Source organism: Streptomyces sp. NPDC048424, assembly GCF_040651555.1.
Taxonomy (GTDB): Bacteria; Actinomycetota; Actinomycetes; order Streptomycetales; family Streptomycetaceae; genus Streptomyces.
Map to the genome: position 1 here is coordinate 56,884 of NZ_JBEZKE010000021.1, position 56,716 is coordinate 113,599.

Consider the following 56,716-nt stretch of genomic DNA (forward strand, 5'->3'; position numbering starts at 1 on the left):
TTCTCGGTCTCCACGCCCAGCGCGTTCATCGCCACGTCCGACATGCCCGCGGTGGCTCCGTAGACGAGCAGCGCCAGGCAGAGGGCGGGCAGGTTCGGGGCGAGGCTCGGCAGGATCAGGGAGAGGGTCCACATCGCCAGCAGCCCCCGCAGCGCGGTGCGCGCGCCGAACCGGTGGTTGATCCGCCCGGCCAGCGGCATCGCGAGCGCCGCACCGAGGGCGGGGAAGGCGAGGGCGAGGCCCAGGGTGCCCGCGCTGAGCTGGGCGTGGTCCTGGATCCAGGGGATTCGGGTGGCGAAGGAGCCGGTGACGGCGCCGTGGGCGCAGAAGACGGCCGCGATGGCGAAACGGGCATGGCGCAGGCGCGCCGGGCTGAGGTCGTTGTCCCCGGTCATGACAAATAAACTATCAGGGACCCTGCCTGATAGATAACGGCTCCGACTCCCTAGGATGGGCGCCGTGACTTCCGCCCCCGCCCCGGTACCGTCCCCCGCCTCGCCCAGCACGGCCCGGGCCCTCAACGACCGCCTCGCCCTGCGGCTCCTCCAGGAGTCCGGGCCGCTGACGGCCACCCAGCTCAAGTCCCGAACAGGTCTCTCCCGTCCCTCGGTCGCCGACCTCGTCGAACGGCTCGCCGGAGCGGGGCTGATCGAGGTCGTCGGGGAGTCCGGCGAACAGCGGCGCGGCCCCAACGCCAAGCTCTACGGGATCGTCGCCCACCGCGCCCACCTGGCCGCCCTGGACGTCCGCACCGACCGGGTCACCGCCGTCGTCACCGACCTCCTCGGCCGGCCCCTGGCCGAGGCCGCCCTGCCCGTCGGCGCACCCGAGGACGCGGTGGCGGCCCTGTTGCGCACCGCGCACGAGGCCGGCGCGTCCGCCCTGCACACCGTCGTCATCGGAGCCCCCGGCCTGGTCGCCCCGGCCACCGGCGAACTCCGCGACACCATCGGCCTGCCGGCCTGGCACCGCGACCTGGTGAGCGCCCTGCAACGGACCCTGCCCGCCGTGGTCGTGGTCGAGAACGAGACCAACCTGGCCGCCCTCGCCGAACAGCGCCTGGGCGTCGCCCGCGACCTGGACTCCTTCGTACTCCTGTGGCTCGGCGCGGGCGTGGGCGCGGCGGTGGTCCTGGACGGCCGGCTGCGCCGGGGCGCCTCCGGCGGGGCGGGCGAGATCGGCTTCCTCCCGGTCCCGGGCACCGACAGCCTGCCCTCGGCCGCCGAGTGCGGGGGCGGCTTCCACGCCCTGGCGGGCCGGGAGGCGGTCGCGGCGCTCGCGGCGGAACACGGCTTCCGCGGCCCGGCGGAGGAGGCGGTCGCCGGCGCCGCCGGAGACGCGTTCATGGAGGCCCTGGCCGAGCGGCTCGCGCTGGGCGCCGCGGCGGTGGCGGCGGTGCTCGACCCTGGCTGCGTGGTACTCGGCGGTGAACTCGGCCGTGCCGGGGGCGACGCACTGGCCGCCCGCGTCGCCGCCCGACTCGCCACCCTGTCCCCGGTCCCGACCGCCGTCCGCGCCACCGTGCTCGGCGACCGGGCGGTCCTCATCGGCGCCCGCCTGGCCGCCCGCGAGGCTGCGCAGGACGCCCTGTTCGGCCCGTAGGGAACCTGGTCAGGGCGTCGGGAAGGCCCCACGAGCCGACAGGAACTCCTCGAACGTGGCCGTGCCGACGGCGTGCGCCGGGGTCAGGTGCGCGCCGCGGCGGAAGGCCGCGGCGGCCTTGCCCGGGAGGCGGACCGGGAGGACCGGGCGGCGGCGGCCCGTGCCCCGGAGGTAGGCCCGGGCCAGGTCCGTCATGTCGCGGGACTGCGGGCCGCCCATGTCCGGCACCCGCCCCGCCGGCGGGGCGGCCGCGAGGGCTGCCAGCCGCTCCGCGACCTCGTCTACCGAGATCGGCTGGTCCCGCGTCCCCGCGGGCACCAGCAGGACCGGCAGCTTGGTCATCGCCCGGAAATAGCCGTGGACGAGGTCGTGGAACTGGGTGGTGCGCAGCACCGTCCAGCCCAGTCCCGACTCCTCCACCATCCGCTCGACCTTGTGCTTGACCTGGTAGTACGAGTACGGGACCTGGTCCACGCCCACGATCGAGATGTAGACGAGGTGCCCGACCCCCGCCCGCCGGGCCGCCTCGATGAGGTGGCCCGCCGCCGTGTCGTCCCCGCCGCGCGGGCTGCTCGCGCAGTGCACGACCACCTCCGCCCCCGCCATCGCCGCGTCCAGCCCGGCGCCGTTGCGCAGGTCGACGGGGTGGTCCGCGGAGTGCCGGCTCAGGACGCGGACCTCGTGGCCCGCGTCCCGCAGCCGGGTGACGACCTGCGATCCGAGGGTTCCCGTGCCGCCGGTGACGAGGATGGTGCTCATGGTCCGTCCGTCCTTCCCTGGAGAAAAGCCTTCGCCAGCGAGGACCGGACAGCCCTCAGGAATGTGACAGCTGGCGCCGCAGGAATTCCAGCTTCTCCGGGTTCACGACCGCCTGCATCCCGCTGACCAGGCCGTCCTCGAACTCGATCAGCAGGACCGCCGCCTCCCCGAACAGCAGCGCGGGCGCCCCGTTGACCTCCGTGAAGGTGACCGGCAGGCCCGTCACGTACTTGCCCAGCGCGCCGATCGCGAAGCGGGCCACCTTGTCGCGGCCCAGGATCGGCCGCCGCGCCGCGTTGACCACGCCGCCGCCGTCCGACACGTACCGCACGTCCGCGGTCAGCATGCTCTCCAGCCGGGACACGTCCCCGCTGCGCGCCGCCGACATGAAGGTGTCCACCAGGCCCTGCCACTGCGCGGGGTCGGGCCGGAAGCGCGGCCGCGGGGCCTCCACGCGCTGGGCCGCCCGCCGGTACAGCTGGCGGCAGTTGGCCTCGGAGAGGTCGAGGAGCCCGGCGATCTCCCGGTGGCCGTACGCGAAGGCCTCGCGCAGCACGTACACCGCCCGCTCCACCGGCGTGAGCTGCTCCAACAGCACCAGCAGGGCCATGGACACGCTGTCCCGCTGCTCCGCCGACTCCAGCGGACCGAGCGTCCCGTCCCCGGTGAGGACCGGCTCCGGCAGCCAGGGGCCGACGTACTCCTCGCGCCGGACCCGCGCCGAGGTGAGGTGGTTGAGGCACAGGTTCGTGACGACCTTGGCGAGCCAGGCCCCCGGGTGCCCGACGTCCCCGCGGTCCGCCGACGCCCAGCGCAGGTACGCGTCCTGCACGGTGTCCTCGGCTTCCGCGGCGGAGCCGAGCATGCGGTAGGCGATGCCGAACATCCGGGGCCGGTGTTCCTCGAAGACCGCGTCGGTCGCGGTGACATGGGTGCTCACCGGGACAGCGTAGGCACGGCGAGGACCCGGTGGCCGCCGGGCCACCGGGTCCTCACTCACTCATGGTGGGAGCGCGCACGCGCGGATCGGGGTCAGCAGGCGCCCTGGTCCTTCCAGACACCCCATTCACCGGTGGTGCCGGGCTCCTCGTTCTGCGTCCACCACTGGGCCTTCCAGAGGTGGCCCTTGTGCGAGACGACGTTGCCGCTGTTGTAGACCGTGCCCGCCACGTACGCCGGGCCGGTGCAGGTCCCGCCGGTGGGCGGGGGCGTGGTCGGCGGGGTCGTGGGCGGTGTGGTCGGCGGCGTGGTCGGGGGCTGGGTGGCGCCGCCGGGCTGGACCAGGGTCGTACCGCGGGCCAGGTCCCCGGCGAGGGCGTAGGTGGTGCCGGAGATGTTCACCGTCCAGTTGGAGGGCGTGGACACCGGCAGGTAGTAGTTGAACGCCAGGTCGACCGAGGCGCCCGGGGCCAGTGTCTGCCAGGCCGGGAGCTTCAGGGAGACCCGCTGGAAGTCGCCCTTCAGGCCGCCGACGTTGGTGCCGGTGTGGCCGCTGCTGATCACGGCCGTGCCGAAGCCGGACTGGTCGGAGGCGTTGTTCGGGGCGGAGGTGCCGTAGTCGAACTGGAACTCGGTGCCGCCGGGAAGGGTGGCATTGGTGTTGTTGGTGATCTTCAGCTTCGGGGTCAGCGGGTAGTTGGAGTCGCCGAGCTTGAACTCGGTGAACTCCGTCTTGATGTCCACCGCCTGGGTCGGGAGGGTCGAGCCGGCCTTCTTCGCGCCGTACGGCGGGGCCGACTTGAACTTCTGGTACATCGCGTCGGTGAGCGTGTCACCCATCTCGTACTGGCCCTTGGCCGCGTTGTACGCGTAGTCGCCCGCGAGCTCCCAGACCATCGTGCCGCCGATGCCCTTGTTCACCACGTAGTCGGCCTTGGCGGCCACCGACTGCTCGTCCTCCGTCGAGAGGAAGACCTTCTTCTGCGCGTTCCACAGCCACGGCGCCACCAGGGCGGAGTCGTACTTGCGGACGTAGGTGCCGGTCAGCGTGGTGTTGGCCGGGAAGCCGTACTTGGTGACGTAGTCGCCGACGACCCCCTTCTCCAGGTTCTTGGCGTGCCACATCGGGTTGGATCCCGCCGGGGACTCGGCCCCGTTGGTGTCCTTGTCGTGCCACAGGTTGTCGATGCCGACCGCGCCGTCACCGCACTTGGTCAGGCCCGCGCCGGCCGGGCAGGTGGTCGCCGGGGCCTTGCCCCACAGGCCGTCGGTGCCGCCCTGCACGTTCTTGAAGCCGCGGGTGTAGTAGGGCAGGCCGATGTTGATGCGACCGCCCGGCATCGAGCCGCGGAAGTAGTGGTACGCCCAGTCGGTGTTGAGGTAGCCGATGCCGCCGTACTGGGAGGTGGAGTACACGCCGGCGGCGGCGAGTTCGCCGTCCTTGCCGTCGTCGAAGAGCGAGGCGTTGGGGCCGACGTACTCGTTCCAGGCGCCGTGCAGGTCGTAGGACATGATGTTGACGTAGTCCAGGTACTTCTGCACCTGGAAGGTCTCCATGCCGCGCAGCAGGTAGCCGGAGGAGGGGGCGGCGACGGACAGCAGGTAGTGCTTGCCGTCGGCGGCGCCCGCGCGGTCGAGCTTCTCGCGCAGGGACTTCATCAGGGCCGCGTAGCCCTGGACCAGACCGGCGCGGCGGGCGTTGGACAGCTGCCAGTCGAGCGGGTTGCCCGCGTCCTTCATCGTGGTCGGGTACTCGTAGTCGATGTCGACGCCGTTGAACCCGTACTTGCGGACGAACTCGACCGAGGAGTCGGCGAAGGTGTCGATGCCGGCCTGGTTCACCGAGCCGTCGGCGTTCGTGGCCATCGAGTAGAAGCCGCCGGAGGCGACGCGGTTGCCGTCGTCGCCGAAGTAGCCGCCGGTCTCCGCCCAGCCGCCGACCGAGATCAGCGTCTTGACGTTGGGGTACTGCTTCTTGAACTTGGTCAGCTGGTTGAAGTGGCCCTTGTAGGGGAGGGCCGGGTCCATCTCGGCGCCCGCGACGCCGGGCCACGTCATCCCGGTGGCGGCGTTGTTCACGTTGTCCGAGCCGACCGAGATCTTGTTGTCGGCGCCCACGTGGGCGAAGGCGTAGTTCAGGTGGGTGACCTTGGACCACGGGATGTTGTGGGCGAGGTAGGCGGGGGTGCCGTCCTTGCCGGTGCGCCAGCCGGTGAAGTACCCGATGACGCGGCGCTGGTGGTCGGCGCCCATCTTCTCGCGGCCCTCGGAGTCGTAGACCGAGCAGTACGGGACGTCGACACCCGCCGTCTTGTACAGCCCGTCGGGGCGACAGCTCTCGTTGTCGGCGGCGTGCGAGACGCCTGCCGAGAGCCCGCCCACCAGCAGTCCGGCGATCGCGGCGCCGGATGCCAGGAGCATCGCTCTCGTACGTGTGGGGGACGGCATGGTGCCTCCTGGGGAGGGGAGGATGCGGGACACAAGTGGACACAACATGAAGCAACAGGACTGGTGCGGAAGCGTGTTGGCCCGTGACGTGCGCACATCTGACGGGCTGTTCCCGAGAAGATGAAGGGAACGTTAAGAGGACTAGACCACCCCGTCAATAGGTCTGGACCAACCCTGGGTCCACTTGGCCAGGTCCCGGCCGCGGCCCGGGCCGCGGTCACCCCCGGGTCACCCTCTGTGAGCCAGACCACACCGCATCGCCTGCATGGCGGCGGATCACCCGTGGCAGACTGGCTGGAGTACCAGTAGCAGCGCACTCCGGGGTCGGTGTAATTCCGAACCGGCGGTTATAGTCCGCGACCCGTCCGCAGCCAGCGGCCGGTTGACCAGGTGAGATTCCTGGACCGACGGTTAAAGTCCGGATGGGAGGCAGTGCGCGGCGGGCCAGTCACGGGTACGCCGCCGTCGGCGGTTCATCGGCATATCCCTGCGGACATGCCCGAGCGGACCGTATTTCGGCCTCGGCGTCCCCCTGTGAGCTGGACCGCTTCATCTGTCGTATCCCGACAGGCCCCGGAGTCCGTGCCCGATGAGGCAGGAGGACCCGGTGGCGACACACGCCGCGCACGCAGCACCCGCATCCGACGCGGATACCCGTGCCATGCGCCGAGCCGTCGAGCTCGCCGCCCGCGGACTCGGCTCCACCAGCCCCAACCCCGTCGTCGGCTGCGTCATCACCGACGCCTCCGGCACCGTCGTGGGCGAGGGCTGGCACGAGCGGGCCGGCGGCCCGCACGCCGAGGTCAACGCCCTGCGCACCGCGGGCGACGCGGCCCGCGGCGGCACCGCCTACGTCACCCTCGAACCCTGCAATCACACCGGCCGTACGGGACCCTGCGCCCGCGCCCTCGTCGAGGCCGGCATCGCCCGCGTGGTCTACGCCGTCTCCGACCCGAACCCGCAGGCCAGCGGCGGCGCGGCCACCCTGCGCGCCGCCGGGGTCGTCGCCGTGGCCGGGTTCCTGGAAGCCGAGGCCGAGGCCGGCAACACCGCCTGGCTGACCTCCGTACGGCTCGGCCGCCCCCACGTGACCTGGAAGTACGCCGCCACCCTCGACGGCCGCAGCGCCGCTGCCGACGGCACCAGCCGCTGGATCAGCTCCGCCGAGTCCCGCGCGGACGTCCACCGGCTGCGCGCCGAGGCCGACGCCGTCCTGGTGGGCGGCGGCACCCTGCGCGCCGACGACCCGCACCTGGCCGTGCGCGGCATCGACGGAGCCACCCAGCCCCTGCGCGTGGCCCTCGACACCCACGCCGGACTCCTGCCGTCCGCCCGCATCCTCGACGACTCCGCACCCACGCTCCTGGTCGTCGCCGAGGACGCCGACACCCGCCACCTGCCCGGCGTCGACCTGCTGCGGCTGCCCCTGCACGACGGCCGGATCCCGATCCACCGGCTCCTGACCGAGCTGTACGCCCGAGGCGTGCGCTCCCTCCTCCTCGAGGGCGGCCCCACCCTGGCGGGCGCCTTCGCCGAGGGCGGAGCCGTCGACCGGGTCGTCGGCTACCTCGCCCCGGCCCTGCTCGGCGCCGGCCCCGCCGCCTTCGGCGACGCGGGCATCACGAACATCACCCAGGCCGTCCGCCTCGACATCACCGAGGCCGTCCGCGTGGGCCCCGATCTGCGCATCACCGCCATCCCCACCACCGCCCCGAAGGAGCACTGAGTGTTCACCGGAATCGTCGAAGAACTGGGCGAGGTCACCGCCGTCGAACAGCTCGAGGAGGCCTCCCGCTTCCGACTGCGCGGCCCCCTCGTCACCGAGGGCGCCAAGCACGGCGACTCCATCGCCGTCAACGGCGTCTGCCTGACCGTCGTGGAGACCGCCGACGGCGAGTTCACCGCCGACGTCATGCAGGAGACCCTGAACCGCTCCAGCCTCGGCGCGCTGACCAAGGGCTCCCGGGTCAACCTGGAGCGCCCGATGGCCCTCGGCGGACGGCTCGGCGGCCACCTGGTCCAGGGGCACGTGGACGGCACCGGCGAGATCCTCTCCCGGACCCCCTCCGAGCACTGGGAGATCGTCAAGGTCGCCCTCCCTCGCAACCTCGCCCGCTACGTCGTCGAGAAGGGCTCCATCACCGTCGACGGCGTCAGCCTCACCGTGGTCGAGGCCGCCGCCGACTGGTTCACCATCAGCCTCATCCCCACCACCCTCGCCCTGACCACGCTCGGCACCAAGCAGGCCGGCGACCCGGTCAACCTGGAGGTCGACGTCCTCGCGAAGTACGTCGAACGCCTCCTGGCCGCCGGCGTGGACCCGCTGCACGCGAATCCGGCGGGAGACGGCCAGTGACCGCCCTGACCTGGCTCAACGCCGAGGCCTTCACCGTCTTCGGCCAGAAGGTCATCTGGTCCGACATGATCGGCAACCTGATGGGCCTGGCCGCGCTCGCCCTCGGCTGGCGCCGCTCCATATGGACCTGGCCCGCCCAGCTCCTCTCCGGCCTGATCCTCATCGCCGCCTACGCCTCCGCCCACCTCACCGGCGGCGTCGGCAAGCAGCTCCTGGTCATCGGCGTGGCCGCCTGGGGCTGGCGCGCCTGGCAGCTCGGCCGCCAGCAGGCCCAGGACGGCTCCATCGCCGTGCGCACCGCCACCTGGAAGGAGCGCGCACTGCTCCTCGCCGGAGCGGCGCTCGGCACCCTCGCCGTCGGCGGCCTGTTCACGCTCTACCCGGACCTGTCCTGGAGCCCGTGGGCCGACGCGTACATCTTCGTCGGCACCATCGTCGCGATGGTCGCCCAGGCCCGCGGCCTCGTCGAGTTCTGGATCGCCTGGCTCCTCGTCGACCTGGTCGGCGTCCCCCTCGCCTTCAACGGCGGCCTGGCCTTCTCCGGCCTCGTCTACGTCGTGTACTTCGCCCTCGTCGTCTGGGGCGCCTACGACTGGTACCAGCGCTCGCGCACCACCACCCCCGCCACGGCCCTGGAAGGAGCAACGGCATGACCACCCTCAAGCCCGTGCCCGAGATCCCCGAAGAGACCTTCCTCCTCGACCCCGTCGAGCAGGCGATCCGCGACATCGCGGCGGGCCGGCCGGTCGTCGTCGTCGACGACGAGGACCGCGAGAACGAGGGCGACCTCGTCATCGCCGCCGAGAAGGCCACCCCGGAGATCATCGCCTTCATGATGAGCGAGTGCCGCGGCCTGATCTGCGCCCCCATGGAGGGCCCCGAGCTGGACCGGCTCGAACTCCCCCAGATGGTCCAGAACAACACCGAGTCGATGAAGACCGCCTTCACCGTCTCCGTCGACGCGAGCGCCGCCCACGGCGTGTCCACCGGCATCTCCGCCGCCGACCGCGCCACCACCCTGCGGCTCCTCGCCGACGGGGTCAGCGGTCCCGGCGACTTCGTCCGCCCAGGCCACATCTTCCCGCTGCGCGCCAAGCCCGGCGGCGTCCTGGTCCGCAACGGCCACACCGAGGCCGCCGTCGACCTGGCCCGCCTCGCGGGCCTGCGCCCGGCCGGTGCCATCGTGGAGATCGCCGGCGAGGACGGCGTCATGCTGCGCCTGCCCGAGCTGATCCCCTTCGCCCGCAAGCACGGCCTGACGATCATCTCCATCGAGGACCTGATCGCCTACCGCCGCTCCGCCGAGCCCACCGTGCGCCGCGAGGCCGAGGTCAGCCTGCCCACCGCCTTCGGCGAGTTCACGGCCTACGGCTACCGCTCCACCGTCGACGGCGTCGAGCACGTCGCCCTCGTCCACGGCGACATCGGCGACGGCAGCGACCTCCTGGTCCGCATGCACTCCGAATGCCTGACCGGCGACATCTTCGCCTCCCAGCGCTGCGACTGCGGCCCCCAGCTGCACGCCTCCATGGAGCGGATCAAGGCCGAGGGCCGCGGGGTCGTCGTCTACCTGCGCGGCCACGAGGGCCGCGGCATCGGGCTGCTGTCCAAGCTGCGCGCGTACGAGCTCCAGGAGCGCGGACGCGACACCCTCGACGCCAACCTGGAGCTGGGCCTGCCCGCCGACGCCCGCGACTACGCCGCCGGCGCGCAGATCCTCGCCGACCTCGGCGCGCACACCGTCCGGCTGCTCACCAACAACCCCGACAAGTCCGCCGCCCTCGTCCGGCACGGCATCGAGGTCACCAGCCGGGAGGCCATGCCGGTCGAGGCCGGCGAGCACAATCTGCGGTACCTGCGCACCAAGCGGGACCGGATGGGCCACGATCTGCCCTGGCTGGACGGGGCCGTGACCACGTCCGCCTGCGGCAACCAGTAAGCACGCACCACCACCCGTACGTACATCCACGAACCACCGAGGAGCAGAGCTGTGAGCGGCAAGGGCGCACCCGAACTGAGCGTGAAGAACTGCGGAGACCTCCGAGTCGCCGTGATCGCGGCCCAGTGGCACGAGAAGGTCATGGACGGACTGGTCGACGGCGCCCTGCGGGCCCTGCACGAGCTGGGCATCGACGAGCCCACCCTGCTCCGCGTCCCCGGCAGCTTCGAGCTGCCGGTCGTGGCGAAGGTACTGGCCGGTCGCGGTTACGATGCCATCGTCGCCCTCGGCGTGGTCATCCGCGGCGGCACCCCGCACTTCGACTACGTCTGCCAGGGCGTCACCCAGGGCCTGGTGCAGGTGTCGATCGACACCGGAGTCCCCGTCGGCTTCGGCGTACTGACCTGCGACAACGACGAGCAGGCGCTGGACCGCGCCGGGCTCGAGGGGTCGAACGAGGACAAGGGGCACGAAGCGGTCACCGCCGCCGTCTCCACCGCCATGACCCTGCGGACCGTCAGCGAACCCTGGCGCTAGTCCAAGGAGTGAACCCCGGCACGGGGACACCCGGGTGAGCCCGTACCCTAAGGACATCATGGCGAACAAACCCTCCAAGAGCTTCGAAGACCTCTTCACCGAGCTCCAGCTCAAGGCCGCCAACGGCGACCCCAGCACCTCCCGTACCGCCGAGCTCGTCCACAAGGGCGTCCATGCCATCGGCAAGAAGGTCGTCGAGGAGGCCGCCGAGGTCTGGATGGCCGCCGAGTACGAGGGCAAGGAAGCCGCCGCCGAGGAGATCTCCCAGCTGCTCTACCACGTCCAGGTGATGATGGTGGCGCGCGGGATCTCCCTCGACGACGTCTACGCGCACCTCTGAGCTCCGGCCCGTACACCCACCCGTAATCCGCACAACCCACGCATCAAAGGAAGCCCCATGCTGCGCATCGCCGTCCCCAACAAGGGTTCTCTCTCCGGACCGGCGTCGGCGATGCTCCATGAGGCCGGCTACCGGATGCGCAAGGAGTCCAAGGAGCTCGTGGTCGTCGACCCCGAGAACGAGGTGGAGTTCTTCTACCTCCGCCCCAAGGACATCGCGATCTACGTCTCCTCGGGCAAGCTCGACATCGGCATCACCGGCCGGGACCTGCTGCTCGACTCCGGCGCCAGCGCCGAGGAGATCCTGCCGCTGAACTTCGGCCGGTCCACCTTCCGCTACGCCACCACCCCCGGCACCGCGAAGGGCCCCGAGGACTTCAACGGGATGACGATCGCGACCTCGTACGAGGGAATCGTCGCCAAGCACCTCGCCGAGAAGGGGATCGACGCCTCCGTCGTCCACCTCGACGGCGCGGTGGAGACCGCCATCCAGCTCGGCGTCGCCCAGATCATCGCGGACGTCGTCGAGACCGGCACCAGCCTGCGCAACGCGGGCCTGGAGGTCATCGGCGAGCCGATCCTCACCTCCGAGGCCGTCGTCATCCGCGGCAACGGAGCCGACGCCGACGACCCGCAGGTCCAGCAGTTCCTGCGCCGCCTCCAGGGCGTCCTCGTCGCCCGCAGCTACGTGATGATGGACTACGACTGCCGCGCCGAGCACCTGGAGCGCGCGGTCGCCCTCACCCCGGGCCTGGAGTCGCCGACCGTCTCCCCGCTGCACAACGAAGGCTGGGTCGCGGTCCGCGCCATGGTCCCGGCCAAGGAGGCCCAGCGGATCATGGACGACCTGTACGAGCTCGGCGCGCGCGCGATCCTCACCACGTCGATCCACGCCTGCCGGCTCTGACCCGTCCCACCCGCACCACCACCGCAGAAGGCATCCGAACCACCATGGCCGAGTCCCCCGCCCAGCCCCGAACCCCCGCCCTGCCGGTCACCTTCCGGCCGAACCGGACCCGGGCCGTCCTGCTGGGCGTCGGGACCGCCATGTTCGTGACCATCGGATCGATCTCCTTCCTCCTGGAGAACCTCAGCCCGGGGGAGCGGATCAGCTTCCTCTTCACCGCCGTGCTGCTGAGCTCCGTCCTCGTCCTGCTCAGCCGCCCCAAGGTGGTCGCGGACGAGGCCGGCGTCACCGTCGTCAACATCACCACCACCCGCCGGCTGGAGTGGGCGCAGATCCTGCGCGTCAACCTCCGCCCCGGCGACCCGTGGGTGTTCCTGGACCTCAACGACGGCACCAGCCTGCCCGTCCTCGGCATCCAGCCGGGCGTCGCCAAGCAGCAGGCGATCGGTGACGCCCGCGCCCTGCGCGCGCTCGCCGAGAGCCGCGGAACCGGTGCGCACGACCACTGAGACCACCGATCCTCGTCGCTGCGTACCGTTGCGGCCGGGATCTCAATGACTACCCTGGTGGCGGGGCGCAACTGTGCGCCCTCCCACCGGCCCCGGGACCCCGAGGCCCGTGGGCACCTGCGACTTGAGGAGTGACTCCCTCCAGCAATGGACGGATCGTCCGGTAGTACCCGCGCCGCCCTCCCCCCGGAGGCGGCGGCATGACCATTCCGCTACTCCTGCTCGCGGCGGCATTCGCCCTGATCCTCGCCAACGGTTTCTTCGTGGCAGCCGAATTCGGCCTCGTCACCGTGGAGAGACCCGAGGCCGAGCGCGCCGCAGCCGACGGTGACCGCCGTGCCCGCACGGTGGTCAAGGCCCTGAGGGAGCTCTCCTTCCAGCTCTCGGGCACCCAGCTCGGCATCACCATCACCTCCCTCGTGGTCGGCATGCTCGCCGAACCCGCCCTCGCCGCACTGCTGGCCGGGCCGATCGGTGCGACCGGCCTGCCCCGGGGCGCCGTCCCCGGCGTCTCCGTCGTCATCGGCATGCTGCTCGCCTCCGCCGTCCAGATGGTCGTCGGCGAGCTCGTCCCGAAGAACTGGGCGGTCTCCCGGCCGCTCCAGGTGGCCCGCTTCGTCGCCGGCCCCCAGAACGCCTTCTCCCGCGCCTTCCGGCCGGTCATCGCCGGCCTCAACGCCGTCGCCAACCGGCTCGTCCGGGCGCTCGGCGTGGAGCCGACCGAGGAGATGGCCTCCGCGCGTACCCCCGGCGAACTGGTCTCCCTGGTCCGCCATTCGGCCCAGGCCGGCGCCCTCGAACAGGACACCGCCGACCTTTTCGTACGGACCCTCTCGCTGGGCGAGCTCACGGCCCAGCACGTGATGACCCCCCGGGTGAAGGTCAGCGCCCTGATGCACACGGCCACCGCGGCCGACGTGCTCAACCTGACCCGCGCCACGGGCCTGTCCCGCTTCCCGGTCTACCGCGACCGCATCGACGAGGTCACCGGCGTGGTCCACCTCAAGGACGCCCTCGCCGTGCCCGAGTCCGAGCGCGACCGCACCACCGTCAGCCGGATCTGCGTCGCCCCGCTGCTGGTGCCCGGCTCCCTGCCGGTGCAGCCGCTGCTGGAACGGTTGCGCAGCGAACAGCCGATGGCCGTGGTCGTCGACGAGTACGGCGGCACCGCCGGCGTGGTCACCCTGGAGGACATCGTCGAGGAACTCGTCGGCGAGGTCCGCGACGAGCACGACCTCGCCGAGGACGAGAGCCCCGAACTGGCCGCCGTCTCGGCCGAGGACGGCCGCCCCTCCTGGGAGGCCGACGGCAGCTGCCGGGTGCAGACCCTGCGCCGGATAGGCCTGGAGGTGCCCGAAGGCCCGTACGAGACCGTCGCGGGCCTCGTCGCCGACCTGCTCGGCCGGATCCCCGCCCCCGGGGACCGCGCCGACCTCCCCGGCTGGAAGCTGTCCGTCCGCCAGGTCGGCCGCAACCGCGCCGAGCGCGTGCGCCTGGTCCGGCTGACGGCGGTGCCCGCGGCCGGCTCCTACCGGCCCGCCTCCGCCGCCGAGGGAAGCGCCCTGCTCGGCTCCGGCCGCCACGGCGAAGCCGTCCCGCAGCGGGCCGAGCTGGAAGGCGCCTCCCGATGAACGCGCTCCAGCTCCTCTTCGCCCTGCTGCTGGTCCTCGCCAACGGCTTCTTCGTCGGCGCCGAGTTCGCACTCGTCTCCGTACGGCGCAGCCAGATCGAGCCCCTCGCGGCCGAGTCCAAGCGGGCCCGCCAGGTGCTCCACGGCCTGGAGAACCTGCCCCGCATGATGGCCGCCGCGCAGTTCGGCATCACCATCTGCTCCCTCACGCTCGGCGCGGTCGCCGAACCCACCGTGGCCCGGCTGCTGGAGCCCGTCTTCCACGCCGTCCACGTACCGCAGGGCCTGATCCACCCCCTCGGCTACGCCCTCGCGCTCGCCGCCGTGGTCTTCCTGCACCTGGTCATCGGCGAGATGGTCCCCAAGAACCTCGCCATGGCCGCCCCCGAGAAGACCGCCCTGTGGTTCAGCCCCGGCCTGGTCGCCTTCGCCCGTCTGTGCGGGCCGGTCACGACCGCGCTCGGCGCCTGCGCCAAGCTCGTCCTGAAGCTCTTCAAGGTCGAACCCAAGGACGAGGTCGAGGCCGTCTACACCTCCGCCCAGCTGGGCCGCCTCCTCAAGGATTCCCGGCAGGCCGGGCTCCTGGAGCCGGTCGAGCAGGAGCGGCTGGAGGACGCGCTGGAACTGGGCAGCCGCCCCGTCACCGACGTCCTCCTCGACCGGGACCGCCTGGTCACGGTCGGCCCCGACGTGACCCCGCGCCAGATCGAGCAGCTGACCGTGCGCACCGGCTACTCCCGTTTCCCCGTCCGCGCCGCCAGCGGCGCCTTCATGGGCTACCTGCACGTCAAGGACGTACTGGACCTGGAAGACCGGGAACGGGCCGTGCCCCAGCGGGTCTGGCGCCGGATGACCACGCTGTGCGCCACCGTCCCGCTGGACGACGCCCTCGGCGTCATGCGCCGCGACGCCACCCACCTGGCACAGGTCGCCGACCCGGGCGGCCGCGTCCTGGGCCTGGTCGCCCTGGAGGACGTCCTGGAAATGCTGGTCGGCGAGGTCCGCGACCCGTCGCACCGCGCGTACGTGCGGGGCGCGTAGTCGGATCCCGCTTCTCAGACGCCGGCGAGCCGAATCTTTCAGCCCGTCCGGCGTTTGAGGACCGGGGTCTGGGGCGGAGCCCCAGGAAGCGGAGAAAGGGCGGGGCGGGGAGAGGCTCCGCGCAGCGGCACCCCGCATTCCGCCGGGGTCACAGCGGCGGGGGCTCCGGCCGTTCCTGCGGGCCGCGGCCCGACAGGACCTCCCCGTACGCCTGCATCAGGTCCGGCAGCCGGAGCGTGGCGAGGTCGTCCCGCGACGGCTCCCCGGCGAAGCCCGCCAGCCGCAGATCCCGGTACGCGCAGCTCTTCTCGTAGAGCGTGCGCAGGAACCGCCCGTTGCCGAGCTCGTCGATCCAGCCCTGCTCCACCACGTGCCCGCTGATGCTCCGCAGTTCCTCCAGTGCCTCCTCGTCCCAGTGGTCCCCGTTCGCGTCCGCCAGCACCCCGCCGATCGCGGTCAGCTCCAGCGGCCGGTAGCTGGGGAAGTCCACCCGGGTGGTGAACCGCGAGGACAGCCCCGGATTGGCGGCCAGCAGCCGGTCCATCCCGGCCGGATAGCCCGCCAGGATCACCACCAGGTGGTCCCGGTTGTCCTCGGCCCGCTTGAGCAGCACCTGCAGGGCCTCGTCGCCGTAGGCGTCGCCCTTGCTGTAGCCCGAGTTGGACAGCGAGTACGCCTCGTCCACGAACAGCACCCCGCCGATCGCCGAATCGATCAGCTCGTTCGCCTTCACCGCGGTCTGGCCCAGGAACTCGCCCACCAGATCCGCCCGCTGGGCCTCCACCAGATGGTCCCCGCCCAGCAGTCCCAGCGCGTAGAAGACCCGCCCCAGGATCCGCGCCACCGTCGTCTTCCCGGTCCCCGACGGCCCCGAGAAGACGAAGTGGCGTTTCGGCGGCTGCACCGGCAGCCCCTGACCCGCCCTCAGCCGCGCCATGTGCAGCTGTGCCGAGAGCGCCTTCACCTGCCGTTTGACCGGTTCCAGGCCCACCATCCGCTCCAGCTCCGCGAGCGCCTCGGCGAGCGCCACCGGGTCGGACGGCCCGGCCGGAAGCCCCTCGGGCGTGCCCTGCGGCGGGACGGGCACCTTGCGCCGCGCGCCCTCCACCCGGCCCGCCGGGGGCGTCGGAGGGGCCAGTGGGTCGGGCTCGGCCTGGTTGTCGGCCGCGATGTCCTGGACGGGCCCGCCGCCGAGCGCGACCGCGGCGAAGTCCCCGCCGACGGGGGAGGGGCCGTGCCCGGCGTAGCCGCCGTACCCGGCGTAGCCCGCCAGGCCCGCCAGATCGGCCATGCCGTCGGTGTCGTCGCCGTCCTCGATGGCCGTCAGCCGGGCCGCGGTGTCCATGAACGAGGGATCCACCCGGTGCACCGCCCGGTACAGCGGCAGCGCCGCCGCACTGCGCCCGGTGCCCTCGTGCGCCCGCGCCAGCCAGTACCGCAGCTCCTTGCGCTGCGGCTGCTCGCTGCGACACCGCATCAGCGCCGCCGACAGCATCGGCTCCGCCTGCCCGTACATCTCCAGCCGGACCCGGGCCATCCCGCCGAACAGCCCCGCCTCGATCCCCAGCAGCGGATCGTTCACCAGCGGCTCGGTGTGCCGGACCAGCTGCTCCCAGTCCTTGACCAGGTAGGCCCGGCAGGCGTGCAGGAAGCGCACCTGCGCGTCGGTGTCCACCGGCGGCAGCGCCGCGAGGGCCTGGTCCAGCTCGGGCACGTGGCGGCCGTCCAGCCAGTGCGAGGCGTGGGCGAGCAGCAGGTCCCGCCGGCTCTCCAGCACCGGCTGGACCCACCAGCCCAGCCAGTACCAGGAGTTCAGCGTCCTCCGGTGCCGGGCCCGCTGTTCGCCGAAGCGGTCGCGATGCGCGTACATCCGGAGTAACGCGTTGCCGGTGTCCACCCGCAGCGCGTGCAGCCCCAGCCAGGCGTCGGCCATCGAGGGATCGAGTCGTACGGCCGCCCGGAACTCCTCCTCGGCCTGCGGATACGCGCCCATGGTGCAGGCGTCGACTCCGCGCAGCCAGGCGAGTTCGGCCGGGGCGTGCATGCTGCCCGGCGTGCCGAAATCCATCACGTCCCCCACAAGCCTGCCCCCGTGGTGCGCGGCAACCCCCGCTTCGAGCGCGCGAGTTGCCCATTGCGCCGATGAAATCAGGGCTGCATCGTACCTGCGGTTTCGCACCTTACGTAGGGCGCGACAGGCCGGGTTCGCGCGTGCGCCCCAGGAGGGTCCGGTGACTCAGGGTGAAGAACCGGGGCGGATTCGCCGGGCGTGACGCCCGCGCGGAGGGATGTGCGGGCAGAACGAAGCCCCCGATCACGGGGGAACAATCGGGGGCTTCGTGTCCGCGGCAGCCGGTAAAGGCGCGCATTGAGAACGTAAGGCCGGTGCGGGCCCCAGGTCAAGCAGGTCGGTGGAGGCCCGGCGGAGCGGATTTCCAGGCCGGCTCAGGCCCGGGGGAGTCCGTCACCCTCGGTCACGGAACCGGCGGATCCCACCGTCGCTCCGGTCCCGGAAGACCACTCGTATCCCGTACTGCTCTGGCGCACCAGGGTGTCGGCGAAGGGGCGCGAAGGATCACTGGAGAAGTGCGCGCGCTCCGCGCGCTCCCATCCGTCCCAGAAGTCGGAAAGTTCGCGCCCGTCCCGCTTTCGCCCCCGCATCCAGGACTGCGCGCGCGGCGTCTCCATCCACAGCAGCCGCGCCAGATGCGGCCGCAGCGCCCGCCGCCCGGCCCCGACCCCCTCGATCAGCAGCACCGGCGCCGGCTCCAGTACCCGCTCCGGCCCGAAGCGGCGCTCCACCCAGTCGTACGGGGCCCAGTGCGCGGGCCGTCCCCCGGCGAGCGGCTCCAGCACCTGCGCGCGCAGCCGCTCCTCCCAGCCGAACAGCTCCTCGTGACTGGCCACGTCGTCCAGGTGCAGCACGGGCGCACCCTGCGGGGGGTGTCCCAGCGCTTCGGCGAGCCGCCCCGCGAAGGTGCTCTTGCCGGATCCGGCGTGCCCGTCGATCCCGATCAGGCGCACCGGGCCGAGGGAGGGCGGCAACGCGGCAAGCTCCCGTGCCAGTGACTCAAGTGACTGCTGTGGCTCCACCCGACCAGCGTAGACAAGCCCGACACGACCCCCGGCTTCGGCGTCCGGCCGCCGGGAACTGGAAGGGTGAAGCCACCCGAAGCGCCGACCCACCCCCTGGGGGAACCTCGCGATGACAGCATCCACGCCACGCAGGGCCGTACTCGTCGCCGCGCTCGCGGTCGCCACCGCGGCCACCGCCGCCGTCCCCGGCGGCAGCGCCTCGGCGGCCCCCCGGCCGACCCCGCGGGCATCGGGCCGCACCGTCGACAACCGCTTCTGGTACTCCCTCGCCGACTGGCTGGCCGGCACCCACGGGGGCACCACCGCCGTCGGCGGCGCCCGCCCCGGCCTGGAGATCGAGGCCGCCGCCGGCCGCACGGAGTACGCCGACCCGCACACCGGGCGCAAGGGCGTCTGGGAGTACGCCACCTGGACCTCCCCGGTGCACCGCTCCACCGTGCCCGCCACCGAGGCGATCGCCTCCTGGAACGCCCGTACCCCGGCCGGCACCTGGATCCAGATCGAACTGCGCGGCACCTACACCGACGGCACCGCCACCCCCTGGTACGTGATGGGGCGGTGGGCCTCCGGCGACCGCGACATCCGCCGCACCTCCGTGGACGGCCAGACCGACGGGAAGTCCACCGTCTGGACCGACACCCTCGCCGTCGACGCCCCGGCCGCGGCCGCCGGCCTGCGGATCGGGGACTGGCAGCTGCGCCTGACGCTGTACCGCAAGCCGGGCACGGACCGCGGCCCCACCGTGTGGCTGGCCGGCGCCATGGTCTCCGACGTCCCGGACCGGTTCACCGTCCCCGCCTCCGCCCCCTCCGGCCGCGGCCACGAGCTGAAGGTCCCGCGCTACTCGCAGGAGACCCACGCCGGGCAGTACCCCGAGTACGACAACGGGGGCGAGGCCTGGTGCAGCCCCACCTCCTCGCAGATGATCATCGAGTACTGGGGCGGCAAGGCCAGCACCACCGCCCTGACCTGGGTGAACCCGAGGTACTCCGACCCGCAGGTCTGCCATGCGGCCCGCTCCACCTACGACGCCGCCTACAAGGGCTGCGGCAACTGGCCCTTCAACGCGGCGTACGCGGCCACCTACCGCGGGCTCGGCGGCGTCGTCACGCGGCTCACCTCCCTGACCGACCTGGAGACCCTGGTCGCGGCCGGGATCCCGGCCATCACCTCGCAGTCCTTCCGCCCGGAGGAGCTCACCGGAGCGGGCTACGGCACCGCGGGCCACCTGATGACCGTCATCGGCTTCACGGCCGCCGGGGACGTGATCGCCAACGACCCCCACTCGCCCGACAACCCCTCCGTCCGCCGCGTCTACAAGCGCGCCGAATGGGAGACGATCTGGCTGCGCACCAAGCGCCACGGCGCCTCCGGCAAGGTCGCCTCGGGCAGCGGAGGCATCTGCTACCTCTACGTCCCGGCGGCCCCGGGCGCGGCCCAGACGGCGGCGCTGACGGGCGTCGGTGTGTTCTGAGGAAATTCGGCTGGTCCGAATGGCTTAACGGGCGGAATATGGGCATAAAAGGCACATAAGGCTTCTCGTGGGAGGCAGCCCGCCATGACCACTCATCCCAGCAGCATCGAGCACCACCCGGACCTTGCCGAGATGCGCACTCGCTTCGAGCGGGTGACCAGCACTCCCGCCGCGCAGGCCGTCGAGGCACTCGCCTTGATCACGGGCCTGTACCTGGCGGCTTCGCCGTGGATAGCCGGGTTCGCCGTCCTGACCCCGCTGGCCATCAACAACCTGATCACCGGCCTGGCGTTCTGCCTGTGCATGAGTGGTCTGGGATCCGCTTACGAGCGCACCCACGCGATGGCCTGGACGGCCGTCGCGCTCGGCGCGTGGACGATCATCGCCCCGTGGGCCATCGCCGGAGAGATGGACACGACTCGCACGGTGGTCAACAACGTGATCACCGGAGCCGTCGCGCTCTGCCTGGGCCTCGCGATGGCGGCCATGGCGGGCCGCAACCGCGACACCCGCATCTGACGACACCGGTCGGCGTGACGGTCTTGTCGACGGGCCCCCGCCGCTCCCGAACTCCGGGCGTGGCGGGGGCTCGGCTGTGTGGCGGGGACGGCGTGACGGGGGCCGTGCGGCGGGGTCGTGTGACGGGGTCGTGTGACGGGGCCGTGTGACGGGCGTCACCACGTGACCATCGTCATCTACCGCGAAGGCCGCGAACGCTGGCACATTGGACATCATGACTGCCGACAGCGCCACCCCGACCGCCCCCGCCCTGGACCTCGTCCGCACCGGAGGCCCCAAGGACGACTCCTCCTGGCTGGAGCACGTCCTCGGCTGGACCCTCGTGGTCGTCGTCGCCATGTTCGTCACCCAGGTCGGCTGGCTGTAACCCTCTCGGAGGGCGTCGCCCAGGCCCTCGCGGAGGTCGTCTCTGAGGCCCTCTCCGAGGTCGTCTCGTAGGCCGCCTTGAGGCCCCTTCCGAGGTCGTCTCCGTGGCTGTCCGAAGTGCTGCCATACTGCGGGCACGTTGGGGCAGTTCGAGGCTGGGGCTGAATTTGAATCGTGGTCAACAGCGCGGTACGACCGAGCGTTCGCAGATTCGTCGGGCCGAACTCATGGCAACCGGACGCAAGTTGTTCGCCGACACCTCCTACGACGCACTGTCCATGGACGACATCGCCAAGCACGCCGGCGTCGCCAAGGGCTTGATCTACTACTACTTCAAGAGCAAGCGCGGCTACTACCTCGCCATCGTCGAGGAGTCGGTCGCCGAGCTCGTCGCCCGTGCCGGTGGCGAGACGGACCTCCCGAACGCGGAGCGCGTCCGCCGCACCGTCGACGGATACCTGCACTACGCCGAGCACCATCGCGCGGCCTACCGCACCATCGTCACCGGCGGCGTCGGCTCCGACGCGGAGGTGCTCGCCATCCGCGACGCCGTCCGGGAGGAGCTCGTCGCCACCATCGCCGAAGGCGCGTACGGGCACCGCTCACTGCCGCCGCTCGCCCGGCTCGCCCTCGTCGGCTGGCTCTCCGCCGTGGAAGGGATCACCCTGGAGTGGATCGGCGGGCTCGACGGGGCCGGTGGGTCCATGGGCGCGGAGCGGCCCGATCGCGCCGAGCTCGGGGCCCTGCTGGTGCGCCAGCTGCGCGCGACACTGACGGTGATCGAGGAGTTCGTCCCGGAGTGTCCGGCACCTCCCAATACCGAAGGACCGTTCGGTCAGCGTGATGATCTTGCCCCGGTGACGGGAAGCTCCTGATCGGGCATACTCAAGCCGCCGCAGCCGCTGAACAGCCCATTCCGTGATCCGGGAGGGCACCATCGGCTGTGAGAGCACCGAGACCCGGCGTCGCGTCCCACACCTCACGCGTCGTCGCCGTGCCCGACCAGGGAGGAGAGCGCCGCCATGACAGACCGCGCCCCGCAGCCGGTGGACCGTCAGCTGCCCACCGAGGAGTCCCGCGACCTCCTCGCCCTCGTACGCGAGATCGCCCAGCGGGAGATCCGTCCCCGGGCCGCCGAGGAAGAGGACTCGGGGAGGTTCCCCCGCGAGGTCTTCACCCTGCTGTCGGAGGCGGGCCTGCTCGGCCTCCCGTACCCCGGTGAATACGGTGGTGGCGAGCAGCCGTACGAGGTGTACCTCCAGGTCCTGGAGGAGCTGGCCGCGGCCCGCCTGACCGTCGGCCTCGGCGTCAGCGTGCACTCCCTGGCCTGTCACGGCCTCGCCGGCTACGGCACCAAGGAGCAGCAGGGCGCGCACCTGCCCGCGATGCTCGGCGGCGGCCTGCTGGGCGCCTACTGCCTCTCCGAGCCGGCCGCCGGCTCCGACGCCGCCTCGCTCACCACCAAGGCGGTGCGTGACGGCGACGAGTGGGTCATCACCGGTACCAAGGCCTGGATCACCCACGGTGGAGTCGCCGACTTCTACACGGTCCTGGCGCGGACGGGTGCCGAGGGTCCCAAGGGCATCACCGCCTTCCTGGTCCCCGGGGACGCGGAGGGCCTCACGGCGGCCGTGCCCGAGAAGAAGATGGGCATGAAGGGTTCGCCCACCGCCCAGCTGCACTTCGACGGCGTACGGGTGCCGGACGCGCGCCGCATCGGCGAGGAGGGTCAGGGCTTCACCATCGCCCTGGCCGCACTGGACGCGGGGCGCCTCGGCATCGCCGCGTGCGCGATCGGCGTGGCCCAGGCGGCGCTGGACGAGGCGCTGACGTACGCGCTGGACCGCAAGCAGTTCGGGCACCCGATCGCCGACTTCCAGGGGCTGCGCTTCATGCTGGCCGACATGGCCACCAAGATCGAGGCGGGCCGGGCGCTGTACCTCGCGGCGGCGCGGCTGCGGGACGCGGGCAAGCCGTTCTCGCGCCAGGCGGCGATGGCCAAGCTGTTCTGCACGGACGCGGCGATGGCCGTCACCACGGACGCCGTGCAGGTCCTCGGCGGCTACGGCTACACCGCGGACTTCCCCGTCGAGCGCCTGATGCGCGAGGCGAAGGTGCTCCAGATCGTGGAGGGCACCAACCAGATCCAGCGCATGGTCATCGCCCGCCACCTGGCGGGGCCGGAGACCCGCTAGTACAGTCCGCTGCTGGTCGTGGGCCAGACCGGGGAGGACGTGAGCCGGGACCACTCCGGGTCGCGTCGCCCGGGCAGCGTGCGGCCGGCATCGGCCCACCGGGCGAGCAGATCGCGGTAGATCGGCGGGTCCGGCGTCGGCGTCGGCGTCTGTTGCTGTGGCTCGCGTGGGTCCCGTTGGTCCCGTTGGTCGCGGTGATCGCGGTGATCGCGTGGATGCTGAACCGATTCTTCGAAACCCGGCGGCGTCGGCCGACGCCTTCGGCCGGTTGAAGCCTGAAGCATGGTCATGCACGGCCAACGCGGGAGTGAAGGGCCGGGTAATCGCCCCCGGGGTGCGGGTATCCGTTCGAGCCGTCCCCGGGGGCGGGGGTTTCCCGTCAGTCTCATCGTCTTCCGTGGCGGGCCGGTCCCTCAAGGGCGCTCCCTTCGGTCGCGTCGCTGCGCGATGGCCTTCGGCCACCCTTGACCGACCGCTCCGCCACGGAAAATCGAAGACAGCCGGGAAACCCCCAGAAGAACGGGCCGGGCGATCCGAACAGGGACGGCCCCATCGCAGATATACGGGCGGGGCTCCCGGTGCGCACCGAATCGCTACCCGCTGCCCATGTTGGAGCGTCTACCAGCCGTCCTGGGCTGAACATAGGCCGCCACCGATCGCTACGCGCTTCGCATCTCTCAGCGTCTGCCGGCCGTCTGGGGCTGGGAATAGGCCGCCACAGATCGCTACGTGCTCCCCACGTACTTGCGTCTGCCGATCGCCTGGGGTCGGACATGGGCCGCCACCGATCGCTACGGGCTCCCGCATGACGGCGTTTGCCGGGGTCTTGGGGCGGTCATGAGCCGCCACTGCTGCTCGCCACGCGCTCCTCTGCGGCGCCCGGGGCGGAGCCCGGCCCAATCCAGCCTCGCCGGCGTTTGAGGCGCGGGGGTCCGGGGGCGGCGCCCCCGGCAGCGGCGCCGCGGCCGGTTCACGGTCCGGTCCAAGGTCAGAGCGCGGCGCTGCCGGCGGCGGAGCTGCAGTCGGGCCACGGTCTCGGCAGAGACTCGGCGTGGTGTGCCGGTGTGTCAGGACGTGCCAGAAGGGTGGTCCCCGGCGGGGTTTCTGACGTACCGTCATATCCGCCTGAGCCGCCCCCCGAAGCCCGCCGTCCAGGAGGTCCGCCATGTCCGTCGACCGGCCCGTCGCCCTCGACGAGTACCCCATCCACCAGGCCCCCTTGTCGATGAAGCACCTCGTCAGCGGCGACCGCAACGCCTACGACCGCTGCATCTTCCACGTCTTCGACCACGCGGGCCGCGCCGTCCTGATCCTCGGCCTCGGCGTGTACCCCAACGCCGGGGTCATCGACGCGTACGCCACCCTCCGCCTCGGCGACGAGCTCCTCGCCGTCCGGGCCTCCGACGCCCTCACCGACGATCGGATGAACCTGTCCGTGGGGCCCCTGTCCATCACCGTCGACGTTCCGCTCAAGCGGCTCACGCTGCGCTGCGCGGCGGACCCGGAGGATCCGGACGGGCTCTCGTACGACGTCACCTGGACCGCCGAGTTCCCCGCCGTCTGGGAGCCCCACCACATCCAGCGGCGCGGTGACCGCCTCATGCTGGAGGGGCGCCGCTTCGTCCAGGCCGGGGGTGTGAGCGGGGTCATCCGGGCGAAGGGGGAGGAGTTCGTCCTCACGCCGGGGGAGTGGACCGGGACGCGGGACCGGAGTTGGGGCGTGCGGCCCATACCCGGTGAGGAAGGGGGCCGCGCCGCCGAGGAATACCGCCCGGAGGGGTTCCACTGGCTCTGGATACCGGTCCGCTTCGAGGACCGGTTCGTCATGGTCATCGCCCAGGAGGACGCCGACGGGCACCGCACCCTCAACGAAGCCGTGCAGGTCTTCCCCGAGGGCAGCGGCCGCCACGACGTACAGCTCGGCTGGCCGCACACCGAGATCGGCTACCGGCCGGGCAGTCGGCATCCCGAGAGGGCGGTCGTTCATCTGAGTGATCCGTCCCGCAAGCCCCTCGAGCTCGGTGTGGAGATCCTGAACTCCTCGCCGCTGGCCGTCGGCGCCGGCTACCCGCCCGCCGGCGACTGGCAGCACGGCACCTGGCAGGGCCGCGGCTGGACCGACCGCCGCGTCTACGACCTGTCCGACCCCGCGGCCCACCCGATGGCCGCCTTCGGGGTGACCGACCACTCGGCCCGTTGCACCCTCGACGGGCAGACCGGGCACGGCATCTTCGAGCACGGCAGCTTCGGGCGCCACGACCCGAGTGGCTTCGCCGACTACTCCTCCGTCGCCCAGTAGGGAAGGGGCTCACTCATGGCCATCGCACCACGTCCGCGCACCTCCACCCGGGAGCCCGAAGAGCTCGGCCGGCGCCTCGCGGCCTGGCTGGACGGCAGGCTCCCCGGCGCCAAGGTCACCGGTGCCTCCGTCCCCGGATCCAACGGGATGTCCAGCGAGACCCTGCTCTTCGACATCGAGCACCCCGACACCCCGATCCGCGCCTGCGCGCTGAGGCTCGCCGCCGACCCGGCCGCCTACACCGTCTTCCCCACGTACGACATGCCGCGCCAGCACCGGGTGATGCGTCTGGTCGCCGAGCACACGGACCTGCCCGTCCCGCGGGTGCAGTGGCTGGAGGAGGACCCGGGGCCGCTGGGGGCGCCGTTCTTCGTGATGGCCCGCGCCGAGGGGCGGGTCCCGCCCGATGTGATGCCCTACACCTACGAGGGCAACTGGCTGCACTCCGCCACCGATGCCGAGCGCGCCGAGCTGCAGGACGCGAGCATCTCGCTGTTGGCCCGCCTGCACGACCAGTTCCCCGCCAAGGAGGCGGAGTTCCTCCTGCCCAAGGGTGAGGGGAGCCCCCTGCGCCGGCACGTGCAGGCCCAACGTGCCTACTACGCCTGGGTGGTGGGCGGACTCGCCCCCTCCCCGCTCATCGAGCGGGCCTTCGCCCGGCTGGAGGAGCTGTGGCCGGCGGACGAGGGCCCCGCGGTCCTCAACTGGGGCGACGCCCGCATCGGCAACGTCATCTACGACGGCTTCACGCCGGTCGCCGTCCTGGACTGGGAGATGGCCGCCTACGCCCCCCGCGAGGTGGACCTGGGCTGGAGCGTCTACCTCCACCGCTTCTTCCAGGACCTGACCGTGAGCTTCGGACAGCCCGGCCTGCCGGACTTCCTGCGGCGGGAGGACCTGGAGCGCCGGTACGCCGAACTCACCGGGCACACGCCGCGGGACATGGAGTTCCACACCCTCTACGCGGCGCTGCGGCACGCCATCGTGATGCTGCGCATCGCCTACCGGCAGGCGCACTTCGGGGAGGTCGAGATCCCGGCGGACCCGGACAGCCTGATCCTGCACCACGCCAGCCTGGCCGCCATGGTGCAGGGAACGTACTGGTAGCGATGCAAAGCGCGGGACGCCCCGGCGGTCGTCAGGCCGCCTGGGCGTGCTGCTGCCGCGTCTGCGCCTGCGGCCGGGGGAGCACCGGGCTCACCACGCGGACCGGGCGCGATCCCGGGCCGCCCACGTGCGAGAAGGGCTGCGTCCGCCAGTCCAGGCCCTGGGGCAGGGTCGTCGACAGGACGACGGATTCGGGGGCCTCCACCGGCTGGATCATGCCGACGGTGGGCAGCGCGTCCGTGGCCGGCCGACCGGTGCCCGCGCACACCGTGAGTCCGAAGGGGTTCCACGGGGTCAGGCAGAGCGCGTGCTGCGGCAGGTACTCCTCGTCCGCGACGAGGGCGATCGACTGGCCGCAGTCGGGGCAGATCGCGTGGTGGATCTCGAATCCGTCGAGGTCGTCGGGGTATTCGGCGTATTCGGTGTCCACCGAGTACGCGCCGTCCCCGGAATCGAGCGGTTCGAGGGGCTCCGGTTCGGTGCGACCGGGGCGCTTGGTGTTCAGCATGGATGTACTCCCCCTTGGGTGGGCCGGGCGGGCAGGTTCTGCGGCCTCGGCCACAGCAAGCACTTCCCGTCGAGCGTCACGAGTAACCACAACAGACCGGCCTGCGCCTGCATACCCCTGTGGCCTTGGTCACATGCCTGGCGCAGATGCCTCCAGTGGGCGGACACCACTGGGCCTGGAGTGCCCTTGGGCCTTAAGTTGAGCGGCTATGAGCGCAATGGAGGAGCTGGACCGCCAGATCGTGGATCTGCTCGTACGGGACGGGCGGATGAGCTACACGGATCTGGGCAAGGCCACGGGACTGTCCACGTCGGCAGTCCATCAGCGAGTACGCCGTCTGGAACAGCGAGGGGTGATCCGCGGGTACGCGGCGGTCGTCGACCCGGAGGCCGTCGGCCTGCCGCTGACGGCGTTCATCTCGGTCAAGCCCTTCGACCCGAGTGCCCCGGACGACATCGCGGACCGGCTGGCCGGTGTCCCCGAGATCGAGGCCTGCCACAGCGTCGCGGGCGACGAGAACTACATCCTCAAGGTGCGCGTCGCCACCCCCCTGGAGCTCGAGGACCTCCTGGGCCGCCTGCGCGCCCTCGCCCACGTCTCGACGCGCACGACGGTCGTCCTCTCCACCCCCTACGAAGCCCGGCCGCCCCGGGTCTGACCGGGGACCCGGTGGTCGGCCCGGGGTGGGCGACGCGGGACACTGGTCGGCATGACTGACCGCACCGCCCACTCCGCCGACACCGCCGGAGCACCGACCAGGACCGTCCTCCTCCGCGGGGGCGAGGTCCACAGCCCCGCCGACCCCTTCGCCACCGCGATGGTCGTCGAGCGCGGCCACATCGCCTGGGTCGGTTCCGAGGGGGCGGCCGACGCCTTCGCGCAGGGCGTGGACGAGGTCGTCGACCTCGGCGGCGCGCTCGTCACGCCGGCCTTCACGGACGCCCACGTCCACACCACCTCCGCGGGTCTGGCCCTCACAGGGCTGGACCTCTCCGGAGCGCGCTCCCTGACGGCCGCGCTGGACCTCGTACGCGCGTACGCCACGAGCCGTCCGGCCGACAGGGTGCTCCTCGGGCACGGCTGGGACGCCGCCCGCTGGCCCGAGCGCCGGGCGCCGCGCCGGGCCGAGCTCGACGAGGCCGCGGGCGGCCGCCCGCTCTACCTGAGCCGCATCGACGTGCACTCCGCCGTGGTCACCACGGCCCTGCTCGACCTCGTCCCGGGCGTGCGGCCCGCCGGCGACCAGCCGCTGACCGCCGACGACCACCACGCCGTACGACGGGCGGCCCTGGCCGCCGTCACCCCGGCCCAGCGCGCCGAGGCCCAGCGGGCCGCCCTCGACCGGGCCGCCTCCCTCGGCATCGGCTCGCTGCACGAGTGCGGCGGGCCCGACATCTCCTCCGCCGAGGACTTCACCGGCCTCCTCGCCCTGGCCGCCGAGCGGCCCGGGCCGCGCGTCTTCGGGTACTGGGCCGACCGGGACCTGGAGCTGGCCAGGGAGCTCGGGGCCGTCGGGGCGGCCGGCGACCTCTTCGTCGACGGGGCCCTCGGCTCGCACACCGCCTGCCTGCACGCCCCGTACGCCGACGCCTCGCACACCGGTACGGAGTACCTGGACGCGGTCGCGGTCGCCGAGCACGTGACGGCCTGCACCGAGGAGGGCCTCCAGGCCGGATTCCACGCCATCGGCGACGCCGCGATCACCGCCGTCGTCGAGGGCGTCCGAGCGGCCGCCGAGAAGGTCGGCCTGGCCCGGGTCCGCGCGGCCCGGCACCGGGTCGAACACGCCGAGATGATGACGCCCGCCGCCATCGCGGCCTTCGCGGAGCTGGGGCTCACCGCCTCCGTGCAGCCCGCCTTCGACGCGGCCTGGGGCGGCGAGGACGGCATGTACGCCGACCGGCTCGGCGCCGAGCGCGCCCGCACCCTCAACCCGTACGCGGCCATGCTCAAGGCCGGGGTCCCGCTGGCCTTCGGCTCGGACGTGCCGGTCACCCCGCTCGACCCCTGGGGCACCGTCCGCGCGGCCGCCTTCCACCGGACCCCCGGGCACCGCATCTCCGTACGGGCCGCCTTCACCGCCCACACCCGGGGCGGCTGGCGGGCGCTGGGCCGCGACGACGCGGGGATCCTCGTACCCGGCGCCCCGGCCGACTACGCGGTCTGGCAGACCGGCGAACTGGTGGTCCAGGCCCCCGACGACAGGGTCGCCCGCTGGTCCACCGACCCCCGCTCGGGCACCCCCGGACTGCCCGATCTGACCCCCGGATCCGAACTGCCGGTGTGCCTCGCCACCGTCGTCGGCGGGCGGGAGGTATTCGTACGCCCACAGGGGTGATCCGGTGTGCCTCGGTTCGGTACCGGCGGTCGGACCCGGATAAGTTCGGCCGGGTCCACCACAGGACGTCCGTGCCGGACGGACCCGTCTGCTCAGCGCGCCCGCGCCTCGGGGGCGAGGGAAGGTTTCGCCGGTGGGGGCACCCCCAGTGGTAGCTGGGGGAGGGTGGCCCCGGGTCGGGGCCCTGCGGTCCAGTAGACAACGGTCACGGCGGCCCGCAGCCAGCGGGCGTCTGACCGGCCCGAAGGACCGCGGGCCCCGATCACTGTTCTAAAGTCATCCTCTGCGACCAGACGTACAGGACGTGCAAGAGCACAAAAGGGGACTCAGTGAGCGACGGCGGACAGCGGACCTACGGGCCGCTCGGTACGGCCTTGGTGATCATTCCGACCTACAACGAGGCGGAGAACATCGGGCTGATCGTCGGCCGCGTCCGCGCGGCGGTGCCCGAGGCCCACATCCTGGTCGCCGACGACAACAGCCCCGACGGCACCGGCAAGCTCGCCGACGAGCTCGCGATCGGCGACGACCACGTGCACGTGCTGCACCGCAAGGGCAAGGAGGGGCTCGGCGCCGCCTACCTGGCGGGCTTCCTCTGGGCCCTGGACGCCGGCTACGGAGTGATCGTCGAGATGGACGCCGACGGTTCCCACCAGCCGGAGGAGCTGCCCCGCCTGCTCACCGCACTGGCCGGCGCCGACCTGGTCCTCGGCTCCCGCTGGGTGCCGGGCGGCCGCGTCGTCAACTGGCCCAAGAGCCGGGAGATCCTCTCGCGCGGCGGTTCGACGTACTCGCGGCTGATGCTGAACGTCCCGATCCGCGACGTGACCGGCGGCTACCGCGCCTTCCGCCGCGAGACCCTGGAGGGCCTGGGCCTGGACGAGGTGGCCTCCGCGGGCTACTGCTTCCAGGTCGACCTGGCCCGCAGGGCGGTGCAGAAGGGTTTCCGTGTGGTGGAGGTGCCCATCACGTTCGTCGAGCGCGAGTTCGGCGACAGCAAGATGAGCAAGGACATCGTGGTCGAGGCCCTGTGGCGGGTCACCCAGTGGGGCCTCAAGGCCCAGGCGGCCAGGCTGCTGGGCAAGGACGGCGACAAGCAGTAGCCCCTAAGGGATGTCCGGTACCTCCGGCTGAGGCCGCTTTTACGCGACCCCAGGCACACTGGGTGTATGACGACCGGTATTTCCACGGCCCCCCGGCGGCGTTCGCCCGCCCGAACCTTCCTCCCGCTGGCCATCGCCGCCTGGCTGATCCTGGAGATCTGGCTGCTCACGGTGGTCGCGGACGTGGCCGGCGGGCTCGCCGTGGCCGCGCTGCTGGCGGGCGGCATCGTCCTGGGCGCGGTGGTCATCAAGCGCGCCGGGCGGCGCGCCTTCAAGAACCTGTCGGACACCTTCCAACAGGCCCAGCAGGGGCGCGAGCCCGCCCCGCAGCAGCCCGGCCAGGGCAACGGCCTCACCATGCTGGCGGGCCTGCTCCTGATGATGCCGGGGCTGCTCTCCGACGTGGCGGGCCTGTTCCTCCTGCTCCCGCCCGTCCGGGCCTGGATCGGCCGCCGTGCGACCCGCTCGCTGGAGCGCAAGATGGCCTCGGCCCCGGCCGGGAGCTTCGGCGACGCCTTCCAGCAGGCCCGCATCCACTACCCCGACGGCAAGGTCGTACAGGGCGAGGTCATCCGCGAGGACCGGCCCGAGGGGCCGGCCGGCCCGGAGGCGGGCCACCGCCCGCCCCTGACCCCGTAGGACCGCCGCCCGGTGCCGCCGGCACCGGGCACCGCGCACGAGAAAGCCGAGGGGCCCCGCCACACAGTGTGGCGGGGCCCCTCGGCTTGTGTATCCGTCCGGCTGTCAGGCGGACTTGCGGCTGTCCCGCGGATGCACGGCAATGTTCATGGCGCCGGAACGCAGGACCGCCAGCCTTTCGGCCAGCACTTCCTCCAGCTCCTCGCGGGTGCGTCGCTCCATGAGCATGTCCCAGTGCGTTCGCGCAGGCTTGCCCTTCTTCTCTTCGGGCCCGTCCCCGTCCACCAGGAGTGCCATGGCGCCGCACGCCTTGCACTCCCACTCCGGCGGAATTTCTGCCTCAACCGAGAACGGCATCTCAAATCGATGTCCGTTCTGGCATGCGTACTCCACCGCCTGGCGCGGGGCCAGATCGATGCCGCGGTCCGTCTCGTAGCTGGTAACCACGAGGCGCGTACCGCGGAGAGCTCGCTCACTCATGAATCGTGCCTCCCGGGCTTTGTCGCCCACAGGACAGGTGTCGCTGTCGTCGTCATCCGGTCAACGTCCGGTCGGCGGTATAGATTCCCGCTCCGGGTCGTGCGTCGCCCGTCGTGCCGCCCCTTGTTGTACCCACCAATGCCCGTTTTGTCACATCTGGCAGCAGATGTCACCCAACGTCCACGCTTCTTGAGCGCGCAGTAACGGTCCGCCTGGCAGGCCAAAGGCGTACACTACCGGCCCTTTGCTTCAACGTCTAAATTCGTTCGGAATTCGTTCGCGGATCCGGGCCGTGCGCACTCGCGGACCCGCTCTCAGATCCGCTCCGGTACAGGATTGCCTGCCGCCTCCACCGCGCGCCGCACCGGCACTCTCGCCAGGAGCACGAATCCCAGTGCGAAGAAGGCCACCAGCGAGATGATCGCGTCCCGGTAGCTGCCCGTGAGCTGGTAGGTCAGGCCGAAGACGAGCGGTCCCACCCAGCTCAGCCCCCGGTCGCTCATCTCGTACGCCGAGAAGTACTCGGCCTCCTTGCCCGCCGGCACCAGGTGCGAGAAGAGCGAGCGCGACAGCGCCTGGCTGCCGCCCAGCACCAGCCCGATCATCGCGGCGAGCGCGAAGAACCACACCGGGGTCCGGGCCGGCAGGAAGTATCCGACCGCGAGCGTCACGCCCCACGCGGCCAGCGAGCCCAGGATCGTCCGCTTGGCGCCGTAGGTGCGCGCGAGGCGGCCCATCCCCAGGGCCCCGCCCACCGCCAGGACCTGCACCAGCAGCACCGCCCCGATGAGCGTGGACTGGTCCAGCTCCAGCTCCTCCGATCCGTAGATGGAGGCCTGGGAGATCACCGTCTGCACGCCGTCGTTGTAGATCAGGTACGCCAGCAGGAACGACAGCGTCAGCGGATAGCGCCGCATGTCCTTCAGGGTGGCGACGAGCTGCTTCCAGCCGCTGACCGCCGGCCCGGCCCCCGGCTCGCGCACCACGGCCCGGTCCCGCAGCCGGCGCAACGGGATCAGGGCGAAGGCCCCCCACCACAGGCCAGCCGAGGCCAGGCAGATCCGTACCGCCATGCCCTCGGTGAGCCCGAAGGAGTCGTGGCCCATGTAGAGCACCAGGTTCAGCACGAGCATCACGGAGCCCGCGGTGTAACCGAAGGCCCAGCCCCGCGAGGAGACGGTGTCCCGCTCGTCCGGCGTGGAGATCTGCGGCAGGTAGGCGTTGTAGAGCACCATCGAGACGGACAGCGAGGCGTTCGCCACGATGAGCAGCAGCCCGCCCAGCAGGTAGCGCTCACCGCCCAGGAAGAACATCCCGGCCGTCGCCGCGGCGCCCGTGTACGCGGCCACCGCCAGCAGCGGCTTCTTGCGCCCCGTCCGGTCCGCCGCGGCGCCCACCAGCGGCATGAGCAGCACGGCCAGGATCACCGAGGCCGACACCGAGTACGCGAAGAAGGACCCCGCCCGCACCGGGATGCCCAGCGGGTGCACGAAGCCCTCGGCGTCCGCGGCGGCCTTGGCCACCGAGGTCAGGTACGGCCCGAGGAACACGGTGAGCACGCTCGCCGAGTACACCGACACGGCGAAGTCGTAGAAGTACCAGCCGTGCTGCTCGCGCTTGCGCGCGGCGGCCCCGGCCGCGACCTCCGCGCCCGGCGCTCCCGATCTGCCGTCCTCGGCTCCCGGTTCCGCTGGTTCCGCTTCCTCGGTCGTCCTGCTGTCTTCCGCGCTCACCTGGTGTCCCCCTCACTGGTCCCCGTACCGCAGCGGCCATCGGGCCCGCGCGGCGGCCGAGGAGCGTGTCAGGCCCAGGCCCCGCGCCGGTCCAGCACCGTGCGCAAGATGTCGATCCGGTCGGTCATGATGCCATCGACTCCCAGGTCGAGGAGAGCCTCCATCCGTTCCGGTTCGTTCACGGTCCACACGTGGACCTGCAGACCCCGCTCGTGCGCGGTCCGCACGAAGCGCCGGTCGACCACCCGGATGCCCGCCTGGGTCTCCGGCACCTGGGCCGCCACCGCGCCCACGCGCAGCGCCGCCGGGATCGCGTACGAGCGCAGCCGCAGGCCCACCACCCCGCGTACGCCGTACGAGGTCGCCAGCCGGGGGCCGGCGATCCGCTGGGCGCGGGCCACCCGGCTCTCGGAGAAGGAACCCACGCAGACCCGGTCCCAGATCCCGGTCCGCGCGATCAGGTTGACCAGCGGGTGCAGGGCCGACTCGGCCTTGACGTCGATGTTCCAGCGGGCGTCCGGGAACTCCTCCAGCAGCTCCTCGAAGAGCGGCAGGGGCTCGGTGCCCGCCACGCGCACCTCGCGGACCTGCTTCCAGGGCAGCTCGGCGATCCGGCCCCGGCCGTCGGTGACCCGGTCCAGCGTGGAGTCGTGGAAGGCGACGAGTTTCCCGTCGGCCGTGGCGTGCACATCGGTCTCGAAGTACCGGTAGCCCGCTTCGGCGGCCCGGCGGAAGGCCGCGGCGGTGTTCTCCAGCCCGTCCGCGGCACCTCCCCGGTGCGCGAAGGGGATCGGAGCCGGGTGGTCCAGATACGGATGGCGAAGGCGTACGTGCGTCACGGCGGCAGTATCCCCCGTGACGTGAGGGGACGGTGGTCCGTGAGGTGAACGGGGGACACGGCGGCGGACACGGGGAAGGTCGATCCGGCGCCCCTCCGGTCCCTCGGCCGGCCCCAGGTGCGGAGCCCCCTGGTGGAAGTGGACTGGCGCGTGACAGTCTGGGCCCGCAGGCATCAATCCAATCCCGGCCTCCGGCGCCCGCCGTCGAGGCCAATCCGACGAAGGTGGACCGGACGCAATGGCCGAATGGACCTCGGCGGTCGGCGCCGCCCAGCTCGCCCGCCTCATCACCTCGCAGCAGGAGCGCCCCGCCGTCCCCGGCGCCCGCAAACTGCCCGCGTACCGCACCCTCGCCGACGGCATCCGCCTCCTCGTCCTCGAAGGCCGCGTCCCGGTCGCCGCCCGGCTCCCCGCCGAGCGGGAGCTCGCGGTCGCCCTCTCCCTCAGCCGCACCACCGTCGCCGCCGCCTACGAGGCCCTGCGCGGGGAGGGGTTCCTGGAGTCCCGCCGGGGCGCCGGCAGCTGGACCTCCGTACCGGCCGGGAACCCGCTGCCCGCGCGCGGACTGGAACCGCTGCCGCCCGAGTCCCTCGGTTCGATGATCGACCTCGGCTGCGCTGCCCTCCCCGCCCCCGAGCCCTGGCTCACCAAGGCCGTCCAGGGCGCGCTGGAGGAGCTGCCCCCGTACGCGCACACCCACGGCGACTACCCGGCCGGCCTGCCCGCGCTGCGCCGGATGCTCGCCGACCGCTACACCGAGCAGGGCATCCCCACCATGCCCGAGCAGATCATGGTCACCACCGGCGCGATGGGCGCGATCGACGCCATCTGCAGCCTCTTCGCCGGGCGCGGGGAGCGGATCGCCGTCGAGTCGCCGTCCTACGCCAACATCCTCCAGCTCATGCGCGCCGCCGGGGTGCGCCTGGTCCCCGTCGCCATGGCGGACGGGCTGGGCGGCTGGGACATGGACGTCTGGCGGCAGGTGCTGCGCGACTCGGCCCCCCGCCTCGCCTACGTCGTGGCCGACTTCCACAACCCGACCGGGGCCCTGGCCTCCGACGAGCAGCGCCGCGCCATGGTGGCGGCCGCCCGCTCGGCCGGCACCGTCCTCGTGGCCGACGAGACCATGCAGGAACTCCAGCTGGACCCGGACCTGGAGATGCCCCGCCCGGTCTGCTCCTTCGACCCCGCCGGCAGCACGGTCATCACCGTGGGCTCCGCCAGCAAGGCGTTCTGGGCGGGCATGCGGATCGGCTGGGTCCGCGCCGCCCCCGACGTGATCCGCAGCCTGGTCGCCGCCCGCGCCTACGCCGACCTGGGCACGCCCGTGCTGGAACAGCTCGCGGTGAACTGGCTGATGCGCACCGGGGGCTGGCGGGAGGCCGTGGGGATCCGCCGCGAGCAGGCCCGGGAGAACCGCGACGCGCTGGTCGCGGCGGTCCGCCGGGAGCTGCCGGACTGGGAGTTCGAGGTTCCGCGGGGCGGGCTCACCCTGTGGGCCCGTGCGGGGGGCCTGTCCGGGTCCCGGCTGGCCGAGGTGGGGGAGCGGGTCGGCGTACGGGTCCCCTCGGGGCCGCGGTTCGGCGTGGACGGCGCCTTCGAGGGCTATGTCCGGCTGCCGTTCACCGTGGGCGGGCCGGTGGCCGAGGAGGCCGCCTCCCGCCTCGCGGCGGCGGCCCGGCTGGTCGGCACGGGCGCCGGCAGCAGCGGCGCGGAGCCGCCGCGCACGTTCGTGGCCTGACCCGCCTGACCCGCCTGACCCGCCTGACCCGCCTGGCCCGTCGCGACCGGCCTACGGAGCCTCGGCCGGGACCTCCGGGATCTCCGCGGCCTCGACGGCCGAGCCCTGCGCCGGGGGCTGCGCCTGGAGGGACTTGCCCGGTCCGCGGCCCGGAGCCTGCTGGCGGTCCGGCAGCAGCTCGAGCACGGCCTGGCGGTACGCCGGGTGCGTGGCCTCGTCGTACGGGTCCGGGGTGGCGGGCACCTGCAGCCGGTGCACGGGACCCGCGCCGAGCCGGGCGTACCCGCGCCCGGGCGGCACCTGGGCCGGCGGGGTGGTGTGCGGCGGCAGCCCCAGCACGTCGGCGATCTGCTGGATCCCGGCGGGCCCGAGGACGATCCGGGCGCGGGTGTGCTGCCAGACGGAGTCGTTCAGCAGTTCCAGGTGGTCGAAGTGCTCGGCCACCACCACCGTGACGTGCGCGGGCCGCCCGTGCCGCAGCGGCACCTGCAACTGGGCCAGCGGGTCGGGGCCCCCTTCGGCGACCGCGAGGTGGGCCAGCACGCTCGGCTGGTCCAGCAGGATCCACAGCGGGCGCCGGGTGTCCTCGGGCGCCGGCCGGCCGGACTCCCGGGCCCGGTGGCTGGCGATGAGCCGTCGCTCGGTCTCCTGCGCGGCCCACTCCAGGGTGGCCTGCGCCCCGGTCGGCCCGCACTCCACGGCGAGGACGCCGGCGCGGCCCGAGAGGCAGGCGTACTCGCCGCTGCCGCCGCCGTCGACGATCAGCACGTCGCCGCCGTGCCGCAGGGCCTGCACGGCGACGGAGCGGATCAGGGTGGAGGTGCCGCTGCCGGGCTGGCCGACGGCCAGCAGGTGGGGCTCGGTGGAGCGGGGCCCGGTGCGCCAGATCACCGGCGGCACGTCGCGGGGCTCGTCGCCCTCCAGGACGGGCAGGGTGCGCTGCACGCCGCCCGCGTCGGTGAAGCCGAGCACGGTCTCGCCGGGCGCGGTGACGAACGGCTGCGCGGCGATGCCCGTCGGCAGCGCCGCCAGCACGCTCAGGTCGAGCTGGTTGCCCTCCTCGTCCCAGTCGAAGAGATACTCCCGTCCGCGCCCGGACTTGGCGTGCAGCAGTGCCTCGATCCGGGCCCGTGAGGCGGCCTCGCCGTCGGTGAAGTAGGCCGGGTAGCGGATGTGGAGCCGGGTGATGCGGCCCGCCTCGTCGAACTCGTAGCCGCTGAAGGCCTTGTCCCAGTCCCCGCCGTGGGCGAAGAGGGGGTTCGGGTCCTCCGGGATGGAGAAGTACGGCACGAGGGCTTCGTAGAGGGAGCCGAGCCGTTCGGTCTCGGCATCGCTGGGCCCGGTCTTCACCGGGGTGCGGTCGCGTCCCTGCCAGGCCGCGGCCGCCATGAGGGTGATCAGGGCGAGGAGCGGACCGTAGGGGACGAGCGCGACCACGAGGACGCAGGCGGCTCCCAGGAACAGCGCGGGACCACGCTTGTCCTTGGGGGTCTCGCACCATCTGCGCCGCCCGGCCGAGGCCAGGACGCGCAGGCCGCGTCCGATGGTGAGGAGCGGATGGAGGACGTCCGTGGCGGTGTCGGCGGCCGTGCGAGCGAAGTCGCGGCCCCGGGACAGCGACACGGTGCCGCTGCTGAGGATGCGGGGAAGTGGGCGCCGGGCCACGGGCGTCTCCTGGAGTTGTGGGTGTGACGGGTGCTTCGGGTGTTGCTGGTGGCGCTGCGCGATGGCCGGGCTAGAGCTTGATCCCGCCGAGCAGGCTCGCGAGGCTCGCCGTGCTCGCCGTGATGCTCGGGGCGATGGCGGAGCCGGCGAGGAAGAAGCCGAAGAGCGAGCAGACGAACGCGTGCGTCAGCTTCATCCCGTCCTTCTTGAAGAAGAGGAAGCAGATGATGCCGAGCAGGACCACGCCTGAGATGGACAGGACCATGAGGAGTTCTCCTGGTTGGTGGGGACAGTCACCATCAGTTCTTCCAGGCTCACAGCAAGTATCAATGCGACAAAAGGTGCATACGGGTGAATCTCCGAGTTTTTCACTTGACCGGCTCAGCCCGGCTGGCGCGTCCGGCGCACCGGGGGGCGAGGGTGATCCTTGCCTCGGCCCGACCCGGACATGTGCAGGCCAGGGCGCTACCCTGACGATTCACCCGTACGGACGCAGTGCCGTGCACCCCCCTGCCCGCCCGTCCTGGGGACGGGGCCGCGGGGCGGACCATGTCAGCAACGAGTGAAAGGCGGTAACGAACGATGAGCGAGCACGCCGCGGAAGGCGCCGGCTCCCAGGACGTCCCCGACGAGGACGTCATCGAACTGGCCACCAAGATCTTCGACCTCGCCCGTCAGGGTGAGACCGAGACGCTCACCGCCTACCTCGACGCCGGGGTCCCGGCGAACCTCACCAACGACCGCGGCGACACCCTCGTCATGCTCGCCGCCTACCACGGCCACGCCGACGCCGTGTCGGCCCTGCTGGCCCGGGGCGCCGAGGCCGACCGCGCCAACGACCGCGGCCAGACCCCGCTCGCCGGGGCGGTCTTCAAGGGCGAGGAGGCCGTCATCCGCGCCCTGCTCGCCGGCGGGGCCGATCCGACGGCCGGAACCCCCTCCGCCGTGGACACGGCGCGCATGTTCGCCAAGGCCGACCTGCTGGAACTTTTCGGAGCCGAGTAGTCCGTTTTTGGCTCGGATCTGGCCGGGCCCGGCCGGTTCCCGACCTCACAGGTTGGTCACGGCGGCCGTAAATGTGGTCGCGGTGCACAAACCGCCTGGGCCATCATGGCGTCGGATTCGATTCGCGAGCACGGGGGGCGGGCCGGAGCGGGTAGGACACGAAGGGTGTCCCGGCCCGGCCCGGCCACCATGGTCACGAAGAACTGACGAGAGTGAGAAGGCAATGGTCTACATCGAGCGGAACATGACGGCGGACGTCCTCACATGCTGTTACGCGGCCCTGTGAATCCCGATTCCCGGTTGCGTCCCCAGCTTGATTTGAGGCCATTCCCATGTTCGAACCAGTCATAGCACCGAGCGGTACCCTGCTCGGGCTCCTCCAGCGCGGCCGTGGCGACGGCACGCTGCACGCACTCGCGGCACCCAGGGCGGAGGCCCTCGAGGCCCTCAACCAGTGCGTGCTCCGCGACCCGCGCCAGGACTGGCAGGTCGAGAACCGCTCCTTGTACTACGCCCGGCTCTACCTGGACCTCGACGGTCCGCTGGGCGAGATCGAGCACCACCTCTTCAGCGCCGACGACCTCGTCGACGAAGAGGACCACCGGACCGGCCTCGCCCTGTCCGTCCTGGGCCACCTGGCCTCGTACGGCCGTGACGACGCGCTCATGCTGCTGCGCCGGTACGCCGCCTCCGGGGCGAACTGGGCCTGGGCCCTCGACGAACTCGCCCTGCGCGACGACGACGAAGGCCTGCGGTCCCTGGCCACGCCGGTCCTCGCCAGATTCCCCGCCACGGCGGAGGGCGAGGCGCGGCTGGCCGCCGCCGTCCGCGACGCCTACGAGCCCCGGCCGTGGTGCCTGTGGGAGGAGACCCCGCAGCACGGCGAGCGCCTGCGCGCCGCCCGCCAGCAGGGCTCCTTCGACCGCTGGCAGCGCCAGCTGACCCCCAGCGGCCCCCGGCCCGGCTGGGGAGTCCAGGCCGTCTTCGACTGGGCCGCCGACGGCCTGCGCCGCGGCACCCCGCTGCACGTACCCGCCGCGCGCTGCCTGGCCGCCGTCGCCGCGCCCGAGGACCGCTCCGCGATCCTCGCGGCCGCCGCCGGCGCCTCCGGCGAGGCCGCCCGCGCCACCGCCCTGCACCACCTGGTCCTCGCCGAGCCGGACAACCCCGCCGTGCTGGACCTCATCGAAGCCGCCGCCGACGAACCCGCCGTGGCCGCCTACGAACGCATGTGCGGCCCCGAGGCCGTCGAACGGGCCCGGCGCTGGATCCACCGCCCCGACGCCCTGGGCGCGGCCGCCGCGGCCACCCTGGCCGCCCGCGGCGGAGCCGAGGACGCGGAACTGGTCCTCGGCGCCCTGCGCTCCACGGTCCGCGGCTCGGGCCCCGACACCCGGCAGCTCTACGCCCTCGTGGACGGCGCCGGCCGCCTCGCCATCGGCTGCGCCGCCCCCGTACTGCGCCACATCTACCGCGAGACGGCCTCGTCCCACCTGCGCGGCCGGGCCGCGCGGGCCCTCGCCAGCACGGACCCCTCCTTCGCGGCGGGCTTCGCCGTCGAATGCCTCTGGGACTGCGAGGAGACCACCCGCGAGGTGGCGGCCCACCACGCCGAAACCGCCGACGCCCGGGTCGCACCCCGGCTGCGCCGCCTGGCGACGGACCCGGCCGAGGAAGAGGACGTGCAGTCGGCCGTACGCAGCCGGATCGCTCCGGAGTCCGCCGTGTAGCGGGTCGCGGACGCGCGGACGCCCCGGCCTGAGGAAGGCCGGGGCGTCCGGGGCCCATCGCGAAGAGGTCGTCACCCGCCGAGCGAGAAGTCGATCTCGCAGGGCGTGACCCTCGACGTCTCCTTCACGCCGTACCCGACCGTGCCGCCGGGGCCCGACGACCTGACCGGCTTCGAGAACACGAGCGTGTACCCCGGAGGGACGGTCTTCGAATTGATCTTCAACGTGGAGCTTCCCGGCTCGCGGGACAGCTCGGCCTCACGGTCGGCCTGCGGGCCCCGGTAGCCGCCACCCACGTGCGTGCACTCCGACGCCGGCTTCTTCTCGGTCACCGCGACGCTGACCCCCTGCTCCTGGAGGCTGCGCACCACTGCGGACAGTTCGTCGGGCTTGGGCGCGGGGATCTCGATGGTCTTGCCGGGGTCCTTCGGGGGCTCGGAGCGCGCCTTCAGCGCCTCTTCCAGGCCCTCGGAGTAGTCGATCGAGCAGGACGGGACCTTGGAGGTCTCGATCACGCCGATGCCGATCCCCCGCTCACCCAGCGGGTAGTAGTCCGCCCACGCGAACGTGAGCGTGTGACCCGGCGGAACCGTCTTCGCGTTCACCTTGAAGCTGAACGCGTCACCGCTGCCCTGCATCAATTCGGCCGCGGGGTCGGCCTGTGGACCGCGGTACCCGCCGCCCAGCTCGGAACACTGGGACCGGGGCCGCTTCGGGACCAGGGAGACCTGGACCCCCAGCTCCTTCAGCCGGTCCGCCAGGGCCGGGATCTGATCGTGCTCGGGCAGCCCGAACCGGAGCGACCCGTCCGGGTCCTTCTTGATCTCGGGCACGCCCGGGGCCGCCGGGCTCGGCGAGCCGGTCGGACCGACGGCGGGCAGCGAGCCGTTGCCGCCGCTGTCTCCGGCCAGGGTCATCACCGCGACGACCGCTGCCGTCGCGACGCCCACCGCGAGCGGGATGCCGTAGCGGCGGGCGAAGGAACGGACGGGAGCCGGGGCCGGCGCCTCCTCCGGGAGGCGGGCCAGCAGCGCCGCCTTGAGCCGGTCCTCGAACCCGCTGGGCCTGGTGCTCATCGGGCTGCCTCCAACTGCGGTTCGGTGACGGCGGCGGGCCCGGTCCCGCGCAGCGCGCGGCGGGCCCGGTGGAGGCGGACGCGGACGGTCGCCTGGGTGACGCCGAGGGCCTGGGCGGCCTCGGTCGGGGTGAGTTCGTCGACGACCACGAGGTCGAGGGCCGCGCGCAGCGGCTCGGAGAGGGCGGCGTGACGTTCCGCCAGGGACCTGAAGGCCCGCTGGGCGTCGATCCGTTCCTCCAGGGCCGCGACGTCCTCGTCTTCGAGGAGGCGGCGGCCGCTCAGCCGCGCCAGGGCGCCGCTCTCGCGGGCGAGCCCGCGGGCGTGGCCCGACAGGACGTTGCGGGCTATCCCGAACAACCAGGCGATCGGCGCTCCCCTGTTGGGCCGATAACCGGAAGCCGAGCCCATCGCCGCGAGGAAGATGTCCGCCGTCAGGTCCGCCGCCAGGTGCGGGTCGGCGACCCGGCGGGTGACGAAGCCGAGCACGGCGTCGATGTGCTCCTCGTAGAACGCGCCGAATCCCTCGTGCGTGGTGAGATCCGGTGGCCCGGTCTTCTGTCCTGGGCTTCGCACCCTGGTTCCTCCCCTGCGTCGGGGACCCGGTCGGCCCCCTCACTCCGTACTTGGCCGGAGCCCCCGAAAACGTTTCACCGGGACCGGAGGAAGCGCACGGGAGTCCCCGGCCGGGCCTGCGCCGCCGCGTCCAGGGCCGGGCCCGGCGGGACCACGCCCACCACCGGGTAGCCGCCCGTCACCGGGTGGTCGGCCAGGAACACCACCGGCAGCCCGTCCGGCGGCACCTGGACCGCGCCCAGCACCATGCCCTCGCTCGGCAGCTCGCCCGCCCGGGCGCGGACCAGCGGCGGCCCCGCCTCCGTGCGCAGCCCGATCCGGTTGGACCTCGCCGACACCCGGAACTGCGCACGCCACAGCCCGGCCAGCGAAGCCGGCGCGAACCAGTCCGCCCGCGGCCCCGGCCGCAGCGGCAGCAGCAGCTCCGAAGGCGGCCCGGGCAGGCCGCAGACGTCCGCCCCGGGCACCGGATCCGGCCCGGCCGGGCCCACCGGCAGCCGCATCCCCGCCGCCAGGACCGGCGGCCCCAGCCCGGACAGGAGGTCCGTGGCGCGACTGCCCAGGACCGGCGGGACGGTCAGGCCTCCCCGCACCGCGACGTAGCCGCGCAGCCCCGACTCCGCCCGGCCCACCTCCAGCTCCGCCCCGGCCGGGAGCCGGACCGGCGCTCCCCAGGCCACCGGGCGACCGGAGATCCGTACCGGACAGGGCGCGCCCGTGACCGCCACCGTGGTCGCGGCCAGGGCCCGCAGCCCGACCCCGTCCAGCGTCGTCTCCAGTGCCGCCGCGTCCGGCGGGTTGCCGACGAGCCGGTTGGCCAGCGCGTACGCCGCCGTGTCGAGGGCTCCCGAGCGCGGGACCCCCAGATGCGCGTAGCCCGGGCGGCCCCGGTCCTGGACCGTCGTCAGCGCCCCCGGCCGCACCACCACCAGCCCCTCAGCCACGGCCGTCCCCTTCCGTGAACCGCACCCGGACCCCGGGCGCGAACAGCGCCGCCGGTTCCCGCTCCGGGTCCCACAGCACCGCGTCCGTGGAGCCGATCAGCTGCCAGCCGCCGGGGGAGGAGCGCGGATACACCCCCGCGTACTCGCCGGCCAGCGCCAGCGAGCCCGCCGGGACGGCCGTACGGGGGGTGTCCCGGCGGGGGACCTGGAGCCGCTCCGGCAGCCCCGTCAGGTATCCGAAGCCCGGCGCGAAACCGCAGAAGGCCACCCGGAAGACGGTCGCGCCGACGATCCCCGGGACCTCCCGCGGGGCGACCCCCCACAGCCGGGCCACCTCCGCCAGGTCCGGGCCGTCGTACCGCACCGGGACGGTGACCAGCGGCCCCTCCGCCTCCGCGAGCGCGGGCACCTCCCACCGCGCGATCCGGGCACCGAGCGCCGCCGGGTCCCGTACGCCGTCCAGCAGCACGGTCCGCGCGGCCGGCACGAGGTCCCGTACGGACCCCAGCTCGCCCGCGGCCCGGCGGCGCAGCAGCTCGGCGTGGAGCGCGGCCACCTCCGCCGCCGAGTCCAGTTCGACCAGCAGCGCCTCGCCGCCCACCACGAGCGTCCTCACGCGAAGGCCTCCACAAGGACCCCGGCCGCGCCCAGCGCCTCCCGGACCCGCCGCGCGAGCACGGCCGCCCCCGGGGTGTCCCCGTGCAGGCACAGCGAACGCGCGGCCACCGGGACCACGGACCCGTCGGCAGCCGCCACCGTCCGCTCGGTGGCCATCCGCACGGCCCGCGCCACCACCGCGTCCGGGTCGTGCAGCACCGCACCCGGCTCCGTCCGCGGCACCAGCGTCCCGGCGGGCGTGTAGGCACGGTCGGCGAAGGCCTCCGGTACGGCGGCCAGCCCGGCCTCGCCGGCGGCGGCGAGCAGCAGCGACCCGGGCAGCCCCAGGACGGGCAGGCCCCCGGTGGCACCGGACCCGGCGGCCAGCCGGACGCCCGCGACCACGGCGGCGGCCTGCTCGCCGTCGTGCACCGTCCGGTTGTAGAGCGCGCCGTGCGGTTTCACGTACGACACCCGGGAGCCGGCCGCCCGCGCGAACACCTCCAGCGCGCCGATCTGGTAGGCCACCTCGTCCGCCAGCTCGGCGGCCGGGACGTCCATCGCGCGCCGTCCGAAGCCGGCCAGGTCGCGGTAGGAGACCTGCGCGCCGATCCGTACGCCCCGCTCGGCGGCCAGTTCGCACACCCGGCGCATGATGGACGGGTCGCCGGCGTGGAAACCGCAGGCCACGTTGGCGCTCGTGACGACGGAGAGCAGGGCCTCGTCGTCGGTGAGCGTCCACCGCCCGAATCCCTCGCCGAGGTCGGCGTTGAGGTCGACCACCGAAGAGGATGCGATCATGGAATCCATGCGCTGAGCGTAGAGCAGGCGTCCCACGGTCCGGCCGGGGACGATCCGGCCGAACCATGCCGTTTGGGATGTTGTCAGCAACAGGACCTAGTCTTTGTCCGTGACTCTCCCAGCCCCGGCGAAGACCCTCCCGTCCCCGGCGCCGGGCCCGGCCGCCGACGAGGGCCTGGCCCGGCGGCTGCGCGCCCTCGCCTGCACCGCCCCGCTCCACGACCTCGACGTACGCAAAGCCAATCTGGCGGGCGAGTACGGGATCTACGCGATGGCGGAGGTCGCGCTGGCCGCGATCGACCTGGTCACGCTCAACATGGACTTCGACACGGGCGCCGACCACGAGCAGATAGTGGCCAGGCTGCTGCCGCGCGTCGCGGCCCAGGCCCCCTCCCGCCCGGCGGCCGAGCACGAGCGGGTGGCCCGCTGGGTGCTGGAGAACCTGATCAACGTCGGCAGCGTCGACCGCGGCTTCCGCGCGATCTACGGCACCTTCGGCCCGGACGGGGTCTACGTCCGCCGGGACTACGACTTCAAGCTGATCGAAGAGGTCCCCGGCTACGGCGGCGCCGTCTACCTGCGCACCACCGACGAGGCCGTCAACGTCCTGGTCGGAGCCCTCGACACCGACGTCACCAGCGCCCAGATCGCCGCCGAGGTCAAGCTGGAGGTGCTGATCAGCCGCGGGCGGCTGGCGGACGCCCAGCTGGCCGCCGAACAGGCCCGCTACCGGACCGTCCAGTACGCCGAGACCCTGCGCCGCACGCTGGACGCGACCCGGCGCAACGTACGGGCGGTGGACTGGCTGCAGGCCGTGCCCGACATGATCGCCGAGGCCCTGGACCACGTCGCGGACCGCTACCGCCACGAGAACGCGATCCTGACCAACATCCGCAAGGCGCGCGACGAGGCCGAGGAGCCGGAGAGCAAGCGCCGCGCCGCCGAGCTCGTCGACATCGTCAAGGACTGCATCCGCCGCCACACCCAGCTCCAGTCCAGGCTGCTGGACGCGGGCCCGCTGTTCCGCGCCGAGCAGGACCGCCAGGCCTTCGCCGCCCCGGCGCCGCGCTCCGGCATCGACCTGTACGGGCAGCTCGTGGCCCCGCTGCTGCCGCTGCCCCTGGAACAGGCGAGCCGGGTGACCGCGGCCTTCTTCGCCTCCGGCGCCGGGCTGCGCACGCCCGTCTCGGTGCGGGTGAGCGACCTCGTCGAGATCCTGCTCACCCCGCCCGTGGAGCGCGAGCACCTGGGCGCGGAGATGCCGGAGCCGGACCTCATCGCCACCCCGGACGACAGCCGCTTCAGCGAGGAGCAGCTCGCCGCCGCGAAGGAGTTGCTGGACCTCCCGCACGACGCACCCCGACGGCTGTCCGGGCTCCTCGCACAGGCCCGCCGCAGCGATCCGGACCTGCCGTACCTGGTGGCCCTGCTGGCCGTCCACGCGGCGAGCCCGGCCGTCGGCACGGCGTACCGGCAGGGGGAGGAGCGGCTGCTCTTCGCGGTGGACGACGGCACGCAGCTCGACGACCCCGAGTTCGGCGGCGCCGACCTCATCGTCGGCACGGCCCTCCTCGACGCCGCCGGCATGGCCGCCGACCGCGCGGAGGCGTCATGACCACGGCCGCCGTTGCCCTGGCCGGGCGGGAAACGGTTCTCGTGGCCGCCTGCCACCCGGCTGCGCCGGCGCCACTTTCAGCCCCTCCGGCGTTTGAGGAGCGGGTCCGGGCGGAGCCCGGTGCCCGGCGGAGCCGGGTTTCTCCGCCAGCTACCGCCGGGGGTGCCCCCAGGGGCGCTGCCCCAGACCCCGCGCCTCAAACGCCGGCGAGGCTGGATGCGGCGGGCCGCCCGCGCGTCGCCAACCACGCCGGCGAGGCCGAATCCCATGCGCGGCTCTGCCGCACGCTCCGTACCACCCGAACCACCCGTACCGCCGAGGAGACCCGCCCGTGAGCGACCACCACGCCGAGCACCCCGCGTGGAGCGAGCCCGCGGCTCCCGCCACGCCCGCCCCCGCCGCGGCCGCGCACGCGAACCCGGCGGTGACCCCCGCCGACGCCGCCGACGCGGCCCGGCTCGTCGCCTTCGGGCTGCAGCCCAAGCTGCTCCCCGCCCGCGACGCCGAGTACGCCGAGCTGCTGCGCCGCTACCGCGAGGACCCCGGCTTCGGCCGGCTCGCCGACGCCGTCGCCACCGGCCTCGGCCTCGTCGTCCTGGAGGTGTCCCCGCGCGCCGGCATGGCCGTCGCCGCCGGCGAGGACTCCGTCTTCGCCGTCCGGATGGGCGACTACGCCCGCCGCACCGCCGCCGACTCCGCCGACAGGTTCCTGCACGGCCTGGCCCACCTCGCCGTCGCCGCCCTCGCCTTCCCCCGCCCGGAGGACCTCGCCGACGACGGCTACATCGGCCGCATCACCGTCAACGGCGTCGACTCCTTCGTCCGGCAGACCTGCCGCCGCCTGGAGGAGCGCGCCGAGGAGACCGGCGAGAACACCGACCCGGCCTCCGACGCCCCCGGCCTGGAAGCCGCCTGGCGCGTCTACTCCCGCCGCAGCGCGACCGGCGCCACCAAGGACGCCCGCCGCCTCGCCGGCTCCACCACCGGCATCGTCGGCAAGGCCGCCGCCTTCCTCACCGACTCCGGTTTCCTCCAGCGCACCGGCGACGAGTCCGGCGGCACCTACCGCACCACCCCCCGCTACCAGCTCCAGGTCCGCGACATGGCGGGCAGCGCGGCCATGGCCGAACTCCTGGAACTCGGCGTGGTCCCCGTCAGCGACGGCTCCGCCACCCTCCTGCCGCCGCCCGAGGGCGACGACCTGGACCTGGCCGCCGATGCCGGGCTCCCCTTCCACGCCTGAGCCACCCGTCCTCCGTACGCCCTGAGTCACCAGACACCACGAGAGTCCGCCGCCATGTACGAGCTGTCCCGGATCCGCCTCTACTCCATCGGGCCCGCCGGTGCGCGCTACGCCGACACCGTGCTCGACCTGCGCGGAGTCGGCGAGCCGGTGCCCCACCCGGCGCCGGCCCAGGCGGAGTTCTTCGAGGACGAGCCCACCGGCCCGCCGCGCCGCCCCGCGCCCGCCGGCGTGCTCTTCCTGGAGAACGGGGGCGGCAAGTCCGTCCTCCTCAAGCTGATCTTCTCGGTGATGCTCCCCGGCCACCGCAACACCCTCGGCGGCGCGAGCTCCGGCGTGCTGCGCAAGTTCCTGCTCGCCGACGACTGCGGCCACGTCGCTCTGGAGTGGCAGCACACCCAGACCGGCGAGTGCGTGGTCGTGGGCAAGGTCAGCGAATGGCGCGGCCGCCAGGTCTCCAACGACCCGCGCAAGTTCGCCGAGGCCTGGTACTCCTTCCGCCCCGGCCCCGGCCTGAGCCTCGACAGCCTGCCCGTCGCCGAGGCCACCACCGTGCGCCCGCCCGTCGAAGGCGCCTCCGGTGCCCAGGGACGCCGCCGCACGATGAAGGGCTTCCGCGACGCGCTCACCGAGGCCGGCAAGGCGTACCCACACCTCGAGGTGTACTTCGAGGAGATCCACGACCGCTGGAACGAGCACCTCACCGAGCTCGGCCTCGACCCCGAACTCTTCCGCTACCAGCGCGAGATGAACGCCGACGAGGGCGAGGCGGCCGGCCTCTTCGCGGTGAAGAAGGACTCCGACTTCACCGACCTCCTGCTGCGCGCCGTCACCGACACCCGCGACACCGACGGCCTCGCCGACCTCGTCCACGGCTTCGGCAACAAGCTCGGCCGCCGCGCCGAGCTCATGGCCGAACGCGACTTCACCGCGGGCTCGGTGGACCTGCTCACCAAGATCGTCGAGGCCGCTGGGGCCCGCTCCCGGCTGCGCGACGTCCACGCGGGCGCGGAACGCCGTACGCGCACCCTCGCCCGGCGGCTGTCCGCCCGCGCCGCCGAGGAACGCGGCCGCGCCGCCGACCTCGCCCAGCGGGTCACCGCCGCCGCCCACCAGGTCACCGCCGCCGACTCCGCCCGCGCCCGCAGCGCCGCCGTCTCCGCCGAACTCGCCTACCGGCACGCCTCGCTGGCCCTGACCGTCGCCGACAAGGCCGCCGCCGCCCAGCGCCGCGAACTCCTCGAAGCACGCACCCTGCACTCCGCGTGGCAGGCCGCCGAGACCGTGCTGCGCCACCGCGCCGCCGCCGACCGCTCCGCCCGCGTCGCCGTCGCGATCCTCGAAGCCGAGCGGGACGCCGCCCCCGCGCTCGCCGCGCGGGCCACGGCCGCCGGTGAACTCGTACGAGCCCTGCACACCGCCGCCGAGCACGGCGAACGGCTCGCCAACGAGGAGGAGGAGCGTTCCGCCGCCCTCCAGGCCACCGGCGAGGACTCCCACCGCGACGCCACCGCCGCCGCGACGGCCGCCCAGCGGGCCCGCAGCGAGGCCGAACACCTCCGCTCGCGCCTCGCCGAGGTCCAGCAGGAGACCGCCGAGGCCGTCCGGGCCGGCTGGCTCGACGACTCCGCCCCCGACGCCGACCCGGCGCGCGCGGCCCTCGCCGCCACCGACGCCGAGAAGACCGCCGTGGCCGCCTGGGACGAGGCCCGGGACGCCGCGCGCGCCGGCGCCGAAGCCGCCCGCGAGGCCGCCGCCGCGGAATCCCGCGCCGAACTCACCGCCGCGCGCGCGGCGGACGCCGCCGAGGCGGCCGAGGCCGCGCACGACGCCGAGTACCGGGCGGCTGCCTCCCTCGCCGCCTCCCCCCGACTCGCCGAACTCCTCGGCCTGCCCTCGGCGCCCGCCTCCCTCCTTCCCCACCCGCGCACGCAGAGCGCCGCCTCCGGCCCCTACGCGGGATCCGTCGCGCAGCCCGCACCGGCCGCGTCGGCCGGCGCGGCGCACGGCTCCGCCGGACACGGTCCGGCCCAGACCGGGCCCGCCGGCCGCCCCGAAGCCGCCGGCGCGGGCGGGCTCACCGTCGCGGACCTCGATCGGAACGCCGACGACCTGCGCACCCTGCTCACCGACGGGGTCGCCGCGGCCGAACGCCAGCTGTTCGAGCTGCGCACCGCCGCAGCCGACGACTCCCGCATCCTCGGCGCCCTCGGCGACGGCGGCCTGCTGCCGCCCGGCCCCGACGTGCTCGCCACCGTCGAGTACCTCGGCGAGCACGGCATCCCCGCCCTCCCCGGCTGGCGCTACCTCGCCCAGTCCGTGGACCCGGCCGACCACGCCGCCGTCCTCGCCGCCCGCCCCGAACTCGTCGACGGCGTCGTCATCACCGACCCCGACACCCACAGCCGGGCCCGCGAGGTCCTCAACGGCGCCGCCCTGCTGCCCCGCTCCACCGTCGCCGTGGGCACCGCCGCCGCACTCCTCGCGCCGGTCCCGGCCGCCGACGACTCCGACACCGCCGTGTTCCTCGTCCCGCCGAACCCGGCCATGCACGACGAAGGCGCCGCCGACGAGGAGCGCCAGGCGCTGCGCACCCGCGCCGCCGCCCGCGACACCGAGATCCGCGAGCTCGCCGCCCGCCTCTCCGGCGACCGCGAACTCGCCGCCCGCCTCGCCTCCTGGCGCACCGGCTGCCCGCCCGGCCGCCTCACCGAACTCGCGGAACAGGCCGCGGCCGCCCGGGCGTTCGCCGAGGAGACCGACGCCGAGCTCGCGGAGGCCCGTACCGTACGCGCCGAGGCCGACGAGGCCGCCGCCGACGCCGCCCGCGTCCGCGAGGAGCGCCAGGACACCGCCCAGCGCGCCCGCCGCGTCGCCGACGCCCTCGCCGGCCTCGCCTACCGCCTGCGCGAGCGGGCCGGCTGGCAGGCCAGGCTCCGCGAACTCGCCGACGAGGCCGCCGAGTCCGAGGCCCGCGCCGAGGTCTGCCTGGACCGCGCCCGCGCCGCCGACGAGGACCGCCGCGCCGCCCAGCGCGCGGCCGACGACGCCCGCCGCACCGCCCGCGCCCTGCGCGCCGAGCGAGCCGAGATCGCCGGCGCCCCCGACCAGCTGCCCGAGGCGGACGCGGACGGCCCGCGCGTACCCCTCCCGGACCTCCGCGAGGCCTACCGCGCGGCCTCCCAGCTCTACGAGAAGGTGGGCGTCGGCGCCGACCTGCGCGCCGAACAGGCCCGCGCCGAGAGCGACGAGAGCGCCGCCCTCGCCGAACTCGACCGCCTCACCAACAAGGTCCGCACCCGCGCCGCCCAGCTCCTCGAAGGCACCGACGGCGCCGACGGCCCCTCGCGGCAGGCCGCCGCCGCCCGCGCCGAGTCCCTCGTGCAGATGCTGGAGACCCGCGCGTCCACCGCCAGCGAGCAGCTCGGCCGGCTGCGCGGCGAGGCCGAGCGGCACGCCCCCGCCGAGGGCGAGGCGCACACCGAACTGCCCGAGGAACTGGTCCCCGGGGACGTCGAACAGGCCCAGGCCCTGCTCCGCACGGCCACCGCCCAGCTCGCCGCCCACACCGCGGCCGTGGAGAGCGCCCGCGCCGCCCACGCGGACCTGCTGCGCGCCCACCGCACCGCCGAGGACGGCGCCGGCGGCTTCGACGAGACCGCCGCCCTGCTGCGCGACCTCCTGCGCGACCACGCGCACGCCGAGGACGAGCAGGAGCCGGTGCCCCACCCGGGCACCCTGGAGGAGGCCCGCCAGTCGGCCACCGAGGCCCGCCGCTCCCTGCGCGGCTGCTCCGCCGACCTCTCGGCCGCCGAGTCCGCGGTGCGCGAGGCGAGCGACATCCTGGTCCGGCACGCCAACTCCACCCGCTACGAGCAGGTACGCACCCCCGCGCGCCAGCAGATCCGGGAACTGCCCGCCGCGGCCCTGCCCGAGCACGCGGCGGCCTGGGCGGCGGCCTTCGCCCCCCGGCTGCGCGTCCTCACCGACGAGCTGGCGCAGCTGGAGCGCAACCGCGACAGCATCGTCGACCGCCTGCGCGGCCTCGTCGAATCCGCCCTGGCCACGCTCCGCTCCGCGCAGCGCCTCTCCCAGCTCCCCGAGGGCCTGGGCGAATGGTCGGGCCAGGAGTTCCTGCGGATCCGCTTCGAGGAGCCGGACCAGGCCACGCTCACGGAACGGCTCGGCGAGGTCATCGACGAGGCCACCCGTGCGGCCGTGAAGAAGAACAGCACCGCCTCCTTCGGCGAGGGCCGCCGCGACGGCATGTCCCTGCTGCTGCGCGGCGTCCAGGCGGCCCTCGAACCCAAGGGCATCTCCGTGGAGATCCTCAAGCCGGACGCGGTGCTGCGCGCCGAACGCGTCCCCGTCGGCCAGATGGGAGACGTCTTCTCCGGCGGGCAGCTGCTGACCGCCGCGATCGCCCTCTACTGCACGATGGCGGCGCTGCGCAGCAACGACCGAGGCCGCGACAAGCACCGCCACGCGGGCACGCTCTTCCTCGACAACCCGATCGGCCGCGCGAACGCCACGTACCTGCTGGAGCTCCAGCGGGCCGTCTCCGACGCGCTGGGCGTCCAACTGCTCTACACGACGGGCCTGTTCGACACCACGGCCCTCGCCGAGTTCCCGTTGGTGATCCGGCTGCGCAACGACGCGGACCTGCGGGCGGGCCTGAAGTACATCAGCGTCGAGGAACACCTGCGCCCGGGCCTGCCGCAGCAGTCCCCGGAGGAGGAGACCATCCACGGCGAGATCACGGCCACCCGCATGTTCCGCCGCAGCGGCGTCCCTTCCTGACGCGCGGCGCCCGGCCGGACGCGCCCCTCACCCCCGCCCCTGCTCGCGCCGCTCGGCGCGAGCAGGGGCGGGGCGGGGGCGGGTCCGCCGTCAGCGCGTGGTGTACGGCCCGGAGGTGGCCAGGGGGCCGTCCTCGCGGGGTATTCGGCCCGGGGTGGCCTCGCGGCCGCGGGCGGCCCTGTGGGCCTCGCGGGACCGCCGGCGCGCCGTGCTGCTCGGCTCCGAGAGGACCCCGTACCGCTGGTTCCACATCTGCCGGGTGATCAACACGTCCAGCGCGCCCCAAGTGGCCACGATCGTCCCCGCTATCGCGCAGAGCGCCATCGGCAGGGCCAGCCAGGACCCGGTCAGGGTCAGGAAGAACGTGATCGTCGCCTGGGTCAGGGTCACGGCCACGATCACCACCGCCCGCACCGCGGACGTCCGAACCGGATCGGGCATCCGGCGCCGGCGGGTCGGCTCCTCCACCCACAGCCCCCGCCCCGCGACCCCCGCGTACGCGCCCGAACCCGCCCCGCCGCCGCCCTCGTCACTGCTCATGGTCCGCTCACTCCCCACGCCGCGGTCCGTATGCCTACCCACCACGTCTACCCCCGACGCGGCCCTCGAACAGACAGACGTCCGACGACACCGAGAGATTCCCGAATCGCGGATGCCTCCACGGGCCACCGTGATCGCGGAACAAATAATTCCAGCCATCCATCAGGTTGCGGGAACCGACGCCTCACCAAGTGTCATCTGCCACATATCGGGCCGCTCTTGACCGGAAGTGTCGGACAACTGGTGATCTTCCTCCAGGGGTCAGGCCGAAAACGTCCGGACACGCCTTCGAACCTGCTCCAGAGCAGTAGTAGGCTCACGCCGTTTAAATGACGGAACACCGACCCCCGGTAACGGGGTTGACCTGGGGGAGGCTGGGGAGGCCATGCGCTTTCGCGGGAAGTCCATCCGCCGGAAGATCGTGGCGTTGCTCCTTGTGCCGCTCGTCTCCCTGACCGCCCTCTGGGGTTTCGCCACGGTCATCACCGGTCGTGAGGCGCTCCAACTCTTCGACGTGGCCTATGTGATCGACAAGGTCGGCTATCCCGTCGAGGACGTCGTCCGCGTCATCCAGAAGGAACGGCGCCAGACCCTCGTCGTCCTCGGCGACCCACGGGCCGCCACCGCCACCGCCGAACTCACCAAGCGCCGCGCCGAAACCGACGAGGCCGTCGAGAAGATCAGCGTGAGCGCGCGCGACCCCAAGGTCATCGACGAGCTGAGCTCGCAGAGCTCCCAGCGCCTGCGCTCCATCGTCGCCGCCTTCCAGGGCATCGGCGCCATGCGCCGCTCCGTCGACCAGAACGCCCTGGACCCCACCCAGGCCCTGGAGCTCTACAACCGGCTCGTCGACCCCTGCTACGACTTCCTCATGAACCTCCACGGCCTGGACAACGTGGAGGTCGACAAGGAGGGCCGCGCCCTCGTCGGCATCAGCCGCGCCCGCGAGCTGCTCTCCCGCGAGGACGCCGTCGTCGCCGCCGCCCTCGCCGCGCGCAACGTCACCGCACCCGACGTGCGCCACGTCTCCGACTTCGCCGCCAACCGCACGCTGCTCTACGAGTTCAACCTCGTGACCCTCCCCGCCGACGACCGGGAGCGGTTCGAGCTGTTCTGGAAGGACGCCCAGAGCAAGCCCCTGCGCGACGCCGAGGAACGGTTCATCGCGGGCGGCGCCGTCAACAAGCCGCGCAGCGTCACCGCCGCCCAGTGGGACGAGGCCGCCATCAAGGTCCTCGACGACCTCGCGGCCATGAACACCGCCGCGGGCGACCGCTACCAGGAGCGCATCGAGCCCGTCGCCAGGGACGTCATGGTCCAGGCCGCCGCGGCCGGCGTCCTCGGCTTCCTCGCCCTGATCGTGTCCCTGATCCTCTCCGTCCGCATCGGCCGCGACCTGGTCCGCGACCTGTCCCGGCTCCGCAAGGAGGCCCACGAGGCCTCCGGCGTCCGGCTGCCCAGCGTGATGCGCCGCCTCGCAGCCGGCGAGCCGGTGGACGTGGAGACCGAGGCGCCCCACCTCGAATACGAGAAGGACGAGGTCGGCCAGGTCGGCCAGGCCCTCAACACCCTCCAGCGCGCCGCCGTCGAAGCCGCCGTGAAACAGGCCGACCTGCGCCGCGGCGTCTCCGAGGTGTTCGTCAACCTGGCCCGCCGCAACCAGGTGTTGCTGCACCGCCAGTTGACCCTCCTCGACACCATGGAACGCCGCACCGAGGACACCGAGGAGCTCGCCGACCTCTTCCGCCTCGACCACATGACCACCCGCATGCGCCGCCACGCCGAGGGCCTGGTGATCCTCTCCGGCGCCGCGCCCTCCCGCCAGTGGCGCAAGCCCGTCCAGCTGATGGACGTCGTACGGGCCGCCGTCGCCGAGGTCGAGGACTACGAGCGCATAGAGGTGCGCCGGCTGACCCGCCTGGGCATCGTCGGCCCCGCCGTCGCCGACATCACCCACCTCATCGCCGAACTCCTGGAGAACGCCACGGTGTTCTCGCCGCCGCACACCGCGGTCCAGGTGCACGGCGAGCGCGTGGCGAACGGTTTCACCCTGGAGATCCACGACCGCGGCCTCGGCATGACTCCGGAGGCGCTGCTCGACGCGAACCTCCGGCTCGCCGAGACCCCCGAGTTCGAACTCTCCGACACCGACCGCCTCGGCCTGTTCGTCGTCAGCCGCCTCGCCCAGCGCCACAGCGTCAAGGTCGTCCTCCAGCCCAGCCCGTACGGGGGCACCACCGCGGTGGTCTTCCTCCCCGTGGCGCTGCTCACCGACGCCCCCGAGACCAACGGCAACGGCGTGCGCCTCGACGGTCCCCGCGGCGCGGCCGCCACGCCCGTACGGTCCGGCGGGCCCGCGCCGGCCGCCCACACCGGTCGGACCCCGTCCGAGCGGCCCGCGCCGGCCGCGGTGGAGCGCGCCGCCGGCCGCCCGCTGCCCGCCGCCGAACTGCGCGGCCCGGTCGAGCTGGAGGCTCCGCTCGTGGGCCGCGGCCTGGACGGCCTGGACCCGCTGGACGCCCTCGACGACCCCGCCGCCCTGGACGACGCCGCCCGCATCGCGGGCCGCCCCGCCGCCGGCCGCCCCGTGATGGCCACCCTCGACGACGAGACCCCGCCGAACGGCACCCCCCGCAGCGCCCTGCTGGGCCTGCGCCCGGCCGACCGGCCGCACACGGACCGGCACACCGAACGCAACGGCGCCCGCAAGGGCGAGCGCGACCGCGAATCGCTCGCCCCCACCGGCCCCGTCCGGCTGGAGACCCAGCGCGTGGAGGCCTCGCGATCCGACGGCCCCCGCTCCGCGGGAGCCGTACCGCTGCCGCGCCGCCGCCCCGCGCCGACCCTGGTCGCCGAGCACGGCCGCCGGGTGGAGCGTCCGGTGTCGGTGGTCCCGCGGCCCACCCCCGCCTCCGCGGCCGGATCCGGCGACACGGACCCCGCACCCGGCCCGGGCACCGGCGGGCTTCCCCGCCGCGTCCGCCAGGCCAGCCTGGCACCCCAGCTCAAGAAGTCCCCGTCCGCCGCACCCGCCGAAGCCGCCACTGACCAGGTGGCCGACCGCGACGCGGAAGACGTACGCACGCGCATGTCCGCACTCCAGCGCGGCTGGACGGCCGGCCGCAACCAGCACGCACCGCAGCAGTCCGAGCCCGAGGCAGGCACCTCCGCCGCCGGCGGTCCCGGATTCGAGAACGAAGGGGACGGTCGATGACCGCACCGCAGACCGGCAACGACACCAGGGGCCGCGGCTCCGGCCCGCTCAACTGGCTCCTCGACGAGCTCGTCGACCGGGTCGGCTCCATCCGCAAGGCGGTGGTCCTCTCCGGCGACGGCCTGCCCACCGGCAGCTCCAAGGACCTCACCCGTGAGGACAGCGAGCACCTGGCGGCCGTGGCCTCCGGTTTCCACAGCCTGGCCAAGGGCGTGGGCCGGCACTTCGACTCCGGCCGGGTCCGCCAGACCGTCGTCGAACTCGACGAGGCCTTCCTCTTCGTCATGGCCGCGGGCGACGGCAGCTGCCTGGCCGTGCTGGCCGACGCCGACTCGGACGTCGGGCAGGTCGCGTACGAGATGACGCTGATGGTCAAGCGAGTGGGCGACCACCTGGCGACCGCCCCGCGCACCGGGCTGCCAGCCGGAGGGTGAGTCGTACGGCATGAGCGATCCAGGCCAGGACCACTCCACCGGCACTGACACCGACACCGACCTCGCCGCCGGCTTCGGCTTCCCCGTCGATCCGTCGGCCGACGGCCCCGACCACGCGCACTGGTTCGACGACGACGCGGGTCCCGTCGTACGCCCGTACGCCATGACCCGCGGCCGGACCAGCCACGCGGGTCAGCACCGCCTCGACCTGATCGCGCTCGTCGTCGCCGAAGCGGCGGCCGACGATCCGGTCTGGGACATGACCCTCTCCCCGGAACACGCCCACATCCTCGGGCTGTGCCGGGGCGGACCCCAGTCGGTCGCCGAACTCGCGGCCGACCTCGACCTCGCGGTCGGGGTCGTGCGCGTCCTGATCGGCGACCTGGTCGACGAGGAACTGGTCCACGTGACCAGGCCGGTACCACCGGCCGAACTGCCCGATGAATCCATTCTGCGTGAGGTGATCGATGGCCTTCGGGCGCTTTAGCCGCACCGGTGCCATGCACGCGGTGTCGCCGGTCGAACCGCTGACCTTGAAGATCCTGGTCGCGGGCGGCTTCGGGGTGGGCAAGACCACCCTGGTCAGTGCGGTGAGCGAGATCAGACCGCTGCGGACCGAGGAACGGCTCTCCGAGCCGGGCGTCGGTGTCGACGACACCGGGGGAGTGGAGGGCAAGAGCACCACCACCGTGGCCATGGACTTCGGGCGCATCACGCTCCGCGAGGACCTGGTGCTGTACCTGTTCGGCACGCCCGGACAGGACCGCTTCTGGTTCCTGTGGGACGAGCTGGCCCAGGGCGCGCTCGGTGCCGTGGTCCTCGCCGACACCCGCCGCCTCGCCGACTGCTTCGCGGCCGTCGACTACTTCGAGCGGCGCGGGATCCCGTTCGTGGTCGCGGTCAACTGCTTCGACGGCGCCGACCGGCACCCCGTGGTGACCGTACGGACGGCACTCGACCTCGACCCCGGGGTACCGGTGCTCCTGTGCGACGCACGCGACCGGGAGTCCGTGAAGGACGTGCTGGTGGGGGTC

The 56,716-nt window shown here is 73.2% G+C and carries 50 protein-coding genes and 1 riboswitch (2 of these 51 running past the window's edge); of the genes, 32 read left to right on the plus strand and 18 right to left on the minus strand.

The genetic code is table 11. The annotated features are described in order from the left end of the window. A protein-coding gene (locus AB0D29_RS26670; protein ID WP_362857650.1) for an MFS transporter crosses the window boundary here: on the minus strand, positions 1-395 show its start. Its footprint begins 844 nt before the window's first position; the window shows 395 of its 1,239 coding nt (coding positions 1-395); it begins with the start codon at positions 393-395; its stop codon lies off the left edge, out of view. Positions 396-450: 55 nt separating this feature from the next. Here AB0D29_RS26670 and AB0D29_RS26675 point away from each other — a divergent pair, with 55 nt between their 5' ends. Beyond that, complete coding sequence (locus AB0D29_RS26675) at positions 451-1,602, plus strand: ROK family transcriptional regulator (RefSeq protein ID WP_362857652.1); 1,152 nt, start codon at positions 451-453, stop codon at positions 1,600-1,602. Between the two features lie 9 nt (positions 1,603-1,611). On the opposite strand, the gene AB0D29_RS26680 is transcribed toward AB0D29_RS26675, so the two are convergent. The 3 genes from AB0D29_RS26680 to AB0D29_RS26690 form a co-directional block, all read right to left on the minus strand. Then, positions 1,612-2,361: an NAD(P)H-binding protein gene (locus tag AB0D29_RS26680; RefSeq protein WP_362857654.1), complete on the minus strand. Its 750-nt coding sequence runs from the start codon at positions 2,359-2,361 to the stop codon at positions 1,612-1,614. A gap of 55 nt (positions 2,362-2,416) precedes the next feature. After that, complete coding sequence (locus AB0D29_RS26685) at positions 2,417-3,301, minus strand: RNA polymerase sigma-70 factor (protein ID WP_362857656.1); 885 nt, start codon at positions 3,299-3,301, stop codon at positions 2,417-2,419. A 92-nt stretch (positions 3,302-3,393) separates the two neighbouring features. Beyond that, positions 3,394-5,748 (minus strand): chitinase C-terminal domain-containing protein, encoded by a 2,355-nt coding sequence (locus tag AB0D29_RS26690; protein ID WP_362857658.1) that lies wholly within the window; start codon positions 5,746-5,748, stop codon positions 3,394-3,396. A gap of 309 nt (positions 5,749-6,057) precedes the next feature. Next, positions 6,058-6,188: riboswitch (FMN riboswitch) on the plus strand. Between the two features lie 221 nt (positions 6,189-6,409). On the opposite strand from AB0D29_RS26690, the gene ribD reads away from it, so the two are divergent. The 10 genes from ribD to AB0D29_RS26740 all read left to right on the plus strand — a co-directional run bounded on the left by ribD (position 6,410) and on the right by AB0D29_RS26740 (position 15,006). Further along, positions 6,410-7,474 (plus strand): bifunctional diaminohydroxyphosphoribosylaminopyrimidine deaminase/5-amino-6-(5-phosphoribosylamino)uracil reductase RibD, encoded by a 1,065-nt coding sequence (gene ribD, locus AB0D29_RS26695; protein ID WP_362857660.1) that lies wholly within the window; start codon positions 6,410-6,412, stop codon positions 7,472-7,474. Next, positions 7,475-8,104, plus strand: coding sequence for a riboflavin synthase (locus tag AB0D29_RS26700; protein WP_362857662.1), 630 nt, complete (start codon positions 7,475-7,477; stop codon positions 8,102-8,104). Next, entirely contained in the window at positions 8,101-8,757 is a 657-nt protein-coding gene (locus AB0D29_RS26705) for a nicotinamide mononucleotide transporter family protein (RefSeq protein WP_362857664.1), read from the plus strand. Before AB0D29_RS26700 ends, AB0D29_RS26705 begins: the two co-directional genes overlap by 4 nt. After that, positions 8,754-10,043 carry a bifunctional 3,4-dihydroxy-2-butanone-4-phosphate synthase/GTP cyclohydrolase II gene (locus tag AB0D29_RS26710; RefSeq protein WP_362857666.1) on the plus strand — a complete coding sequence of 430 codons (1,290 nt, stop codon included), beginning with the start codon at positions 8,754-8,756 and terminating at the stop codon, positions 10,041-10,043. Before AB0D29_RS26705 ends, AB0D29_RS26710 begins: the two co-directional genes overlap by 4 nt. Positions 10,044-10,094: 51 nt before the next feature. Continuing rightward, positions 10,095-10,580, plus strand: a complete 486-nt coding sequence (ribH, locus tag AB0D29_RS26715) for a 6,7-dimethyl-8-ribityllumazine synthase (protein WP_007262951.1) — start codon at positions 10,095-10,097, stop codon at positions 10,578-10,580. 58 nt (positions 10,581-10,638) lie between these two features. Then, positions 10,639-10,920 carry a phosphoribosyl-ATP diphosphatase gene (locus AB0D29_RS26720; protein WP_030706574.1) on the plus strand — a complete coding sequence of 94 codons (282 nt, stop codon included), beginning with the start codon at positions 10,639-10,641 and terminating at the stop codon, positions 10,918-10,920. 57 nt (positions 10,921-10,977) lie between these two features. Next, on the plus strand, positions 10,978-11,826 hold the full coding sequence (hisG, locus tag AB0D29_RS26725; protein WP_362815039.1) for an ATP phosphoribosyltransferase: 849 nt from the start codon (positions 10,978-10,980) through the stop codon (positions 11,824-11,826). A gap of 44 nt (positions 11,827-11,870) precedes the next feature. Beyond that, a complete protein-coding gene (locus tag AB0D29_RS26730) occupies positions 11,871-12,335 on the plus strand; it encodes a PH domain-containing protein (RefSeq protein ID WP_362857668.1) in 465 nt (154 codons plus the stop codon). Between the two features lie 200 nt (positions 12,336-12,535). Continuing rightward, positions 12,536-13,966, plus strand: a complete 1,431-nt coding sequence (locus AB0D29_RS26735; protein ID WP_362857670.1) for a hemolysin family protein — start codon at positions 12,536-12,538, stop codon at positions 13,964-13,966. Continuing rightward, positions 13,963-15,006, plus strand: coding sequence for a hemolysin family protein (locus AB0D29_RS26740; RefSeq protein WP_362857672.1), 1,044 nt, complete (start codon positions 13,963-13,965; stop codon positions 15,004-15,006). Before AB0D29_RS26735 ends, AB0D29_RS26740 begins: the two co-directional genes overlap by 4 nt. A 148-nt stretch (positions 15,007-15,154) precedes the next feature. Here AB0D29_RS26740 and AB0D29_RS26745 read toward each other — a convergent pair whose 3' ends face one another. After that, complete coding sequence (locus AB0D29_RS26745) at positions 15,155-17,074, minus strand: AAA family ATPase (protein ID WP_362814829.1); 1,920 nt, start codon at positions 17,072-17,074, stop codon at positions 15,155-15,157. Between the two features lie 377 nt (positions 17,075-17,451). Continuing rightward, positions 17,452-18,099 carry a hypothetical protein gene (locus AB0D29_RS26750; protein WP_362857674.1) on the minus strand — a complete coding sequence of 216 codons (648 nt, stop codon included), beginning with the start codon at positions 18,097-18,099 and terminating at the stop codon, positions 17,452-17,454. 112 nt (positions 18,100-18,211) lie between these two features. Here AB0D29_RS26750 and AB0D29_RS26755 point away from each other — a divergent pair, with 112 nt between their 5' ends. The 7 genes from AB0D29_RS26755 (at position 18,212) to AB0D29_RS26785 (ending at position 26,062) form a co-directional block, all read left to right on the plus strand. Further along, complete coding sequence (locus AB0D29_RS26755; protein WP_362857676.1) at positions 18,212-19,576, plus strand: peptidase C39 family protein; 1,365 nt, start codon at positions 18,212-18,214, stop codon at positions 19,574-19,576. Positions 19,577-19,660: 84 nt separating this feature from the next. Continuing rightward, positions 19,661-20,095 carry an SPW repeat protein gene (locus AB0D29_RS26760; protein WP_362857678.1) on the plus strand — a complete coding sequence of 145 codons (435 nt, stop codon included), beginning with the start codon at positions 19,661-19,663 and terminating at the stop codon, positions 20,093-20,095. A gap of 214 nt (positions 20,096-20,309) precedes the next feature. Further along, complete coding sequence (locus AB0D29_RS26765) at positions 20,310-20,462, plus strand: SCO1431 family membrane protein (RefSeq protein WP_107050446.1); 153 nt, start codon at positions 20,310-20,312, stop codon at positions 20,460-20,462. A gap of 226 nt (positions 20,463-20,688) precedes the next feature. Then, on the plus strand, positions 20,689-21,336 hold the full coding sequence (locus AB0D29_RS26770) for a TetR/AcrR family transcriptional regulator (RefSeq protein ID WP_362857680.1): 648 nt from the start codon (positions 20,689-20,691) through the stop codon (positions 21,334-21,336). Positions 21,337-21,483: 147 nt separating this feature from the next. After that, positions 21,484-22,656 carry an acyl-CoA dehydrogenase gene (locus AB0D29_RS26775; protein WP_362857682.1) on the plus strand — a complete coding sequence of 391 codons (1,173 nt, stop codon included), beginning with the start codon at positions 21,484-21,486 and terminating at the stop codon, positions 22,654-22,656. Positions 22,657-23,821: 1,165 nt separating this feature from the next. Beyond that, positions 23,822-24,955, plus strand: coding sequence for a hypothetical protein (locus AB0D29_RS26780; protein ID WP_362857684.1), 1,134 nt, complete (start codon positions 23,822-23,824; stop codon positions 24,953-24,955). Between the two features lie 15 nt (positions 24,956-24,970). Next, positions 24,971-26,062, plus strand: a complete 1,092-nt coding sequence (locus AB0D29_RS26785) for a phosphotransferase family protein (protein ID WP_362857686.1) — start codon at positions 24,971-24,973, stop codon at positions 26,060-26,062. A 31-nt stretch (positions 26,063-26,093) separates the two neighbouring features. Here AB0D29_RS26785 and AB0D29_RS26790 read toward each other — a convergent pair whose 3' ends face one another. Next, entirely contained in the window at positions 26,094-26,570 is a 477-nt protein-coding gene (locus AB0D29_RS26790; protein ID WP_362857688.1) for a hypothetical protein, read from the minus strand. Between the two features lie 217 nt (positions 26,571-26,787). Here AB0D29_RS26790 and AB0D29_RS26795 point away from each other — a divergent pair, with 217 nt between their 5' ends. The 4 genes from AB0D29_RS26795 (at position 26,788) to fxsA (ending at position 30,650) form a co-directional block, all read left to right on the plus strand. Beyond that, positions 26,788-27,228, plus strand: coding sequence for an Lrp/AsnC family transcriptional regulator (locus AB0D29_RS26795; RefSeq protein ID WP_030011705.1), 441 nt, complete (start codon positions 26,788-26,790; stop codon positions 27,226-27,228). 51 nt (positions 27,229-27,279) lie between these two features. Then, a complete protein-coding gene (locus AB0D29_RS26800) occupies positions 27,280-28,908 on the plus strand; it encodes an amidohydrolase (protein ID WP_362857690.1) in 1,629 nt (542 codons plus the stop codon). A gap of 329 nt (positions 28,909-29,237) precedes the next feature. Then, the gene (locus AB0D29_RS26805; protein WP_362857692.1) at positions 29,238-30,011 is read left to right on the plus strand and encodes a polyprenol monophosphomannose synthase; all 774 of its coding nucleotides are present in this window, start codon (positions 29,238-29,240) and stop codon (positions 30,009-30,011) included. Between the two features lie 66 nt (positions 30,012-30,077). Beyond that, positions 30,078-30,650, plus strand: coding sequence for an FxsA family membrane protein (gene fxsA / locus AB0D29_RS26810; RefSeq protein ID WP_362857694.1), 573 nt, complete (start codon positions 30,078-30,080; stop codon positions 30,648-30,650). A gap of 105 nt (positions 30,651-30,755) precedes the next feature. On the opposite strand, the gene AB0D29_RS26815 is transcribed toward fxsA, so the two are convergent. The 3 genes from AB0D29_RS26815 to AB0D29_RS26825 form a co-directional block, all read right to left on the minus strand. Next, complete coding sequence (locus AB0D29_RS26815) at positions 30,756-31,130, minus strand: RNA polymerase-binding protein RbpA (RefSeq protein ID WP_007262928.1); 375 nt, start codon at positions 31,128-31,130, stop codon at positions 30,756-30,758. A gap of 314 nt (positions 31,131-31,444) precedes the next feature. Next, complete coding sequence (locus AB0D29_RS26820; protein ID WP_362857696.1) at positions 31,445-32,863, minus strand: MFS transporter; 1,419 nt, start codon at positions 32,861-32,863, stop codon at positions 31,445-31,447. 68 nt (positions 32,864-32,931) lie between these two features. Continuing rightward, a complete protein-coding gene (locus AB0D29_RS26825; protein ID WP_362857698.1) occupies positions 32,932-33,702 on the minus strand; it encodes a glycerophosphodiester phosphodiesterase family protein in 771 nt (256 codons plus the stop codon). A gap of 238 nt (positions 33,703-33,940) precedes the next feature. Here AB0D29_RS26825 and AB0D29_RS26830 point away from each other — a divergent pair, with 238 nt between their 5' ends. After that, positions 33,941-35,443 carry a PLP-dependent aminotransferase family protein gene (locus AB0D29_RS26830; RefSeq protein ID WP_362857699.1) on the plus strand — a complete coding sequence of 501 codons (1,503 nt, stop codon included), beginning with the start codon at positions 33,941-33,943 and terminating at the stop codon, positions 35,441-35,443. 51 nt (positions 35,444-35,494) lie between these two features. Here the strand turns inward: AB0D29_RS26830 and AB0D29_RS26835 are convergent, their stop codons facing one another. Together AB0D29_RS26835 and AB0D29_RS26840 are read right to left on the minus strand one after the other, a co-directional pair. Then, entirely contained in the window at positions 35,495-37,108 is a 1,614-nt protein-coding gene (locus AB0D29_RS26835; RefSeq protein ID WP_362857701.1) for an ATP-binding protein, read from the minus strand. 70 nt (positions 37,109-37,178) lie between these two features. Then, entirely contained in the window at positions 37,179-37,373 is a 195-nt protein-coding gene (locus tag AB0D29_RS26840) for a hypothetical protein (protein WP_030031218.1), read from the minus strand. A 317-nt stretch (positions 37,374-37,690) separates the two neighbouring features. Here AB0D29_RS26840 and AB0D29_RS26845 point away from each other — a divergent pair, with 317 nt between their 5' ends. Both AB0D29_RS26845 and AB0D29_RS26850 read left to right on the plus strand, forming a co-directional pair. Beyond that, positions 37,691-38,113, plus strand: coding sequence for an ankyrin repeat domain-containing protein (locus AB0D29_RS26845; RefSeq protein WP_362812437.1), 423 nt, complete (start codon positions 37,691-37,693; stop codon positions 38,111-38,113). Between the two features lie 332 nt (positions 38,114-38,445). Then, entirely contained in the window at positions 38,446-39,843 is a 1,398-nt protein-coding gene (locus tag AB0D29_RS26850; protein WP_362857703.1) for a HEAT repeat domain-containing protein, read from the plus strand. 71 nt (positions 39,844-39,914) lie between these two features. On the opposite strand, the gene AB0D29_RS26855 is transcribed toward AB0D29_RS26850, so the two are convergent. From AB0D29_RS26855 to AB0D29_RS26875, 5 genes are all read right to left on the minus strand, one after another. Beyond that, on the minus strand, positions 39,915-40,919 hold the full coding sequence (locus tag AB0D29_RS26855) for a hypothetical protein (protein WP_362857704.1): 1,005 nt from the start codon (positions 40,917-40,919) through the stop codon (positions 39,915-39,917). Continuing rightward, on the minus strand, positions 40,916-41,494 hold the full coding sequence (locus tag AB0D29_RS26860) for an RNA polymerase sigma factor (RefSeq protein WP_362857705.1): 579 nt from the start codon (positions 41,492-41,494) through the stop codon (positions 40,916-40,918). Before AB0D29_RS26860 ends, AB0D29_RS26855 begins: the two co-directional genes overlap by 4 nt. Before the next feature lie 74 nt (positions 41,495-41,568). After that, positions 41,569-42,438, minus strand: a complete 870-nt coding sequence (locus AB0D29_RS26865; protein ID WP_362857707.1) for a biotin-dependent carboxyltransferase family protein — start codon at positions 42,436-42,438, stop codon at positions 41,569-41,571. Further along, on the minus strand, positions 42,431-43,054 hold the full coding sequence (locus AB0D29_RS26870; RefSeq protein WP_362857709.1) for an allophanate hydrolase subunit 1: 624 nt from the start codon (positions 43,052-43,054) through the stop codon (positions 42,431-42,433). Before AB0D29_RS26870 ends, AB0D29_RS26865 begins: the two co-directional genes overlap by 8 nt. Then, a complete protein-coding gene (locus tag AB0D29_RS26875) occupies positions 43,051-43,818 on the minus strand; it encodes a 5-oxoprolinase subunit PxpA (protein ID WP_362857740.1) in 768 nt (255 codons plus the stop codon). Before AB0D29_RS26875 ends, AB0D29_RS26870 begins: the two co-directional genes overlap by 4 nt. Before the next feature lie 127 nt (positions 43,819-43,945). Here AB0D29_RS26875 and AB0D29_RS26880 point away from each other — a divergent pair, with 127 nt between their 5' ends. The 3 genes from AB0D29_RS26880 (at position 43,946) to AB0D29_RS26890 (ending at position 51,494) form a co-directional block, all read left to right on the plus strand. Next, complete coding sequence (locus AB0D29_RS26880; protein ID WP_362857711.1) at positions 43,946-45,451, plus strand: hypothetical protein; 1,506 nt, start codon at positions 43,946-43,948, stop codon at positions 45,449-45,451. Between the two features lie 331 nt (positions 45,452-45,782). Continuing rightward, positions 45,783-46,694 carry a hypothetical protein gene (locus AB0D29_RS26885; protein ID WP_362857713.1) on the plus strand — a complete coding sequence of 304 codons (912 nt, stop codon included), beginning with the start codon at positions 45,783-45,785 and terminating at the stop codon, positions 46,692-46,694. A gap of 54 nt (positions 46,695-46,748) precedes the next feature. Next, positions 46,749-51,494: a hypothetical protein gene (locus tag AB0D29_RS26890; protein WP_362857714.1), complete on the plus strand. Its 4,746-nt coding sequence runs from the start codon at positions 46,749-46,751 to the stop codon at positions 51,492-51,494. A 90-nt stretch (positions 51,495-51,584) separates the two neighbouring features. Here the strand turns inward: AB0D29_RS26890 and AB0D29_RS26895 are convergent, their stop codons facing one another. Next, entirely contained in the window at positions 51,585-52,034 is a 450-nt protein-coding gene (locus AB0D29_RS26895; RefSeq protein WP_362857716.1) for a hypothetical protein, read from the minus strand. Positions 52,035-52,419: 385 nt separating this feature from the next. On the opposite strand from AB0D29_RS26895, the gene AB0D29_RS26900 reads away from it, so the two are divergent. The 4 genes in view from AB0D29_RS26900 to AB0D29_RS26915 are tightly spaced (at most 13 nt apart) and all read left to right on the plus strand, a layout consistent with a single transcriptional unit that may run on beyond the window. Next, on the plus strand, positions 52,420-55,248 hold the full coding sequence (locus tag AB0D29_RS26900) for a nitrate- and nitrite sensing domain-containing protein (RefSeq protein ID WP_362857717.1): 2,829 nt from the start codon (positions 52,420-52,422) through the stop codon (positions 55,246-55,248). Beyond that, positions 55,245-55,682, plus strand: a complete 438-nt coding sequence (locus AB0D29_RS26905; protein ID WP_030016314.1) for a roadblock/LC7 domain-containing protein — start codon at positions 55,245-55,247, stop codon at positions 55,680-55,682. The genes AB0D29_RS26900 and AB0D29_RS26905 overlap by 4 nt, the downstream gene beginning before the upstream one ends. 10 nt (positions 55,683-55,692) lie before the next feature. After that, positions 55,693-56,169, plus strand: coding sequence for a DUF742 domain-containing protein (locus AB0D29_RS26910; RefSeq protein ID WP_362857719.1), 477 nt, complete (start codon positions 55,693-55,695; stop codon positions 56,167-56,169). A gap of 13 nt (positions 56,170-56,182) precedes the next feature. Beyond that, positions 56,183-56,716 carry the 5' portion of an ATP/GTP-binding protein gene (locus AB0D29_RS26915; protein WP_107050443.1) on the plus strand. 60 nt of this gene lie beyond the right edge of the window, so only the first 534 of its 594 coding nucleotides appear in the window; its start codon is at positions 56,183-56,185; its stop codon lies off the right edge, out of view.

What these genes read in the sequence shown, in the direction of transcription:
- AB0D29_RS26675 (WP_362857652.1), top strand. Translation starts at nt 451, where the DNA reads ATGGGCGCCGTGACTTCCGCCCCCGCCCCGGTACCGTCCCCCGCCTCG.
- AB0D29_RS26680 (WP_362857654.1), bottom strand. Translation starts at nt 2,361, where the DNA reads ATGAGCACCATCCTCGTCACCGGCGGCACGGGAACCCTCGGATCGCAG.
- AB0D29_RS26690 (WP_362857658.1), bottom strand. Translation starts at nt 5,748, where the DNA reads ATGCCGTCCCCCACACGTACGAGAGCGATGCTCCTGGCATCCGGCGCC.
- ribD (WP_362857660.1), top strand. Translation starts at nt 6,410, where the DNA reads ATGCGCCGAGCCGTCGAGCTCGCCGCCCGCGGACTCGGCTCCACCAGC.
- AB0D29_RS26710 (WP_362857666.1), top strand. Translation starts at nt 8,754, where the DNA reads ATGACCACCCTCAAGCCCGTGCCCGAGATCCCCGAAGAGACCTTCCTC.
- AB0D29_RS26720 (WP_030706574.1), top strand. Translation starts at nt 10,639, where the DNA reads ATGGCGAACAAACCCTCCAAGAGCTTCGAAGACCTCTTCACCGAGCTC.
- hisG (WP_362815039.1), top strand. Translation starts at nt 10,978, where the DNA reads ATGCTGCGCATCGCCGTCCCCAACAAGGGTTCTCTCTCCGGACCGGCG.
- AB0D29_RS26730 (WP_362857668.1), top strand. Translation starts at nt 11,871, where the DNA reads ATGGCCGAGTCCCCCGCCCAGCCCCGAACCCCCGCCCTGCCGGTCACC.
- AB0D29_RS26735 (WP_362857670.1), top strand. Translation starts at nt 12,536, where the DNA reads ATGACCATTCCGCTACTCCTGCTCGCGGCGGCATTCGCCCTGATCCTC.
- AB0D29_RS26740 (WP_362857672.1), top strand. Translation starts at nt 13,963, where the DNA reads ATGAACGCGCTCCAGCTCCTCTTCGCCCTGCTGCTGGTCCTCGCCAAC.
- AB0D29_RS26745 (WP_362814829.1), bottom strand. Translation starts at nt 17,074, where the DNA reads ATGGATTTCGGCACGCCGGGCAGCATGCACGCCCCGGCCGAACTCGCC.
- AB0D29_RS26755 (WP_362857676.1), top strand. Translation starts at nt 18,212, where the DNA reads ATGACAGCATCCACGCCACGCAGGGCCGTACTCGTCGCCGCGCTCGCG.
- AB0D29_RS26760 (WP_362857678.1), top strand. Translation starts at nt 19,661, where the DNA reads ATGACCACTCATCCCAGCAGCATCGAGCACCACCCGGACCTTGCCGAG.
- AB0D29_RS26765 (WP_107050446.1), top strand. Translation starts at nt 20,310, where the DNA reads ATGACTGCCGACAGCGCCACCCCGACCGCCCCCGCCCTGGACCTCGTC.
- AB0D29_RS26770 (WP_362857680.1), top strand. Translation starts at nt 20,689, where the DNA reads ATGGCAACCGGACGCAAGTTGTTCGCCGACACCTCCTACGACGCACTG.
- AB0D29_RS26775 (WP_362857682.1), top strand. Translation starts at nt 21,484, where the DNA reads ATGACAGACCGCGCCCCGCAGCCGGTGGACCGTCAGCTGCCCACCGAG.
- AB0D29_RS26780 (WP_362857684.1), top strand. Translation starts at nt 23,822, where the DNA reads ATGTCCGTCGACCGGCCCGTCGCCCTCGACGAGTACCCCATCCACCAG.
- AB0D29_RS26785 (WP_362857686.1), top strand. Translation starts at nt 24,971, where the DNA reads ATGGCCATCGCACCACGTCCGCGCACCTCCACCCGGGAGCCCGAAGAG.
- AB0D29_RS26790 (WP_362857688.1), bottom strand. Translation starts at nt 26,570, where the DNA reads ATGCTGAACACCAAGCGCCCCGGTCGCACCGAACCGGAGCCCCTCGAA.
- AB0D29_RS26795 (WP_030011705.1), top strand. Translation starts at nt 26,788, where the DNA reads ATGGAGGAGCTGGACCGCCAGATCGTGGATCTGCTCGTACGGGACGGG.
- AB0D29_RS26800 (WP_362857690.1), top strand. Translation starts at nt 27,280, where the DNA reads ATGACTGACCGCACCGCCCACTCCGCCGACACCGCCGGAGCACCGACC.
- fxsA (WP_362857694.1), top strand. Translation starts at nt 30,078, where the DNA reads ATGACGACCGGTATTTCCACGGCCCCCCGGCGGCGTTCGCCCGCCCGA.
- AB0D29_RS26815 (WP_007262928.1), bottom strand. Translation starts at nt 31,130, where the DNA reads ATGAGTGAGCGAGCTCTCCGCGGTACGCGCCTCGTGGTTACCAGCTAC.
- AB0D29_RS26830 (WP_362857699.1), top strand. Translation starts at nt 33,941, where the DNA reads ATGGCCGAATGGACCTCGGCGGTCGGCGCCGCCCAGCTCGCCCGCCTC.
- AB0D29_RS26840 (WP_030031218.1), bottom strand. Translation starts at nt 37,373, where the DNA reads ATGGTCCTGTCCATCTCAGGCGTGGTCCTGCTCGGCATCATCTGCTTC.
- AB0D29_RS26845 (WP_362812437.1), top strand. Translation starts at nt 37,691, where the DNA reads ATGAGCGAGCACGCCGCGGAAGGCGCCGGCTCCCAGGACGTCCCCGAC.
- AB0D29_RS26850 (WP_362857703.1), top strand. Translation starts at nt 38,446, where the DNA reads ATGTTCGAACCAGTCATAGCACCGAGCGGTACCCTGCTCGGGCTCCTC.
- AB0D29_RS26855 (WP_362857704.1), bottom strand. Translation starts at nt 40,919, where the DNA reads ATGAGCACCAGGCCCAGCGGGTTCGAGGACCGGCTCAAGGCGGCGCTG.
- AB0D29_RS26890 (WP_362857714.1), top strand. Translation starts at nt 46,749, where the DNA reads ATGTACGAGCTGTCCCGGATCCGCCTCTACTCCATCGGGCCCGCCGGT.
- AB0D29_RS26895 (WP_362857716.1), bottom strand. Translation starts at nt 52,034, where the DNA reads ATGAGCAGTGACGAGGGCGGCGGCGGGGCGGGTTCGGGCGCGTACGCG.
- AB0D29_RS26900 (WP_362857717.1), top strand. Translation starts at nt 52,420, where the DNA reads ATGCGCTTTCGCGGGAAGTCCATCCGCCGGAAGATCGTGGCGTTGCTC.
- AB0D29_RS26905 (WP_030016314.1), top strand. Translation starts at nt 55,245, where the DNA reads ATGACCGCACCGCAGACCGGCAACGACACCAGGGGCCGCGGCTCCGGC.
- AB0D29_RS26910 (WP_362857719.1), top strand. Translation starts at nt 55,693, where the DNA reads ATGAGCGATCCAGGCCAGGACCACTCCACCGGCACTGACACCGACACC.